Source organism: Elusimicrobiota bacterium, assembly GCA_041660185.1.
Taxonomy (GTDB): domain Bacteria; phylum Elusimicrobiota; class Elusimicrobia; order 2-01-FULL-59-12; family 2-01-FULL-59-12; genus JBAZWU01.
In genome coordinates this window covers 115343-165634 of record JBAZWU010000004.1, presented here as the reverse complement: position 1 = coordinate 165634, position 50292 = coordinate 115343, and the positions used below count along the sequence as shown (strand labels likewise).

39 protein-coding genes (1 of these 39 running past the window's edge) are annotated in these 50292 nt (G+C 56.9%); 8 read left to right on the top strand and 31 right to left on the bottom strand.

Annotation, left to right across the window (positions count from 1 at the left end):
• From WC859_05135 to WC859_05110, 6 genes are all read left to right on the top strand, one after another.
• The coding region (locus tag WC859_05135; protein MFA5975534.1) for a T9SS type A sorting domain-containing protein at positions 1 to 406 on the top strand (406 nt) is incomplete at its 5' end.
• A gap of 65 nt (positions 407 to 471) precedes the next feature.
• On the top strand, positions 472 to 1680 hold the full coding sequence (locus WC859_05130; protein ID MFA5975533.1) for a glycosyltransferase: 1209 nt from the start codon (positions 472 to 474) through the stop codon (positions 1678 to 1680).
• Positions 1677 to 2672: a polysaccharide deacetylase family protein gene (locus WC859_05125; GenBank protein ID MFA5975532.1), complete on the top strand. Its 996-nt coding sequence runs from the start codon at positions 1677 to 1679 to the stop codon at positions 2670 to 2672. Before WC859_05130 ends, WC859_05125 begins: the two co-directional genes overlap by 4 nt.
• Before the next feature lie 21 nt (positions 2673 to 2693).
• A complete protein-coding gene (locus WC859_05120) occupies positions 2694 to 3047 on the top strand; it encodes a glycosyltransferase family 2 protein (GenBank protein MFA5975531.1) in 354 nt (117 codons plus the stop codon).
• A gap of 36 nt (positions 3048 to 3083) precedes the next feature.
• Entirely contained in the window at positions 3084 to 3758 is a 675-nt protein-coding gene (locus WC859_05115) for a hypothetical protein (protein ID MFA5975530.1), read from the top strand.
• Positions 3755 to 4858 (top strand): GNAT family N-acetyltransferase, encoded by a 1104-nt coding sequence (locus WC859_05110; protein ID MFA5975529.1) that lies wholly within the window; start codon positions 3755 to 3757, stop codon positions 4856 to 4858. Before WC859_05115 ends, WC859_05110 begins: the two co-directional genes overlap by 4 nt.
• Here the strand turns inward: WC859_05110 and WC859_05105 are convergent.
• The 4 genes from WC859_05105 to WC859_05090 all read right to left on the bottom strand — a co-directional run bounded on the left by WC859_05105 (position 4829) and on the right by WC859_05090 (position 11173).
• Positions 4829 to 5944 carry a GNAT family N-acetyltransferase gene (locus WC859_05105; GenBank protein ID MFA5975528.1) on the bottom strand — a complete coding sequence of 372 codons (1116 nt, stop codon included), beginning with the start codon at positions 5942 to 5944 and terminating at the stop codon, positions 4829 to 4831. The two genes, WC859_05110 and WC859_05105, sit on opposite strands and share 30 nt — an antisense overlap.
• Positions 5945 to 6094: 150 nt before the next feature.
• Complete coding sequence (locus WC859_05100) at positions 6095 to 7594, bottom strand: glycosyltransferase family 39 protein (protein MFA5975527.1); 1500 nt, start codon at positions 7592 to 7594, stop codon at positions 6095 to 6097.
• A gap of 64 nt (positions 7595 to 7658) precedes the next feature.
• Entirely contained in the window at positions 7659 to 8999 is a 1341-nt protein-coding gene (locus WC859_05095) for a PhoH family protein (GenBank protein ID MFA5975526.1), read from the bottom strand.
• Positions 9000 to 9112: 113 nt separating this feature from the next.
• Positions 9113 to 11173: an AAA domain-containing protein gene (locus WC859_05090; protein MFA5975525.1), complete on the bottom strand. Its 2061-nt coding sequence runs from the start codon at positions 11171 to 11173 to the stop codon at positions 9113 to 9115.
• Between the two features lie 89 nt (positions 11174 to 11262).
• On the opposite strand from WC859_05090, the gene WC859_05085 reads away from it, so the two are divergent.
• Positions 11263 to 12414, top strand: a complete 1152-nt coding sequence (locus tag WC859_05085; GenBank protein ID MFA5975524.1) for an AAA family ATPase — start codon at positions 11263 to 11265, stop codon at positions 12412 to 12414.
• Positions 12415 to 12508: 94 nt separating this feature from the next.
• Here the strand turns inward: WC859_05085 and WC859_05080 are convergent, their stop codons facing one another.
• Positions 12509 to 15949, bottom strand: a complete 3441-nt coding sequence (locus WC859_05080) for a response regulator (GenBank protein MFA5975523.1) — start codon at positions 15947 to 15949, stop codon at positions 12509 to 12511.
• A gap of 191 nt (positions 15950 to 16140) precedes the next feature.
• On the opposite strand from WC859_05080, the gene WC859_05075 reads away from it, so the two are divergent.
• Positions 16141 to 16350 carry a cold-shock protein gene (locus tag WC859_05075; protein MFA5975522.1) on the top strand — a complete coding sequence of 70 codons (210 nt, stop codon included), beginning with the start codon at positions 16141 to 16143 and terminating at the stop codon, positions 16348 to 16350.
• Positions 16351 to 16468: 118 nt separating this feature from the next.
• Here WC859_05075 and WC859_05070 read toward each other — a convergent pair whose 3' ends face one another.
• The 26 genes from WC859_05070 to aspS form a co-directional block, all read right to left on the bottom strand.
• Positions 16469 to 18088, bottom strand: coding sequence for an MFS transporter (locus WC859_05070; GenBank protein MFA5975521.1), 1620 nt, complete (start codon positions 18086 to 18088; stop codon positions 16469 to 16471).
• Positions 18089 to 18215: 127 nt separating this feature from the next.
• Positions 18216 to 18935: an alpha/beta hydrolase gene (locus WC859_05065; GenBank protein ID MFA5975520.1), complete on the bottom strand. Its 720-nt coding sequence runs from the start codon at positions 18933 to 18935 to the stop codon at positions 18216 to 18218.
• A 72-nt stretch (positions 18936 to 19007) separates the two neighbouring features.
• Positions 19008 to 19412 carry a hypothetical protein gene (locus WC859_05060; protein ID MFA5975519.1) on the bottom strand — a complete coding sequence of 135 codons (405 nt, stop codon included), beginning with the start codon at positions 19410 to 19412 and terminating at the stop codon, positions 19008 to 19010.
• A gap of 156 nt (positions 19413 to 19568) precedes the next feature.
• Complete coding sequence (locus tag WC859_05055; GenBank protein ID MFA5975518.1) at positions 19569 to 20576, bottom strand: transposase; 1008 nt, start codon at positions 20574 to 20576, stop codon at positions 19569 to 19571.
• Positions 20577 to 20655: 79 nt separating this feature from the next.
• The gene (gene typA / locus WC859_05050) at positions 20656 to 22488 is read right to left on the bottom strand and encodes a translational GTPase TypA (protein MFA5975517.1); all 1833 of its coding nucleotides are present in this window, start codon (positions 22486 to 22488) and stop codon (positions 20656 to 20658) included.
• Positions 22489 to 22535: 47 nt separating this feature from the next.
• Entirely contained in the window at positions 22536 to 23510 is a 975-nt protein-coding gene (locus WC859_05045; protein MFA5975516.1) for a PorV/PorQ family protein, read from the bottom strand.
• A gap of 104 nt (positions 23511 to 23614) precedes the next feature.
• Positions 23615 to 29509, bottom strand: coding sequence for a carboxypeptidase regulatory-like domain-containing protein (locus tag WC859_05040; GenBank protein ID MFA5975515.1), 5895 nt, complete (start codon positions 29507 to 29509; stop codon positions 23615 to 23617).
• Positions 29499 to 30650 carry a hypothetical protein gene (locus WC859_05035; GenBank protein MFA5975514.1) on the bottom strand — a complete coding sequence of 384 codons (1152 nt, stop codon included), beginning with the start codon at positions 30648 to 30650 and terminating at the stop codon, positions 29499 to 29501. Before WC859_05035 ends, WC859_05040 begins: the two co-directional genes overlap by 11 nt.
• A gap of 125 nt (positions 30651 to 30775) precedes the next feature.
• Entirely contained in the window at positions 30776 to 32473 is a 1698-nt protein-coding gene (locus WC859_05030; GenBank protein ID MFA5975513.1) for a FecR domain-containing protein, read from the bottom strand.
• A gap of 273 nt (positions 32474 to 32746) precedes the next feature.
• A complete protein-coding gene (locus WC859_05025; protein ID MFA5975512.1) occupies positions 32747 to 33793 on the bottom strand; it encodes a hypothetical protein in 1047 nt (348 codons plus the stop codon).
• 42 nt (positions 33794 to 33835) lie between these two features.
• Positions 33836 to 34645 (bottom strand): type III pantothenate kinase, encoded by an 810-nt coding sequence (locus WC859_05020; GenBank protein MFA5975511.1) that lies wholly within the window; start codon positions 34643 to 34645, stop codon positions 33836 to 33838.
• 7 nt (positions 34646 to 34652) lie between these two features.
• Positions 34653 to 35579: a malate dehydrogenase gene (gene mdh / locus WC859_05015; GenBank protein MFA5975510.1), complete on the bottom strand. Its 927-nt coding sequence runs from the start codon at positions 35577 to 35579 to the stop codon at positions 34653 to 34655.
• A 217-nt stretch (positions 35580 to 35796) separates the two neighbouring features.
• Positions 35797 to 36978 carry a GAF domain-containing protein gene (locus WC859_05010; protein ID MFA5975509.1) on the bottom strand — a complete coding sequence of 394 codons (1182 nt, stop codon included), beginning with the start codon at positions 36976 to 36978 and terminating at the stop codon, positions 35797 to 35799.
• Position 36979: 1 nt separating this feature from the next.
• Positions 36980 to 38743, bottom strand: a complete 1764-nt coding sequence (locus WC859_05005) for an ATPase, T2SS/T4P/T4SS family (protein ID MFA5975508.1) — start codon at positions 38741 to 38743, stop codon at positions 36980 to 36982.
• Positions 38744 to 38746: 3 nt separating this feature from the next.
• On the bottom strand, positions 38747 to 39094 hold the full coding sequence (locus WC859_05000; GenBank protein ID MFA5975507.1) for a DUF192 domain-containing protein: 348 nt from the start codon (positions 39092 to 39094) through the stop codon (positions 38747 to 38749).
• A gap of 203 nt (positions 39095 to 39297) precedes the next feature.
• Entirely contained in the window at positions 39298 to 40113 is an 816-nt protein-coding gene (locus tag WC859_04995; protein MFA5975506.1) for a hypothetical protein, read from the bottom strand.
• Positions 40106 to 42196 (bottom strand): glycine--tRNA ligase subunit beta, encoded by a 2091-nt coding sequence (gene glyS / locus WC859_04990; protein MFA5975505.1) that lies wholly within the window; start codon positions 42194 to 42196, stop codon positions 40106 to 40108. The genes WC859_04995 and glyS overlap by 8 nt, the downstream gene beginning before the upstream one ends.
• A complete protein-coding gene (locus WC859_04985; protein ID MFA5975504.1) occupies positions 42193 to 43053 on the bottom strand; it encodes a glycine--tRNA ligase subunit alpha in 861 nt (286 codons plus the stop codon). Before WC859_04985 ends, glyS begins: the two co-directional genes overlap by 4 nt.
• Positions 43054 to 43179: 126 nt before the next feature.
• Positions 43180 to 43839: a DNA repair protein RecO gene (recO, locus tag WC859_04980; GenBank protein MFA5975503.1), complete on the bottom strand. Its 660-nt coding sequence runs from the start codon at positions 43837 to 43839 to the stop codon at positions 43180 to 43182.
• Complete coding sequence (locus WC859_04975) at positions 43836 to 44852, bottom strand: hemolysin family protein (protein ID MFA5975502.1); 1017 nt, start codon at positions 44850 to 44852, stop codon at positions 43836 to 43838. Before WC859_04975 ends, recO begins: the two co-directional genes overlap by 4 nt.
• Positions 44852 to 45877, bottom strand: a complete 1026-nt coding sequence (locus tag WC859_04970; GenBank protein ID MFA5975501.1) for a hemolysin family protein — start codon at positions 45875 to 45877, stop codon at positions 44852 to 44854. The genes WC859_04975 and WC859_04970 overlap by 1 nt, the downstream gene beginning before the upstream one ends.
• The gene (gene ybeY / locus WC859_04965) at positions 45874 to 46356 is read right to left on the bottom strand and encodes an rRNA maturation RNase YbeY (protein MFA5975500.1); all 483 of its coding nucleotides are present in this window, start codon (positions 46354 to 46356) and stop codon (positions 45874 to 45876) included. The genes WC859_04970 and ybeY overlap by 4 nt, the downstream gene beginning before the upstream one ends.
• Positions 46353 to 47912, bottom strand: coding sequence for an HDIG domain-containing metalloprotein (locus WC859_04960; protein MFA5975499.1), 1560 nt, complete (start codon positions 47910 to 47912; stop codon positions 46353 to 46355). Before WC859_04960 ends, ybeY begins: the two co-directional genes overlap by 4 nt.
• Positions 47913 to 48833, bottom strand: coding sequence for a PhoH family protein (locus tag WC859_04955; GenBank protein MFA5975498.1), 921 nt, complete (start codon positions 48831 to 48833; stop codon positions 47913 to 47915).
• Positions 48834 to 49253, bottom strand: coding sequence for a LysM peptidoglycan-binding domain-containing protein (locus tag WC859_04950; GenBank protein ID MFA5975497.1), 420 nt, complete (start codon positions 49251 to 49253; stop codon positions 48834 to 48836). It abuts the gene before it with no gap.
• A 103-nt stretch (positions 49254 to 49356) separates the two neighbouring features.
• Positions 49357 to 50292, bottom strand: the 3' portion of a protein-coding gene (aspS, locus tag WC859_04945) for an aspartate--tRNA ligase (GenBank protein ID MFA5975496.1). 873 nt of this gene lie beyond the right edge of the window; 936 of the gene's 1809 nt are visible here — the last part of the coding sequence; its start codon lies beyond the right edge, outside the window; its stop codon occupies positions 49357 to 49359.

The window sequence follows — 50292 nt, the reverse complement described above, 5'->3', positions numbered from 1 at the left end:
CGTAGACAATCCGAGCGATCCGACCTACGTTCTCACCGACATCAGCTGGTCCACCAATCCCGATGCCTGGGAAGCGGCGCGGCTGCAGCTCGCCAACATGCTCGGAAGTGTGCCGGCCGCCGGCCCGACCGCTCCGTCAGCCGCTGTTCGGGCTTACCCAAATCCCTGGCGCCCCGATCGCGGTTATCCAAAACAGATCGTGTTTGACAACCTTCCCGCCGGCGCCACCGTCAAAATCTTCACGGTTTCCGGCCATTGGGTCAAAAATCCTCCGGTCTCCGGGACCATCGCCACATGGGACTTGACCAATGATTCCGGTGACGACGTTGCTTCCGGGCTTTATATTTATCTCGTTAAGGCCCCAAACAGCCAAAATTTCCGAGGGAAATTAGCTATCATTAAATAGATCGATTTCAACCTTGAACCAGACGTCTCGCACCCCGTCAAACCAAACCCGAAAAGCGATATTAAATGAGACCCATTATTCATTTGTTCAATACGAGTGTGGTGAGCGGCCCTGAACGGCTTGTTTTGCCGGCACTGGCCCGCTTTTCCACCCCATTTCTTATCGTCAACCTGCTCGAAGAACGGATCGCTCACTTACGGAAGTCAGATCCGCTCGGAGAATTCTGCCGTTCCTTGAATCTGCCCTATCACACCGTGGCCGTACGCGGCCGGTGGGACCGCCGGGCGGCCAAAGAATTGAGTCTTCTCATTCAAGAACGAGATCCCGCTCTCTTCCATACGCACGGCCCAAAGGCTTCCCTGTATCTCCTTCAAGCCTTTCGTCATGGAGCCCGGCGCCGGTTCCCCATCGTCTCAACGCATCACGGTGTTCGCGGGCTGCCGGATTTGAAAACACGCGTTTATGAATGGATTTATCGCCGCTATTGGCTCAAAACATTTGATCGTATTTGTTCGGTTTCCAGCGCGGATTATGAATGTCTTTTGCGCTCAGGAATTGATCTGGCGAAAGCCCGTCTTCACTTGAACGGCATCGACGGCCGGCGAATCGCCGGAGAAGAACGTCCGAAAGAATCCCGGAGAAGCCGCGCCCTCTGGCTCCCGTCCGAGGCGGAGCGGGATCGCCTGTTCCTCTTTGGCGTCGTTGGACGCCTTTCTGCGGAGAAAGACCATGCCCGGATTCTGCAGACGTTGTCCGGTCTTAATCGTTTACCTGCCGCCCGGGAGTGGCGATGCCTGATTTTTGGATCAGGCGCGCTGGAAAGCCGCCTCCGCGACATGGCCCGCGAGCTGGGTCTGGAAAAACGGGTTGTCTGGATGGGGTACCGGAATACCCTGGCGGATGAGTTGTCCGGGCTGGATCTTCTGCTTTCCTTTTCCAAGGCCGAGGGCCTGCCCATCAATCTGGTGGAAGCCGGCTGGGCAGGAACACCGGTGATGGCCACGCTGGTTGGAGGCGTCTCGGACCTGTTGCCGGACGAGAGCTACGGCATCCGGGTCCCGCTCGACGAACCAACAGCAACGGCGACTCTGCAAATGCAGGGGTTATTGTCCGAAAAAGGTTCGGCGAAGCTCAGCGCTCAGGCGGCGCGTTTCCAAGAACGCGTCACGCAGGAGTTTACCCAGACAAAGTGGATGCGGCGTCTCGAAGAAATTTATTCTGAACTCAACGTCAGCCTCGAATCCGCCGCGCTGACGGCCTCGATCCCGTCATGAAGCTACCGTCTTTCGCGAAAACCGCCGTCCGCGCGCTGCTCCACAACGCCGGCGGGCTGACGGGGGTTCGTTACTGGAAGCGGCAATCCTTCCGGATACTGATGTACCACGATTTTCCGGCCGGCAAGGCCGGGATGTCCGAAGCGCTGGATAAGCAGTGCGCCCATATCCGTCGCTATTATCATGCCGTAACCTTAACAGACATCGCCAAATTTCTGTACAAGGGGACGCTGCTCCCGCCGAACGCCCTGGCGGTCACGGTCGACGACGGCAACCGCGATTTTCTGAACGGCTACCCTGTCTTTTATGCGCATCAGATCCCTGTTACTGTTTTTCTCGTGAGCGGGTTTCTCGACCGGCAGTTTCTCTTCTGGTGGGACCGGATTGTATATGCGGTTGGACGGACTCAACAACAGGTGCTCCAGCTTTCTCTTCTGCCGGGTCAACCGCCCGAGGAGTGGCCGCTTGGAACCGGGGAAGAACGCGACCGCGCCATTACACAGATCGGGGCGGTTCTGAAGAATCTGAGCGACCAGGACCGTGAACCGGTGATCCAAGACTTACTGAAACGGCTGGATGTCGAGTCTCCCGGCGAACCGCCGCCGGAGATGCTGCCTTTGGAATGGCCGGACATGCGGCATCTGGCGAAAAACGGGGTTGATTTCGGGGGGCATACCGTCACCCATCCGGTTTTGTCGCGGATTGGGGATGCACAGAAACTCCTCTGGGAAATTGAGGAGAGCAAGCGCCGGATCGAAGAAGAATTGGGGCACCCGATTCAGCATTTCTGTTATCCCTACGGCCGTTGGAGCGATCTGAACGACGCGGTTATCAAAAACATCGCCCGGTGCGGATACCAGACGGCTGTGACGGCGGAAGCCGGGCTGAACGTTCCCGGCGCGGATCCGTTTACCCTGAGACGACTATCGGTTGACCCGACCATGCCCGAGCATTATTTTAAGGAGCTCTTAGCCGGCCTGCATGTTACGTAAAGACAAAGGACGCTAGAATTTATGTCAACCCAGCTGGTCAGCGTTATTATTCCTACGTTCAATCGCGCTTACTGCCTCCGGCGCGCGATCGACAGTATCTTGAATCAGACCCACCGGAACGTCGAAGTCATCGTCGTGGACGATGGATCGACGGACGAAACCCGGGAACTGATGCGGTCCGCTTACGCGCAGGAACCACGGGTCCGGTATGTTTATCAGGAGAATGCCGGCGTATCGGCCGCCCGCAACCATGGGCTTTCGCTCGCCCGGGGCGAATTCATATCGCTTCTTGATTCTGATGATGAATGGTATCCCTGGAAACTCTCGGTCCAACTGGCCTGCCTGAACTTCCTTCCTGGCGTCGGGATGATCTAGACCGACATGGACGCGGTGGGCCCGGACGGAACGATCGTGAAGCCGAAATACTTGAAGACCATGTATGGCGCTTATGAAGTACTGGGACAGAGAAAGCTTTTCGACCGTTCCTGGGATATCCGCAAGGTCATGCCCGAAGCTCCAGCCGAGGTTCAAGGAACCCGCTTATTTGCCGGTGATATTTTTTCGGAAATGATTCTAGGGAATCTCGTCCATACATCGACAGCGCTCTTGACACGGGAGCGGCTACAGCGCGTGAAGGGTTTTAACGTGAATTTGAAAGTCTCCGGGGAAGACTACGATTTCCACTTAAGAACGTGCCGAGAAGGACCAGTGGCTTTTCTCGACGTCTCAAGCATCCGGTATCAGGTCGGGATGAACGACGCGCTGTCCCACCCGGGATACATGATTCACATCGCGTTGAACAATCTGAACACCATTCTCCCCGTTTTGAAGCAGGACCGGGACCGCATACGACTTCCCGGGCGAATGATCAATGCCAGGCTTACCTTCTCTTATTTCTGGATTGGCCAGGCCTACGTGGACCTGGGAGAATTTCAAAAGGCCCGGCCATTCCTGCTCAAGGGCCTTCTGCGCGAACCTTACAGACTGCGTCCATGGGGAATTCTGATCCTTTCTTTCCTCCCCAATCAATTCCAGATCCGCCTCAGGAATAGGCTGCACCTGCTCAAACGACTGCTTAAGCGATGACGATTCGTATTATTCAAAATCAGGAAGATCTCAACAAATTGCGCCCGGCCTGGGTTCAGCTGGAGCGCCCCCCCCATTTGCCGATGCAGCAGTTTATCTGGTGGCAGGCCTGTGCTTCAGCCTTCACGCAAAACGGGGAACTTCGGATCGTCGTAGTCGAAGAGGGGAATGATGTCGTGGCGATCGCGCCTCTGGTCCAGCCCGCTGGAAAAGCCGGCGCAGAGATGCTCGGGGCGTCCCAATTCTCCGAACCGACAGATGTGCTCTACGCAAACGAGGACGTTCTACCTGTCTTGGCTGAGGCTATCGTTGGTTTGAGAATTCCCCTCTCCCTGAGACGCGTCCCGGCGGATTCTCTTCTGCCAAATGCGCTGGCGAAAGCGTATCGCCGGCGGGGGATGCTGATTGCCCGTCCCGGGAACCCCTGGCCCTGGATCACCCTCGATCCCAGTTGGGCGGAACCGGAGAGCAAATTCAATTCAAAGCGCCGCGCGTACCTGCATCGAGCGCGGCGCATTGCGGAAGAACTGGGAACGGTGACTTCGGAAGTCGTGACGCCAACTCCCGCCACTCTCCAACCGCTTCTGGAGAAAGCCTTCGCCGTCGAAGCAGCGGGCTGGAAAGGGAAGGCGGGAACGGCACTCGCGCTGGACCCTTTGAGAGGAACGTTTTACCGCCGGTATACCGCGGCCGCCTGCGAGGCAGGGACCTTGCGCCTGTGCTTCCTGCACATCAACGGCCGGGCCGCGGCGATGCAGATTGCGATTGAAACCGGCCACCGGTTGTGGCTTATGAAGATCGGCTATAACGATAAATTTTCAGCTTGCTCGCCCGGCAACCTGCTCATGCAGGAAACCATCCGCCACGCCGCCACGCGCGGTCTCTCCTCCATCGCCTTCCTGGGAGAGATGGAGCCCTGGAAAGAGCAATGGACACAGGAGCAGAATCGTTGCGTCGTCCTTCGAGGGTATCCGCTGGGATTTCGAGGCGGGATCCGGCTGGCCACGGACGTTGCGGAATTTACCTGGCACAAGCTCATGAACCAAACCTCAGCGATCTGCCGGAAAGCGTTACGCCGGAGGGTGGGGTCCCCGCATTGAGGGATGCAGTACGACGTGTTTCGCGCTTCTTAAAGCGGATTTCAGATCAGCCATCTTCCGGCATAAAGAACCGCGCAGGCTCCCGTTAAAAATAATCAGCAGCATTTCCTCGCGTACTCCGTTGGACCAGAGACTCTTGTAGCTTTCGGCCCCTTTTAAAAAATCGAATTCATCCAGCCTGTCTTTAAAAGCCTGTTCAATGACGAGGAGTGTCAGGACAGCGCCAACGCTCCACTTTTTCCACTCTGGATCAAAACCGTTCTGATAGCAATAGGCTTTGTTCTTGTAAATGAACCCATAGCGGGCGGTGACGGGGGTGTCTCCGCTGTAGAGAAAATGGAAATTCAGCAGTCCCTCTTTCAGAAAGAGACGGCTGACGTCCTGGTGGAACCGTTTGATGTCGGCCGAGAGAAAACTGGAATGCATGTGCTTGTCTCCGGCCCTTTTTTCATGCAGATCAAATAAATCGTCAATTCCTTTGGAAAGAACGTCTTCGTCGCGGATAATGCGGTGAACGACATTCATTTGATCGCGCAGTTTATTCAGTTTCTTGACAAGCTTGAAGCTGACGAGTTCCGGCCGGGCCTTATAATATTCATCGAAAGAACCGGTGATTTTCACATAGGGGCAGACATGGGTGGCCTCTTTGACGACCGCATAATCGCTGAAGAGAGAAAGATCGCTCAGGAGAAGAGACCCCTCGAGCAGATTGTCCAACGCGATGACATCCCACTCGCGGCCGCACTGCCGGATGAATTTTACGATCCCTGACAGGACTCCCGCTTCCTGCCCCCTCTCCGCGATAATGTCCATGTAATCGGGAGACAGTTCCTCTGAGCAGAAGCGGAGACGACGGGGCATCGGGAAAATCGCGGGTTCTATATAAAAAGGGGCAACCCCAACGAGACGGCCTTCGTGCCGGACCGTCAGGATAAACAGCGTCCGCTGTTTTTTGAAAATCTCCCACCAGGTGTACATCCACTCCCAGCGGAGAAATACATTATCGGCAGAACTCCGGCCTAAGAGGGTGTTCCACTCCTCTTTCAGCTGAAGGAACTCCACCTCATCGATGCGTTTAATATCCATTTTTCCTCTGTCATTCCCCGCGGTCGTTGGCGGGGAATCTACTCCTGACGTAACGGCTGCTTAGACCCCCGACAGAGACATTCGGGGGTGACGACCGGGGATGACGGGCTGTAAACTAATTATACCCGCTTCCGGCGTCGATCAGGCCCGCTATTCCAGCTGATAGACGGTGATCCCCAGACGCGCCAGGCCCGGGAAATTTTGCGCGGAGACCACCTTAAATTCACTGAGCAGGGCGTCCGTCACCGGGTCATACGGGACATTAAAAGCGACCAGGATGATCTTCTTCCCCTTCAGCGCCGCGCGCTTCTCCACGCTGTCCAGCAGGTGCTGGTCGATGACCGGAAGGGTCCCCTGGTCATAAAACTGAAAAAGCCTGGCAAAGTAAAAAGGCCGGACCACGATCGATTCCGGCTGCCGGAGCCAGTGGATATAGGAAACAACCGCTTTCGGGTTGGCCTTCTGCCACCGGGTAAAATAGATCGCGCTTCCCCAGAGTTGCGTCCCCAGGCAGGTGGCGAGCAGCAGAATCCCCAGAGCGCGCGGCCGCCATCGCAAGGCCCCCAGAACCAACAGGAGGCAAAAAGCCGGGTACAGATGGAACGTGTAGCGGTACCAGAGAAAAATGGCTGGTTTCCAGAGACTGATCAGGCAGGGAATCGCCAGTCCGACACACAGCCAGTACCGTAACGCGGAGGGACCGCGGCGAAGCCCGTGCACGAGCGCCAAGCCGTGCGCCAGCGCCAGCAGAGCAAAAATGCCGGTAACCGTGGGCAGGTAAAACGTGCTGGAGGCCATATTAAAGTAGATTCCGCTGAACGCCCCGAACGTTTGCAAAAGACTGGCGAATGAAAAGCGAGGCACCCAGAAAGACAGCGCTGGAACAACCTCCATCTGGGCCAACAGAATCGGTAGCCAGAGGCAGAACAATCCCCCCGCGATCAGCACGGATCGGAGGAGCCGCATCCGTGCCGGGCGCTCCAGCAGCCGCGTCCAGGCATAGAGGGCTTGCGCGGATACTACAAAGGCGCCCCAGTAATGCGTGAAAAACTGGGCGGTCCAGAGGATCGTAAGGATCACCCATAAAGAAACATAGGGAACATAGGGGACGTAGTTGCCTTTTTGCCTTATTGTTTTTTTTCGCCAATAAGGCAAAAAGGCAACTACGTCCCCTATAACCACTTGTTCCAAGACTAACAGCGCAGCCAACGCGATCACGATGGCCAACGCATACGGACGGATTTCCTGGCTGTAGGACAAGTGATAGGGTGAAAAAGCCGCATAGGCGCTCGCCCACAAACCGGCCCAGGGCCCGCCGTAACGGCGCCCCAGAAGGAAGATCAAAAGCAGGGACAGCGTGCCCCAGCAAGCCGAGTTGGCGCGGAAATTGACCAGCGAGCGTGCCCCGGCTTTTTGCCAGAGCTTCATCTGAAAGAAATACAGCGGCGGGTGGATTTCGTAGGTCTGGAAACGATGAATCAACTCACTCCGAGGGGTTGAGATCGTCTGGAGCGTGGACATCTCATCGTCCCAGAGGCTTTGACGGTCCAGGGCATGGAAGCGGAGGAAGGTGCCGATTCCCAGGACGATCAACGTGAGAATGTAGGGGCGCACCGCTGTGCGCCCGATCAAGACGTTAGATGAAAACATCGGAGCAGAATGATGTTAGGGTATTCACACTGAATTGGATGGGCGGGCGCACAGCGGTGCGCCCCTACAACAAATCGGAGGCCAGCGCCGCCAGCGTGCTGCGCTCAATCTTCGAGAAGGTCATGTGGCCGTAAACGAGCTGGCCTTTGAATTTTTCAACCAGGTTCGCCAGCCCCGTGGACGCCGAATCCAGGTAGGGATTGTCGATCTGATAGGGATCTCCGGTCACCACGATCTTGGATCCCTGGCCGACGCGGGAGATGACCGTCTTCATTTCGTGGGGCGTCAGGTTCTGGGCATCGTCGATGATGATGAACTGGTTCGGCAGGCTGCGGCCCCGCATAAACGTTACCGCTTCCACCACAATCTTGCCGGATTCAAACAACGATCCTTCTTCCTCGTCAGCCGTCCCCGGGTTGTCGGGATTGTCCATGAGGAAATTCAGGTTGTCGTAGATGGCCCCCATCCAGCTTTCCAGCTTATCTTCTTTCGTGCCGGGGAGAAAACCGATATCCTGCCCGACCGCGATCACCGGCCGCGCCACGAGCAGCCGGCGGTAGGTTTTTTCCGTCAGGATCTGCTCCAGAGCCGCGGCCAGGGCTAGAAGCGTTTTGCCGGCTCCGGGGACCCCCACGAGGGATACCAGCTCCACCTTGGGATCCAGGAGAAGCTCCAGCGCGAACTTCTGCTCGGTGTTCTGGGGCTTGAGCCCCCACGGCTTGGCATTGGCATGAAGCAGTGGAAGCATTTTCTGGGTCTTGGCGTCGTATCGGACCAAAGCGCTTTGCGAATCCCCCTCCTGGCTGTGCAAAATCGCCATTTCATTGGGCATCCACTTCACCACGGTGCCGTCCGGTGATCCCGGCACCGGCTTCAAGGGAGGCGGGTCCAGGCGTTTGGTTTTGAAAAATTGATCGATCTGAGACGAGGGGACCAGCAGGTCCCGCCACCCGGAGTAGAGCTGGTCCGGAGAGACTTTTTCTTTTTCGTAATCTTCGGCGGTCAGGCCGATGGCTTCGGCCTTGATGCGCAGGTTGATGTCCTTGGTGATGAAAACAACGCTTTCGCCCTTTTGCGACAGGGCCAGCGCGGTTCCCAAAATGGAGTTGTCCTTTGAGTGATCAGCAAAAAGCGGAGGAAGAGCGGCGTGCGCGGCCACTTCGACCCGCAGACGCCCTCCATGTTCGAGCGGAACTCCTTCGGACAGCTTGCCGTGCTGGCGGAGATCGTTCAAGTAACGGGACACTGAGCGGGCGTTCCGGCTGCGGGTATCGTGTCCCCGCTTTAAACCGTCCAGCTCTTCAACAACCGTGAGCGGGATAACAACGGTACTGCCTTCAAATGTAAATAGAGCTTCCGGATCGTGGATGAGGACGTTCGTGTCGAGGATGAATGTTTTCGGCATGGTTCGATTCCGCTTTGTGCTTCGACTTTCGCTCAGCACCCTGAGCCTGTCGAAGGGCTCCACTCACCATAGCCCTGAGCGAAGTCGAAGGGCATTTGAGCGTTGCTATCCTATCAAAACCGCGCTTCGTTTATCCATTCCCAGGCGGAATGATGGGCCTCGTGGGCATCGGCGTATTCGATGAACTGGTTATAAAACGGGTGCCGGGCCAGGGTCGTGGAGTCCCCTAGGACGATCAGCAGGCGCCGGGCGCGCGTCATGCCCACGTTCATGCGCCGCGTGTCGCCGAGAAAACCGACTTCCCCGCGGTGGTTGCTCCGGACCAGCGACAGGATCACTACTTCCTTTTCGCGCCCCTGGAAGCCGTCGATGCTGCCGATCTCGATCGAACGGTCAGGGCCGACGAGGTTCCGCAACAAACGCGCCTGCGCCACATACGGCGTGAGCAGCGCCATGGCCCGGGCTACGATCCCGCTTTCGCGCAGCTGCTGATACAAATAGAGCGCGAGTTTCGCTTCGCCCTCGTTTTCACGGCTCTCGAGCAGTTCATTCCAGGACTCTTCGTAGCCGGCGCCCGCGGTGTCCACGAACATCAGGGGGTTCTGCGTCAGCGCGTTGGTCGTCACATCCGGCATCTCGGAGGCGGTGTGCCGCCGCACCGAGTCGTCGGCCTCCAGCTTCCCGTCATAGAACTGCCGGGAGGAAAAACCCATGATGGTTTCATGCATCCGGTACTGGATGCGCAAGAGCGTCTGCCCCTCCGGCGGAAGGATTTTCTGGAGGCGCTCCATAAGGGTCACGCCCAGGCCCTGTTTTTTGGTCTCTTCGGAATAGATCGTCGGAGGCAGCTGCAGCGGATCGCCGGCGATGATGACTTTCTTCGCCTGGAGAATGGGAATCCACGAGAGGGGTTCGGTGGCCTGGGACGCTTCATCCATGATCAGGAGATCGAACGGTTTTTTGAGGATCGGCTTGGCGATGCCGCCGTGCGTGGCCAGGACGACATCCGCCTGCGCCAGGATCTGTTTGCCGATGCCGAACTCGATGTCTCGCGCCTCCTGCCAGAGCGCCTGGATCTCGCGCTGGATCTGCTTTCGCTCCGCCCATTCCATGCCGCGGCCGCGGTGGAGCTGGCGGATCAGGCGCTCGCGCTGCTGGTCCAATTCCTGAATGTGGCGCTGATCATCATGTTCGGTCACCAGAGCCGAGAGCGTGGCATGCCGCAGAGAATCCAGAATGCGCGCCGGATGTCCCATCCGGACCACCCGTAAGCCGGTGTCCAGCAGCTTCTCCAGCAGGTTATCCACCGCGATATTGCTCGGGGCCGAAGCCAGCACACGCGCGCCGCGGGCCACCGCCTGCTGGACGATCTCCACGAGGACGGTCGTCTTTCCCGTGCCGGGGGGGCCATGCACCACCGCGACATCCTGCGCGGCCAGCGCTTTTTCAACGGCTTCCCGCTGGTAAGGATTCAGGCGGAGGTTAAAGAAAGAGATGTCATTGCGAGGAGCACCTCCATCGTCTCTTGTGGTCGTTTCTCTTGCGTCATTCCCCGCGGTCACTGGCGGGGAATCCAGACAGGCTGTCAGACGGCATGATGGATCCCCGACAGAGACACTCGGGGATGACGGGAAAATACTTTCGTATCCCTGATAGGAAGGTTTCTCTTTTCCCATTAAAACATCACGGAGATGTTCCACAGACGGTTTGTCGGCGCTCATCACCGTGTTCAGCGCCTTCTTCATCCGCTTGTACGTCGCTTCACTTCCCAGGATATCGAGCTGACATTTTCCCTTGGGCGCTTCATCCAGCATCGGGCCGTTCAGCGCCACGGTGACTTCGAATTGATCCACATCGTAGAGCGTGCCTTTGATCCGGTTTTCGGGATTCTCTGCAAAGGTGAGATTGACCAGGTCGCCTTGGTTCAGCGCCTGGAACGGGGAGTATTCTTCTCCGGCGGAAGGGCGGGAGAGGACCCATAAGGGATGCCCTCCGACGCCGAAGTCTTCGCGGACCACCACCAGGCGGGTGATGGCCTTGCCCAGCGCCTCACGCGCCTGAACCGGCAGCAAATCCAGCTTGCGCTCGTTTTCAGCCTGTTCGGCTTTCCGTTCCTGATCAATTAAGTCAAGGAACTTCTCAAAATGGGCATCAAACATCGGCTCCCGCGGCATAGATAATTATTGTACGTTTTCCATCGGCATTCGAATTAAAATTTTGCTATTGACATTCATGAATATCGAAAGCAGAATATTGCATATTCATGAATTTTAAAAGAATACAAAATCTGCCTGAAATATCGAACGATTCGTGCTTCTTGTGGGGCCCTCGCCAAACAGGAAAAAGCACTCTGTTGCGCGGACTTCTGCCGGATGCCAATTATGTTGACCTCCTATTGTCTGATCAATTCGAGCATTTCAGCCGACGTCCCGCCAGTCTTCGCGAGAATATACTCGCTGATCCACGGCGTCGGGAGCGGATCGTTATCATTGATGAAGTACAGAAGCTCCCAACTCTTCTCGATGAAGTGCAATGGCTTATTGTCAACGAGCGGATCCGGTTCATCCTCTGCGGTTCAAGCGCACGAAAGCTGAAACACGGCGCCGCCAATCTGTTGGGCGGGCGAGCGATCCGCTACGAACTGTTCCCGCTGGTTTATCCGGAGATCCCTGATTTTAATCTTGAACGGGCCCTGAATCAGGGGCTCCTGCCGCGGCATTATCTGGCGGACGATGCGGGCTTGCGCTGGCACGCTTATGTCGGCGACTATCTAAAAGAAGAAGTCATGGCCGAGGCGTTGACGCGCAATCTGCCGGCCTTCTCGCGATTTCTGGACGCCGCGGCCTTCAGCTGTGGAGAGGCGCTCCAGTACAGCAATGTGGCGCGCGACTGCGGCGTGTCAGCTCCGACGGTCAGAAGCTACTTCGACATTTTGAACGACACGCTGATCGGCTGGGAATTACCCGCCTATCTCAAACGACCCAAACGCCGTACCGTTCAGGCTTCCAAGTTCTACTTTTTCGACGTCGGACTGGCCAATACGCTGTTGCGTCGTGGGACCATCGAGCCAAGGAGCGAAGCCTTCGGCAAAGCTTTTGAACATTGGATGGCGATGGAACTCCGGGCGCATGCGCACTATTCCGGTTTGCGTTATCCGCTGTCGTATTGGCGGACCACGTCCGGGTATGAAGTCGATTTTATTCTTGGAGACGCCCAAATCGCCGTAGAAGTTAAATCAACGGAATTGGCGGATGAGCGTCACTGGCGAGGCTTGAAAGCTTTCGCCGAAGAATACTCTGTTCAGCGCCAGATTGTCGTTTCCAGGGATCCCGCCCCTCGCCGCATCGGTTCCGTGGAGGTCCTGCCCTGGCAGGTGTTCATGGAACAGCTCTGGAGTAACAAGCTTCTGAATTAAGGTCATAGGGGACGTAGTTGCCTTATTGCCTTATTTACCTTATTGGCGACAAAAGGCAATAAGGCAACTACGTCCCCTATGCTTTCTACGTCCCCTATGCTTTTTGCGGGCCGGAGGCGTTGGACTCGAAATAACTTTTCAGGAATACTTTGACCTTTTCAAATTCATTTTGAATGTCGGCATATACTTCGGCGGCTCGATCCAACTGGCCCTTTTCCCCCATTTGTTCCAGCTCCCGGAAAGGACTGGTCAAACCGGTGGCGCCATAGTTCAGGCTCGATCCCAAACAACCATGGGCTTCCATCCTCACTTGCTTTGCATCCCCCTCACGAATGGCTGTCTCCAGCCGTCCCAATCGTTTGGTGGTTTCCTGAAGATAAAGTCCTAACACCTTCTTGACGATCTCGGTGTCGCCTCGGGTAAAGTTGTAGAGGCGCTTGAGATCCAGCGGATCGTTGCGGGTCGAAGGAGAAGACGAAGACACAGGTGTTTCGGCGGCCAGGTGCTTCATCGGCAGCCATCGCGCAAACGCTCGCCGGAGGTCGGCTTCATTGATGGGTTTAGACAGGCCGTCATCCATCCCCGCGGCCAGGCAGGCTTGTTTGTCGCTTTCCAGATCGCTGGCGGTCAGGGCGATGATCGGGAGGTGATCCGCGGTGTCTTCTTTTTGCCGGATCTGCCGGGTGGTTTCGAAGCCGTCCATCTCCGGCATCTGACAGTCCATCAGCACCAGGTCATATGACGTGCGGGCCAGGGCCGAGAGTGCTTCGTGCCCATTGGCCACCGTTTCCGCTTGAAAACCAATTTTTTCCAACAGGTGCAGGGTGATCTTCTGATTCGCCAGGTTGTCTTCGGCCAGCAAAATCTTGACAGGAATCCAGCGTTCCAATGCCTCCTCCAGCTGAGTGAAATCAATGGGCTTGGGCAGGTAATCATCCATCCCCGCATGCAGACACTTTTCCCGGTCCCCCGTCAGAACGTTCGCGGTCAAAGCGATTACGGGGATATGTTTCCCGCCAGACAGTCTCCAGACTTCCGGCGACCACCCGCCGGCAGTGTTGGCGGGCATCTGGCTGGCTTCGCGGGCGCGAATTTCAGCGGTGGCTTGATACCCGTCCATCACGGGCATCTGGCAGTCCATGAGGACAAGGTCATAACGGATCCGGTCGAGGGCTTCCAAAGCCTCCTTCCCATCGGCGACGGTATCGGCTTTGTATCCCAGCTTGCCCAGAAGTTGAAGGGCGACCTTCTGGTTGGACGTGTTGTCCTCCACCAGGAGGATGCGGGCGCGCTTGGGGGTCCGGCTCTTACTCGATAAAGAACGAGGGGCGAGGGAGGCCTTTTCCGGCCCAGACTCACCCGTCAAGACAGCGGCCAGCGTGTTCAGCAGGTCGGCCTTTTTAACGGGCTTTGTCAGCCAGCGCTCGATTCCGGCCGCTTCCGGCAGGCGATGGCCCACGGATGACATCATCACTAAATGAACACCTACCAGCGCGGGGTTCGATTTGATCGCCCGGGCCAGGGCCAGGCCGTCCATTTCAGGCATATGCATGTCCAGGATCGCGATGGCAAAAGGAGTCCTGGCGGCCCCCGCCTCCTGCAGGAGCCGCAGGGCTTCTTTTCCGTTGACCGCTTCTCCTGTTTTCACGCCGCAGGGAGCCAACTGCTCCTGCAAAATCCTGCGGTTGGTCGAGTTATCGTCCACCAGCAGGATCCGGACATCTTTCAAAACGTCCGGCGAGGACGCCGGGGAGGCCGCGGGCTGGGCCTGCTTTTGAAAAACAGCCGTAAACCAGAACGTCGACCCTTGCCCGGGGAAGCTGTTCACGCCGATCTGTCCGCCCATCATCTCGGTCAGTCGCTTGCTGATGGCCAGGCCTAAGCCGGTGCCTCCGTATTTGCGGGTCGTGGAGCCGTCCGCCTGCGTGAAAGACTGGAAGAGGCGTTTTTGGGTTTCCGGCGAGATGCCGATGCCGGTGTCGCTGACCAGAAAACGCAGCGTGACGGCTTGATCGGTCTCCTGCTCTTTCCGGACCCGCAAAACCACCTCGCCTTTCTCCGTAAACTTAATGGCATTGCCCACCAGATTGATCAGAATCTGGCGCAGCCGGCCGGGATCTCCCCGAAGCGCGGTCGGCACATTGGGATGAATAAAGGTGGCCAGTTCAACATCTTTTTCCTGGGCTCGGGCCGCCAGCAGTTCCCCGACATTTTCAACCGGCTGATGCAGATCAAAATCCAGCGTTTCAAAAGTCAGTTTGCCGGCTTCAATCTTGGAGAAATCGAGAATGTCATTGATGATGTCCAGCAGCGCATGGCTGGAGTTGCGCACGATCGAGGCATATTCATGCTCCTCCGGACGCAGCGGAGCGTCCAGCAACAGCCCGGCCATGCCGATAATGGCGTTCATGGGCGTGCGGATCTCATGGCTCATGGTGGCCAGGAAGGTGCTTTTGGCGCGGTTGGCTTCTTCGGCGGATTTTTTTGCCCGTTCAAGCTCCGTGATATCCTTCGCCAGAATGACGAAAGCCGCGGGCTGGTGGGCCTCATCCTGAACGATGGAAACCGAGACGCTCAGATAGCGCTTCTGGCCATCCGGTGAAGGAATCACAATTTCGCGGTCTCGTAACGGTCCCCGGTGAATCAGAGACTCCAATTCCTGAAAAGATAACAGTTGCTGACTGATCTTTTGAAAGGGAGCCCCGACAAGCGGTTCCTGCGGCAGTCCAAAAAGGGCACTGGCAGAGGGGTTGGCCACACGGATAATCCCTTCACGGTCCACAATCAGAAGAGACTCCGCCATGGTGCGAATAATCTGGTGAACAGCAAAGGACGGTGTGATATCGACCAACCGGTAGAGACGGATGGTCCGTGTGCAAAGGATGACGAGCAACAGGGTGGGGAACCAGCCAAAGGTGTAAAGCGGGATGCCGAAGCCCGCAATAAAGTCGAGAACGCCGATGTAACCGATACTAAAAGCGACGAAGAGTGCGGTCAGGCGTTTCTTTTGTTTTTCTTGAACGGCCTGCTGGCGGCCTTCCCAGAGCATGCGGAACATCCTGAAGAACAGGACCGCCATATAGATGATAAAAACCACGATGAACTTAGAGAACTTTGAATAGTATCCCCAGGAGTAATGGTAGGTGTTGTTTATCAGGAAATCCGTATTGGTGAAGAGCCATACCCAGACGGGACACAGAAGGCTGTGGATCCAGATCGACAGCCGGTAACGGTGTTGTTGTTGAGCGATCGTCAGCGCTGTGAAATACACGCCAATGGGGGTGAAGACTGTCCCGGAAAGCGCCACGCGGCACACGAGAAGCGCTGTATGGGGATTGTTGACTGAATAAAGCACGGCATCCCCCAACTGCCAAGTGCCAACGCCAAAGGTTAAGATAAAGAAAGAAAGGGCCACCAGAGAAAAGCGTTCCCTGACGAGTGTGATGATCCCGAGAACGATGAACAACGCTCCACTGATCAGGTGGGGGATGGTGTACCAAGAAAAGGTATAGTTTGCCGGATCAAAAATACTCATTGCCCTTAATTGTAAAAGGCGGGAAATTTTCTGCAAGGTATATTTTTGCCTTCCCTATCACGAAAAAGCCTAAAAAAGGGCTTGTATTTCAAATGGAATGTAGTATGCTTTATGACGGTCCGTCTCAAGATGTTCACGAGATGGCCCCCCAATGTATCGGGGAATTTGAAACAGTTGAGGTATTAACTAACGTGAGTACAAGAGGCAAAGTGAAGTGGTTCAATGACGCTAAGGGATTCGGCTTTATCACTCCGGAAGATGGAACTGCGGATGTGTTCGTGCATTTCTCCGCAATTGCAGCCGAGGGCTTTAAAAGCCTAGCGGAGAATGACGCGGTCGAATTCGACATCGTACCCTCCGAAAAGGGTCCGAAAGCCGCCAACGTTAAGAAGGTTTCCTAACCTTCCATTGACATTCTAAACGCATCATTCTCGCCATAGCTTTTAGCGAAGGCGGGTCTACCAGCGGTTTGTGGTGGAGAACCCCGAAAGAGATTTCGGGGTTTTTTGACGCCCAAAATTACTTCGGCGGGTCGCCAAATACAACGGCAACGTGTTTGGAGCTGCTTTTCTCATTCAACATCACGGGAATCACGGGCACATCTAAACCTGAAATAATCCCTTTCCACTGGCCAGAACAATCCCCATTTTCAACAAAGACACAAACGACTTCTCCCTCCTGAAGCGCTTTCCTCGCCTCCGCTTGAGAAGGAACCGCTTTCATCGCCCGCAACAGGCAGCGCCAAGGATGTGCCTGGTAATCGGAATCGCTGGCGAGAAAACGCACCAGGCGGGGGACGGAAATGCCGATCAAAAAACAATCATCCGGCGGGTGGTGTTTGGCGACCAGAAGCGCCGGCCCCCGGGCCGGAACACGATCCCCATTGACGATATCCATCCGGTAAAAATAACTCGTTAAAACGTAGAGCAAAAACCGTACCCCGGCCGCCGGCTGGACGCTATAAACAATCGCGGTCCCCATAAGCGAAGTAATGCCCAACGCGAGGAAGATTTGCGCCGGATTTAAGCCCAGCGGCGTGCCAAGGACCCAGAGAAAGATCGCCCCGATCAGGATCGCCACGAAGGAAAGGAAGTTTTGCGTAGCCAACACCCGCCCGCGCTCGCCCGCCGGACTCCTCCACTGGATCAGCGCGTTCAAAGGGATTTCGTAGAGGCCGCCGCAGAACCCGAGCATGAAGAAATCGACCAGCGCATGCGGCAGCGAATGCCAGGCCCGGTACAGATCCAATCCAAAAAAGCTCATCCCCAGCGCCCCAAGAGGAACAAGACCCAGTTCCACTTTCCCGCGAGACCACCGCCCCGCCAGGAAGCTGCCCAGCGCGATCCCGATGGTCACCGAGATCAGCAGGAAACCCGCCACTTCCTCATTGGCACGCATCATGTCCTTGGCATAGAGAGCATAGATGGTGACCAGGATGGATCCCATAAACCAGAAGTAATTGATGGCCATAATGCTGCGCGCCAGTGTCCGGTCCTGACGGATGATTTTCCAATTGGCGATCAGATCGGCGAGAGGGTTCCACGCCCAGGATTCGTCCGGCTTGGCCGCCGGAAGCTTTTCCATAAAGAAGCTTCCAATCAGGCCTCCCAGAGCCCCCAGAATTAAAAACCCGCAGGCCACAAACCGGTATCCGACCAGGAAGGTACCCGCCACCGTGCCGATCAGAATGGCCAGAAAAGTGCCGGAGTTCAGGAGGCCGTTTCCATCCGAGAGTTCCCCCTCGCCCATCAGCTCAGGCATCACCCCGTACTTGGCCGGGCTGAAGAAGGTGGCCTGCATGGAAAGAAGAAAAATGGACGCCATCATGATAGGAATGCTTTTGGCCAGCACGCTCGCGACCGCCACAAAAACAACAACCAATTGCCAGACCTGAACCCCCCGGATCACCGCGGGCTTCCCATAGCGGTCGGAAACGCGCCCTGCCAGCATGGAAAAAATAAGAAAGGGCGCCACAAAAACCACGGTCACAAGGATCACCAGCTGCTCCCGCATGCCGGCGTCAAACACCCAGGCCACGATCGACAACTGGACCAGCACCTTCAGCAGGTTGTCGTTAAACGCCCCGAAGAACTGCACCACTAGCAGGGCCCAGAAGGATTTTTTCTCGCGTTTTTTCATCAGCGTCCTATCACTGTACTCTATTCCGCCTGTCACGGCAGAAATTATATATGGCTTCGGGATATTTTTCGCCGGCTTCCAGGTAGCCTTCGTTGTGGCCGCCGGTCAATTCGACGAATGTTTTGGGTTAGGGGGCCGCGGCATAAAGCGCCTGGCCCATATGGAAGGGGACGATCTCATCGTGAGGACTGTGCAGGATGAGCAGAGGCATGTTCAGACGTGGGATTTTAGAAAGACTGTCATACCGGTTGCGGATGATCCAGCTGGCCGGGAACCAGGGCAGGACGATGTTGGCCATGGCCACGGTTGATGTAAAAGGACTCTCCAGAATGAGCCCACTCGCTGAAGGATGCCGCATCGCCATTTCCGTGGCTACCGCACAACCCAAAGACTCCCCATAAAGCACGATTTGATCCGGCGGTATCTTCCGGACATCCGTCAAATAACGGTAAGCCGCCTCGGCATCCAGGTAGGTTCCCTTTTCCGAAGGTTTTCCTTCGCTCAGTCCATACCCCCGATAATCAAAGAGAAGGACATTGACACCAAGGAGGTGAAGTCTCGAAAGTTTATCCAGTCGATGGCTGACATTACCGGCATTACCGTGACAAAGCAGGATGGCCAGAGGAGCGTTGATTCGGGAGGATGGCGCCTTGGATGCCGGGATGAACCAACCGTGTATTCTGACGCCGTCAGAGGCCGTCAGATGAAGATCTTCGTAGGCCAGCCGATAGACGGCCGGCGTGGCGACGAGCCGGCGATCCGGAAAATACAGGCTCCGGCGTTCCATCGACAGAAGCCCCCACCCCAGTACTCCCACCAACACGCACAAGATCAATATTTTAATCATGTTCAGTCTTTTCGGAGCCCATACAGTTTCCTGGACTCAAAGAATACAAAAGGCAGATGGGGGTGATCCTTATTAGTTGTTACGAAGACCGGAGGTGATGGTGGGAGGGCGGATGGTCAGTTGCTGGGTGTTGCCTGGGCAGCTCAGTTCCGAGTGGGCACATTGATAGGCGACCACGAGACCAGGGGTGTTATTGACGCAGCAAACGGTTGGGACACCGAAAAACCCGCTTTCGCAGTGCTGGTTGCCGCACCAGAACTCGCTGCAGCTTTGCCCTTTGGGGACGCATTTCCCGTCCATGTAGGGAGGCATGCTGGCGCCGTCATTAGTGAAGCTGGCCACGGTATGCTCGCAACACTTCTCTTCCTGGCTGCAGCCCAAACCCTGATCGCCGCAGGAGGAGGCGGAAAAGGAAGGGGCGCTGAAAGCGCCCAGGACAACGGCCAGGAAAAGCAGGATGGTCAGCTTTTGCCCCATTGTGTTCTCCCTTACCCCCGCAAAGAGAAGTTTTCAAGGAAAAACCGCCTCGGCGCCATTTTGAACAAAAATGATTGAATCGTGCTGAATTTAAGATGCGTTTCTTCTGGGGAGAAGGGCTCAACTTGAACGAAGGGCGTAGGGGACGTAGTTGCCTTATTGCCTTTTGAATCCAGCTGCCAAGCTGAGTTGTTCCGCCAGCACCTGACCGCGGCGCATGGCCCGGCTGGCACAACCTGCTGACATTTTTGTCAAAGCAGCTATTTCTTTCAATGGTTTTCCAAGCCATTCCACGGCTGCAAATATAAGTATGGACTTTGCCTTGGAAATTTTCCGTTCCCGACGCTTTAGTTGAATCGTCCGCGCATCGATTTTGAACTCTTTTGCGATCTTTTGCATTAGCATCTCCAACGAAACGGCCTTGAATCCGTTATTCGCTTGATCCCTGATATCGGCTTGCCGAAGTACTTCTTCGACAAAGTCACCGTCACCTAAAACGCGAACGTCTGACATCTGTCGGTTGTTATCCCGAGCCGCTGCTAAGGCACCCCCCACACCACCCAGGCTCCGAAGGAGTCCACCGCCTTCCAGTTCATCCCGGTGAGGTTCCTCCCACCCTTCCAAGACGAACCGTTCATAGCCAGCTATGGCAGTGGCTCTGTTTGAACCAAATCGCCCCAAAACCCCATTCACATCCTGCCAAGAATTCCTTTGGGTTTCCAGAACAGCGGCGTGTCCGGTCCAAGGGTAAGAAGCTAAGTCTTGAGGAGTCCTAACAAGTCCGGCCCGAACGGGGTTCAAATGAATGTAGCGGACAAGTCTCAAGAAATATGTTTCCTCCTTGCAGAGAATGGATTTATAGCGGTTTTGGAAGAGATGCCCGGTGCGCTGATAGCGAATATTGAAATTGACCGCATACCCGGTCAGAAGGCGTTGCATGACCTTGGAGATCTTGGTTAGCCCCATCATGAGAAGCAAATGTATATGGTTAGGCATGAGTGCCCAGGCGAAGCAAGGTGTCCGGGTTTGACCAAAGAGACGAGCCATACGCGCAACGAAATCACCATAATCGTTAGCCGCAGGAAATATGCAGCGGCGTTCAATGCCGCGAACGATGACGTGGCAGAGAAGGCCAGGGGATTCGATTCGGGGCTGGCGAGGCATCACTTCTTAGATAGCTTTAGGGTGGATTTATTCGCTGGGAAAGCAACAAGGCAACTACGTCCCCTAGCCCCTAGCGCCCTTACGCTCCTGCTTCGGTGCTGCCGGCTTTGCGGCGGTTGGAGGATCCGCGGAGCTTTTTGCGCAGGCGGAGGTTCCTGGGAGTGACTTCTACCAGCTCGTCCGGGCCGATAAACTCGATGGCTTGTTCCAGGCTCAGGGTCCGGTGCGGGGTCAGCATGATCATATCGTCCGAGCCGGAGGCCCGCATGTTGCTCATCGGCTTTTTCTTGCAGGGGTTGACGACCACATCCACGTCGCGGGAATACTCGCCGATGATCATGCCTTCGTAAACCGGCACCGTTGGGCCGATAAACAGCTTGCCCCGCTCTTGAAGATTCTCAAGCGCATACGCGGTGGTGTCTCCCGCTTCCTTGGCGATCATGACGCCATTCTGGCGGATGGAGATCTCCGCTTGTTTAGGAATATAGCCGAAAAAACTGTGATGCATAATACCGGTGCCGCGCGTGCGGGTCAAAAGTTCATTCTTAAATCCAATCAGCGCCCGGGCGGTGATGACATACTCCAACCGGAGCCGGTCTGTCCCCTCCACCACCATGTTCTTCATCTCAGCACCGCGCTGCCCAAGGGATTCCAGTACCGCGCCTTGATAATCGGTATGGACATCCACGATCAGGTATTCAGCCGGCTCCAGGACCTTTCCGTCTTCTTCTTTGTAAATGACCACGGGCCGCGACACCGCCAGCTCAAATCCTTCACGGCGCATGGTCTCCACGAGGATGGAGAGGTGCAATTCCCCCCGCCCGGACACCTTAAATACTCCGGTGGTTCCAACTTCCTCAATGAGCAGGCCCACGTTCGTTTCCTGCTCCCGCTGAAGACGTTCCCGAAGCTGGCGGGTGGTCAAAAACACCCCATCCTGCCCTGCAAAGGGGCTGTCGTTTACCAGGACATCCATGGAAAGGGTTGGTTCGTCGATCTGCAGCGGCGGCAACGCCACCGGGTTCTCCGTCGACGCAAAGGTATGCCCCACCGTCACGTCCGCGCATCCGGCCACCGCCACGATGTCCCCGGCCTGGGCGGTTTCCACATCCCGTCGCGACAGGCCAAAGAAACTCTGCAGCTGGGTCACACGGAAAGAAACATTCCCTTCCGGACGCACGAGCACTACAGACTGGCCCTTGGTCAGGGATCCGCTGGTGATGCGTCCGATGCCGATGCGGCCGACAAAATCGCTGTAGTCCAGCATGGTGATCAGCATCTGAAGCGGTTGATTCGCGAATGCCAGCGGCGGAGGGACATGTTTGACGATGGTTTCAAACAGGGGTTTCATGTCTTTGGAAGGCGTCTTCAAATCCAGCGTTGCCCAGCCCTGACGGCCGGACGCGTAGATAATCGGAAAATCCAACTGCGGATCGGTCGCGCCAAGGTTGACGAACAGGTCGAACGTGTGGTTCAGCGCTTCCGCCGGAGCGGCCTCGGGCACATCGATCTTATTGATGACCACAATCGGGCAAAGCCCCAGATCAAGCGACTTCTTCAAAACAAACCGGGTCTGCGGCATGGGGCCGTCTTTGGCGTCCACGAGCAGAAGCACGCCGTCCACCATCTTCAGGATGCGCTCCACCTCGCTGCCGAAATCCGCGTGGCCGGGGGTATCTACGATGTTGATGGTGATTCCGTTATAGGGGACCGAAGTGCATTTGGCCAAAATGGTAATGCCGCGCTCGCGTTCCAGCTCATTTGAGTCCAGAACCATTTCCTGGGCCGCATCCTGCTTGACCTTGAATTCACCGGTCTGCTGGAGCAAGGCGTCGACCAACGTCGTCTTCCCGTGGTCGACGTGCGCAATAATGGCGATATTTCGAACATCTGCCCGGCGCGGTTTAGTCATAAGAGTTTACGGACACCATTGGTGAGAATGACGTCGCAGTGAAGAGATTATAGCATGAGCGGGTCGTCCGCCCGGGCTTTCTGCATCTGCAGGTTGGGTTGCGCTTCCACGTCTCCTGCGCCGAACTTGATATGAATGGCGTAGCGGTAGGTGTTGCCCAGCTCTCCAAAGGGAACCCAGGCGAAATCAAAGCTGACGCGTCCAAAGGTCAATCCGCCGCCGGCCGCCACACCGCTCAAGCCCTCCACGTCGCTGTCCGTCCGGTAACCGGAACGAACCTGATAACTCAGACCGTCCATTAACCGGCCGGTGTACTCCCCGCCGACAGCCACTCCCATGGCATGGTCGCGCGGCATGATCAAATCCGAGGCCAGACGCAGGTTCCGGCTCACGAGGGGAACGGGAGCGCTGGCGCCGAGACGGAAGGTCAAGGGAAGCGGATCCGACTCCGATACGAACTTCACGCGGCTGCCGAGGTTCTGCATCGAAGCGCCCAGGCGCAGGTCATGCCAGGCCGTGTCATACAGAAGACCGCCGTCTGTCGCGTAGGCATTGGCCTGAACATCGTTGAGCGTCTGCCGGATATATTTCAGATTGGCGCCCACCGAAAGCCTGGAAGACACCGGATACGCGTAGCTGAGCCAATACGCGCTGTCATTGGCGCTGAACTGCCCCAGAGACGCATCCGTATCCTCTGTTCGGGCCTCGAGGTCGTCCGTATGCAGATTGGTCACGGCAAATCCCCAGGTCCCTTGGGACTCCGTCGGGTAAGCGAAAGCCGCAAATTCGTATTTGATCGCCTGGAAATACTGCATGTGCATGCCGGTCAACTCGGGACGCTTTAAGAACCCGAGTCCGGCCGGGTTCCAATAGATGGAATGAATGTCATCGGCCACACCTGTGTAGGCTTCGCCCATCGCTACCGGTCTGGCGCCCGGACCGATCTTCAGGAAAACAGCGCCGGAGGTGCCGGTGTTGTCGTTGGCGAGGGCCGCAGATCCGACGAATAACATGAGGAACATGAGAACTGTAGGGGCGGACCGCTGTCCGCCCGGACAATCCAATGGCGGGCGCACAGGCGGTGCGCCCCTACAAATCCGATGGATGGCCGATACCATTCCCCTGATCATTTAATGACCGCCATCTTCCAGAATTTCTTCTCCCCGCCGACTTTCAATATCCCGATGTAGACGCCGCTGGCCACTTTATTGCCGGCATCGTTCCGGCCGTCCCAAGCCACATAGTGGTAAACATCCGCGGTGGGCGCGCCCAAACTGATCGAGCGGACCTTCTGCCCTGCCACGTCATAAATATCTATCGACGCGGAACCCGCCTTGGAAGCCGGGAACTTGTACCGGATGATGGTTCCGTCCGTGCTCAGCGAGGTAGTTGTTCCGCCGTGGGTCAGCGTTTTGATTTTGGTCTGCAAATCAAAAGGATTCGGGAAGTTAAACACTTCGATTTCTCCGCCGGAAGCGCTGTCCCCGTCCACCACAACGATCGGCGCGCTGTTTTCCAGGACGACAAACGTCGAGAAGTGGCTTACCCCGACGGTAATCGTACGGTTCACCAGATCGACCGAACGCTGATTGGATTCCAGCAGATACCGGGTCCCGTCAAAGTAATAGATATTGATTAGATTCGGGTCCGCCGACGAATCGTAGCTGAGCGTTAAATAGGCGGTTTGATTCAATGTGTGGGACAACCCCGCCGGCAGCAGGACGGAATAGAAAGAGCTCAGCGGATTGATTGCCGCGCTCGCACGGGCCGCGCCCATCGCCGCATAGGCCTCTGAAACAAAGGCGCCTGAACCCCGAGCCATTAAGCTTCCGAGAGCGGCGCTACGCATCCCGGCGCGCCCGCTGCTGCTGAGGGATGTTTCATCATCTGTGGCGGTAAAGGAAAAGGCGTAGGAGGTTCCGGAATCCACGGCCGCTCCGGTACTGGTCCGAAGGGCGTTCGACGGGATAGCGATAGTGGAGGGGTCGTCGTCCGTGACCAGTGAAAGGCTGCCGCCTAAAGCCGAATTAATGTTGCTTTCCACCATGGATTTGTGGCCCAGGAGCAACGTGATGGTTTTGCTCAACAGGTACTCCACGCCGGTGCTGGGATCGATGTCCACACTGTTGGCGCGGAAGCGGATCCGGGCGTTTTGCTCTCTGGGCGCCGGCGTATAGAGAACGGTAAATTCCCGGCGGTCTCCGCTGAGAGAATGTCCGGAAAGCGTTCCGGCTCCGGACAGCAGATTCATCCACTGCGTCGCGTCCTGGTCGTCTCCGCGACTTCGAAGCGGACGGCTGAGGTAATAGGTGATGCTGAAAGCATTCCCTGACTTTTTCACATGGGCATACGCGAACGGAGCCGAAGGCTGGAGGGTTATCGCTTTGGAGAGCACATCCGTGTTCGCGGAAAAGACAATACCGCGTCCATCGACCGGCGAGCTCATGTTGTCCTGGTTATCAAAGAAGAGAATGTTGTAGGTCTTGGGGCTCAATTCGAAACCGCCAAATTTGATGAACCGGATATCCCCGGTGTTGGCGTCGCTGTCGATCTGGCTAAAAATGAGGCTCGACATATCCGGAGTGACCGCCACGGCCATGCGTATATCATTGGTATTGACGCTGGTGCCATCCGGTTTGGCCAGCGTGACCGTCAGCTGCGGTCCTTTCTGCAGCGTGAGCGTTCCCAGATCCCTGGCCACCCCACGGGACAGGATCACGCCGGTCAACTTGAGCGGCCGGTAGCCGAGGGACATCACGGTGATGTCGTAGGTGCCGGCAACGATGTTGGGAATCGAAAAGTTCCCGTCTAAACCGGTCGCGTTGCTCCAGCCCATCGGGTTATCGTCCTCGGCCGCCCCCTGCAAATGCAGGTAGACCGCGGCCACCGGGAACCCCATTTCCTTATCCCCGTCGGGGTAGGAGAAGGCCCCATCATCGACGGTGCGAACCCGGCCCGCGAACGACGCCGTGGCGGGAGGAAGAACAAAAGCCAATGCCGGAGACGGAATCAGGGTGACATCCACCGCTTTTTTCACAACGGCTCCATATGAAAATGGTGTTTTTTGTTCGCTGGGATAGGGGCGCGGCGCCGCGATAATGTTGTAAATGCGCTTGCTCGGATCCAACCCGGTCAGCGTGAAGCGTCCGGCCGCATCGGTATACGTCTCGGTGTTGTTATCTCCGTGCTGATCCGTGGACGGCTCCGCCCGCACCGTAATATTGCCCAGCGCGGTACCGCTCTGATCGGTCACCGTACCCGATAAGGAAAGGCCCTGCTTCAAGGAAATCGTGCCCAGATCCACGGTCTGGCCTTCGGCCACCACCACCGATCCTTTCGTGTAAGCCGCCAGATTCATACTGCCCGCTCCTTGAACAGACAGGCTGTAGGAATCCTGCTTAAAGTAAACGTTGTACGTTCCGGGGACCAGTCCGTTGACGCGGAATTGATTGTTCGAGTCAAAAGCGATCTTCCCGTTATTCCCATAGAGTGCATTTCCCTCGCCTCCGGGAACCCAGGGATCGGTACGGGTATAAATGCTGAAGTTGCTGGGAAGAAGATTGGTATTGCTGGACGTGATCACTGTAATATTCGGCGTGCCGTCGGTATTGCTGCCTTCAATTCCAATCCGGCCGATCAGGCTGGCGGCCCTTCCCAGGGTAACATCCACCCCCGCCTTGTTTGCCGAGGCAATGGTGAACGGGACCGGCCTGGACACATACTTGACGACGTTCTGCATGAGATTCATGTCATAGGTGTCATAGTCCTGAACGAGCAGGGTGTAGTTCCCGGACGGCAGGCTGGTTATTTCATAAGCCGCCGAAGAAGCCGGGGTTCCTGCCACGCCCACATTGATCTGCGTCGATTGGATCAAGTCGCCCCGGGTGCTTAAGACCTGCACCTTGAAGGGACGGGCATCCGTCACACCGGAAGGAAGGCTGATGGTCCCGGCAACGGAATAGCCGCTGCTGAGCGGAAAATCAATGCCGCTCACATCGCTGTTAGAAACCGTCAGCACCCGCTTGAGCGTGGCTACATTGGCCGTCAGTCCCCCGTCGATATAGGGATACACATTCACTTCCCACAATCCGGCGGAAAGGCCCGGGATCGAGTAATTCCCGCTGGAGTCGATCACCCCATAGTTATATCCGCCGACGGAGAAATAATTACTGAAACCGGTCCGGTTATTCTCGTTATACGAGTAAAAGGTTTTCGGGAAAGCTTCCACGCGCGCCGTCGATGTCGAAACCACGGAGGTCCCGCTATAGCCCCCGATATAGAGCGTCTGGTTCGTGGCATTGGAGAGAAGATCGGCAATCGTATTAATGGAGACCAGGCTCCCGCTGGATCCGCGGACGGAAAAGGCGCTTTGGATGGAAATGGTTCCGGAAATGCGGCGCGTCGCGGCGCTCAAATTCAGGTTTTGCGTGACGGTTTGGCCATTGGCCACCGGGAAGTTCGTGCGAATCTGTGCGCCCGTGGTTCTATAAGTGGCGGTGAGCGAATAGAAACCCGGCGACAAGTGACTGACCGTATACGACGGTCCCGAGGTCAAATCCACCTCTTGCGATTGAGGCCCGTTCAGGGACAGATGGACATTCGAGTAATCGGTCTGCCCGGCTGGAAGCGTCACAGACCCCGCCAGCGCCGCACTGTTGCGCGTGAGCGTCAAATTTAAATTACCGACCCCTCCGGACACGGTGACCGACTGCGGTCCCCAGGACGGCGGCTGAAATCCCTGCAAATAGGGCGGATAAACGACGTACGCTCCATCGGCAAGCCCCCGGATGAAGTAGGTCGCTGAGGTCGTCGTCGTTGTGGTGGTGAGCGAAACTTGCGTAAATTCATTTTGACCCAGGGCTTGAGAATACGCGCTGAGCCACACATTCAACGAACTCCACTCCGAGGTGTCTCCATTAATGGCCAGGGTCCCGGTGATATGGCCTCCCTGAGAAAATTCAGGGAAATCCAGGCCCCCGGTGGCGGGATTTCCGATACCCGTAGAAGGAACGGTCACATTGTTCAATACGGCCGAGGCATATCCGGATGTGCGGGCGCGGAAAGCATAGACGCCGGTATCCACCCCGAAAATTGAGAATATGCCGCTGGACTGCCCGGCCTCCAGATAGGCGCCGCCCCAGACCGTGGAATAACTATTTCCCTGTTTCGTGCCGTCCACGGAAACCCAGGCGGATTCCGTCAGCGCCGCCGGGAACTGGACCCTGCCATACAGGGAAGCCTTGGTCGTCAACGGGAGGATGACGTCAGCGGTCTGTCCGGTGGAAACCGTCTGCGTGACCTCGTCCGCTCCAAACCCGTCGATATTAAGACGGATGACGTACGTTCCCGGTTCGACCGCCACCAGGGTCCAACTGGAGGGGCTGAAGGAATCGCCGTTGTCCGACGTCATGGTGCCGGCCAAAAGCCGCACATTGCCGGAGTAGTTCCGGGTGTAATCGGCCGGGTGGATATTCAGATACCCGTAACTGGAAACCGAGCGGGAACTGGACGCCACGGCATTGATCCGGAAAATCGCCGGCGTTGAAAGAGCAAAATTCTGCCCTGTCGCCGGAGCCGCTATATTATTCAGCTGTCCGGCCACCAGGGCCTGAGCCGCTGTCATGTAATTGGCATACAGGTTGTATTGATAGCCGGCCCGCAGCCCGGGAAGCACATAATTCCCGTTGCCGTCTGTCGTGGTGAAGCTGTATCCGGGGGTGTTGGCGCCCTGGGCATACACGTTCGCCCCCGAGACCGGCGTTCCGCCGACGGTAACGGTTCCCGAAATTTGGGAGGTCTGCACCGTGATCGACAATGATGTGTCGATGATCAACCCGGGGATTTCAATTCGAACGGTATAGGTTCCGTTCGGGACGATGCGATTGGAATACATATAGTCCCGGCCATCCCAATAGAGGGTGCTGTTTGGATCTCCGTTGCCCGATCGCTCGAAAACATTGGTCTGAAATCCGTTACTGGAGATCTGGACACGCCACATCAACTGGGAATCGGACGGGGAGAACCGGATATACACCCCGTTGTTGGTGCCGCTGCCGTCAGGGCTCAATGTGAGGGTCTTCTGCCCGGGAACCGCCGCCCCGGAATCCACCGAGGGACTGCCCAGGGAAGGCGCCGCCGCCAGCGAGGTGACGGACCGCCAGAGCTGCTGAGGCCATCCTCCCTGCGGATTCAAATAATCGCCGCGAATCCAGAGATTACTGCCAACCGTTGACGTCCTGTAATAAAAGGTTGCCGAATTACTGAGCGCCGGGATGGTGGCCGAGGTGATAGCGGCGGCAAAACCGGACGTGGCGGCGAACTGTGCTCCCGTATCGGTGGCATCCATATACGTATTCATATCCCGGGCCAACCCGGACAGGTTGACGGTCAACTCCGAGTCCAACGCCGCCGGCTTTCCGCAATTGTCCCAGGCCTGAAGGACGAGAGCCGAAGAAGGCTGATTGGCCGCGACCATGACCTGATCCCACTGGGAGTAACTGATCCATTGAGCGGAACCGCCAACAAAATTGTGAATCGGCTGGCTGGCTATTTCGGAAAGCGTATCCGTGGACGCCATGGCGCTCTTTACGGTCCAGGCGGTCTGTGTTTGACCCGGCATCGGACAAGTGGGATGGATGCGGTTAAAGAGAAAGGCCAGCTGGGTGGCCGGGGGGACCGAACCGCTCACAACTCTCGCCACCGCCACCGGCGACGACGTCAAAACAGTCAGTGTTAAGGAGGCCGAAGCCGTTGTGGCGATCGTGGTGTAGCCATCCATCAGCGAATCCGTGGTCTGCGGATACGGGTACCAACCCAATGGCAGGACGACTTCCACCTTGCCACCGACAGCTATACCTCCCGCCGGGACCGTATAGGTGACGGTGGCGGTGAGCACACTCCCGCCCGTTGCATTGGCCGGAACCACCGTGGCGGTTCCGACACCGGAACTCGCATAAGCGGACGAGAGCGCCGTCAGCGCGAAAAAGAAGGTAACTAATCCTTTTTTCAACTTAATAGGCATAGCTGAATCCCATCAAATAGGTCTGGGTGTTGTAGTGGTACTGATAGACCTGGTTGTTGTGATTGTTGGAGTCGCTCCACCCCAGTTGAGTCAAGGCGTTTAGCCGGAACCCCGCCGCAATCGGATAGGCAAACTGCAAACCGATACTGGCCCCATCGACACGCGTGCGACCCGTTTCATAATTTCCCAACGCATCCTGGGTCAACCGGTCCGCATATTTTTGACGGGACACCGTCCAGTTCAAGCCGATCGTCCAAGGATCCTCGCCGACCGCCAAGGTCCATTGGTTTGAGATCGACTGCTGGATATAGGCATAGTAATTGGGGTTAAATACCACCTTTTGCGCATCGTAGTGGTTCTGATTCGAATAAACACGGCTCCGGCTGTAGCCAACGCTCGTAAAGAGTTTCAAATTGGAATCCAGTAAAACGGGCCAGGTTCCCTGGAGAGAAGCGGTCTGGATCTGATCGCCGCGAAGCTCGGAAATCAGATCGCCCGAGAGGTCCACGAGGTGCTGGGAACCGAAACGGCGCCAGGTCTGGCTGAACGCCGCCTCCGCAAATCCATTGCCGGGAAGGCCGGCCTGGCCTCCAAGAGTCAGCGCATGGTTCTTATTGTCCAGCACGTCGGGGGCATTGAGCTCCCGGCCTAATCCCATCGACGATCCCTGGGATTCCAGGCTGGCGTAGTTTGGAAATCGAATCGTGTAATAGTCATAGGCCAACCGGACATACCGTTCTTTATCCCAGGACCACTCGCTCTCTGCTCCACCCGAAAGGCGGCGGTTATCATAAAGACCCTTCCCCCACTTTTCGTCGACGGTCTCTCGCAGGAATTCCGCGCCATAGGCGCCCACCGCCTTGAGCTTGAGGCCATTGGCAAATGACCGGATGGCTTTGAGCGAGCCGGTATGGTCCTGTGATTCCTGGAACAGGGTTCCCCCGCCCACCAGGTCGGTGACTTGCTTGGTCCCTTTATAGGAACCGCTGTAAAGCGGGACCAGGCTCCACCGATCGTTAAACTGCATATAAGGAGCCGCTGAAAGCGATGCCACCGCACCAAACGCATTGTCTGAACCGTTGTAGAAATACTGGCCGCCCAGAAGTTGGGCGTTGACGACGGGTTTCACCTCAACCGCCATAACGGGGAAGGCACATGAAATGATCATGAGAAATGTCGGGGCGCACCGATGTGCGCCCGCCCTCAGGACCCTCATGAAATCCAATATTCGGGCGGACAGCGGTCCGCCCCTACAAATCCTGTTGATCATTGAATCAATCCGCTCTTGATGAATATTTTCGGCTCCACCACGAGATCAATCTTTCTCCCCTCAAATTCGCTGGCCGTAACCTGCTGTTCATAGTTCCACTTCAGCAGCTCTCCCCGGTAGGCGGATCCCGTCGATACGCCGGAGAACGCGCTGGTCGGAGCGACGGCGCCGTTATCGTCGATGAGTACCGTCCGGTAAGACTCAAATGTTCCGTCGCCGTAGTAGTTGGTCACGATGGAGTCGATCTGGCCGGCAACGGTCGTGACCACGGGGAAATAAAACCCGCCGGCATAGGTCCAGCTGGCGTCTTGAGCGGAGGCGAGCACATTCGTGATCCCGGAAGACTTGGCATAAGACATCTTCACGACATTATTCAGCGCATGCTCATAGGTATTAAAACGGGTTTTCCAAATCGTATCCGCCGGCACCAGGTCTCTGTAGGTTTCGTTCTCCGGGAGATAGACACCAAATTGGTTTGACGCGTCCTTCTGAGCTTCCGAAACAACAGAGAAGCTGTCCGTCAGCGGGTTATAAATCTTGTAAGAAATTTCATTGTTCACATCCGTTTGAAGCTCAGCCGCCTCTATCGTGCGAGTATTGTCGGGGTCCGAGGGGTCGCTGAGAATATAGTTGCCTTCTCCATCCTGGGTGACTTTGACGAGGTGCCCTCCCGTCGCGGTGTCATGGACCGAGTCCTGAGTGTTGGATTGGGCCATTTCATAAGCGGTCAGGTAATACTCCGGAGCGGAGGCCCCGATTTTTCCGGAAAGGTCTTTCAGCGCCACAGAAAGATCCGTCGGCAAATCCTTATTAAAGGTTCCCTTGTAATAGAAGTAATCCAGCTGAGACTGAGCCCGTTCGTTCAAGACAACCAGCTTAAATTGATTGGGGGCTGAGCGGACAATGTACTCTTCCAGACGAACTCGTTTCCCTTCCACATCGGTCATGCTTTTGCCTTCCTGATACTCGGCCAGGCGCCGTTCCTCGGCGGCCGCGGCAATCACCTGGTTCCGCGTCATGTCGAGCGCCACTTCATGCCGGGCGTCACGAGCCAGAGCGGAATCCCTGCCGGAGAGACCCTGCTGAGGAATGGGCCGCGGCAATTCGATCGTGCCGTCGTGAACGGCTGTCATTTGTCCCGCCCGAAGAGCCGTTTCGCCCCCGGCACCGGAGGCCATGACACCGACCACCCCGCGGTAGACGAATACCCATGTTCCCCGCTCTCCAGCCGCTGTCTCAAATTCGGTCCCGCGGACGGCACAGACCGCGGCAGGGGTTTGAATAGAAAATTGTTCCTTCTCGCGGAGGCGTTTGACTTTGGACAAAACCCGGCCTGTTTCCAGGCGTCCTTTGGTCTGGTCGTCCTGGAGGCTGGTAAGCTCGAAAAGCGTTGCGGACTTAACGACAAAACGATGGCCTCTGCCGGTGAGAATCTGGAGTTCGGACTGATCCCCGGTGCGGACGGTGGTGCCTTCTTCCAGTTTATCTCCGGGTTGAACGGCCTCCCACTGGACGACTCCCGGAAGCCGCTTGTCCGCCTGGCCTCGAAGCACATCCACACGCCCCGTCGGGGCCGCCCAGGCCGCCAGCGACAAACAACCGGCCAGATAAAACGAGAGCAGACCCCTTACCCCATAAAGAGCAAGCGGTCTGCGTGGGAGCTTCCTATTATTGAGCTTTTGCCTTTGTCTCATAATCCTCGCAACGGATTTTATTTACCCCCGAATCGCGAAAATGTCAACGGAAAGGATTGAGTGTAAAAAGGTGTAAAAGCCCCGGTCGCCAAGTGTCTGGCAACCGGGGCCTAACAAAAACATCGTCATTCCCCGCGGTCTCTGGCGGGGAATCGAAGGATGGATCCCCGACAGCCCCGTCCTCTAGTGAGGTCACATTGTCGGGGCCGTCCCGACCACCAAGAACGTCGACAAGTGACGGGACAGGGTCACTCGGGGATGACGTCAGTGATCTTAGCGGAACTGCACGCGGAGCCCGAGGGAAGCGCCAAGATTTTTCGTCCCGGCAAACTCGCCCTGCAAGCCCAGCTTCGTGAAAGGCAGGATGCTGAACTCAATCCCGGCCAGACCGCGAACATCCCATTTATTGGCGCTGGCGCTTCCGACTCCCCGCGTACTGACCGCCTGAGTGACGGTATCCGCCGGAATAAGTGGATTCGTCAGAGTCAGCGTACCGGCGGTATCAATGGCCGTTGACACAGAACCTGAGTTGAGATTGGCGCTGGCCCCGAGGTAAGGATTCATGAACAGGATCTGCTTGTTCACGATCGCCTGAACGCCAAAGCTGTTCATGTCCCACTCCGAACGGATGCCCCCCGTCGCGTCAAGGGTGGACGTATAATCAGCGGTGTAACCTTCCGCGATCGTCACGGTTGCATTGTCGCTGGTTTTGAAGTCCTTCGTGGCGTCAATGGACCCACTGACTCGCGTGAAATTGAGCCCCACGGTCACACCGGGTTTTCCCACTCCCTCTTCCACGATTTTTTTCCGGACATCGATTCCAAAGATGCGATTCTTCAATGTGACTTTGGTGTTTTCAGCTTCTTCCGTAGCCGTCGCACTCTTGTTTTCGCCGATGGTCGTTTTAGGAATCCCTCCCAGGCGAATCCCCGCGTCTAAACCAAACGGAAGCCCGACTTTGGCATGCGCGATAATCGCCGGGAAAGGAAAGCGATCGAAATTATCAACTTGTTGAGTGTCCACAAGGTTCGTCGGCAGGTTCCGCAAACCCTCCATATCCACCTTGGTGCCGGAGACCGCGCCTTCTATCCCCAGCTCAATTCCCCAAATTTTGAGCTGCTTGGGAACAACCATGCCGGTCGTGGCATTAAACGGAATCACATAGCGGAATTGATCCGAGAACCACTGGCTGACCAGAACGGAATCCGCCGTCACCTGACCGAGGGCTGTATTGACATCGGTAATCGGCACGGCCGCTTGCGCAACAGGAACAAAAAGACCGAAACAACACAAAACAACGAATACACGGATCAGTTTCATGTGGGTGTTCTCCTTGGTAGATAAATACGGACCGATCAGCTATTACCGATTCCGTTCCCAGATCAATCGAAGACCTTCCAGCGTCAAATTCGGGAGAATTCGGGAGACCTTTTTCAGATGAGGGCCTATCACGGGAGAAAGTCCCCCCGTCGCCACCACAACAGGTTGCCCGTTCATTTCCTTAATTAGGCGTTGCAGCAGGCCTTCAACCAGACCTATGTAACCGAAAAAAAGTCCGCTTTGCAAGCTTTCTTTTGTGGTCCGCCCCAACGCGTTTGAAGGGGCCTCGGAGAAGGCTACTCGAGGGAGTTTAGCCGTGTGACTGGCCAGCCATTCTCCGGCGAGTTCCATCCCCGGGCAGATGGCCCCGCCGAGATATTCCCCGCGCGCGCTAACGCAATCCAACGTGGTGGCGGTCCCGAAATCCACGACAATAGCGGCCTTTTTAAACAACGCGTGCACCGCTACCGCATTGACCAGCCGGTCAGCGCCGACTTCCTCAGGTTTTTTGTAAAGATTTTTGATCCCCAGATCAGCCCCGCCGCCCACAACGACCGGGACCTGGTGCAGATAGGTTCGTGACGCCTGTTCCAGCGGAACGTCCAGTGCCGGGACAACGCTGGCCAGGGCCACCCCCTTCACCTGATCGTCCTGCCGGACGGTGTTTTTCAGCAAACCCAGGAAGAGCAGCCCCAGTTCATCCGCCGTGGCATGCCGATTGGTATGAAGACGCCATGTTCGCAGCCGGTCGGAATCCCGGAACAGGCCGATGGTAATATGGGTATTGCCGACATCGATGGCCAGCAACAGGCCCGCGGACTGATGGTGGAGCCGCCGTTCTTTGGAGGTCATCGCCATGTCAAACACCGGTCGCTTTCTGGAGAGTCCGCACCGTTTCGGCTGATTTGGAAAGGGCGGCCTGTTCCTCAGGAGTCAAATGGAGTTGCATGATTTCCTCAAGGCCTTTACCGCCCAGTTTCGCGGGGACCCCCACATAGACATCCTGAAGGCCATACTCGCCCTGGAGCCAGACCGAGGAAGGCAGAATATGCTGCCGGTCGAAGAGAATGGCTTCCGCCATCTGAACCGCGGACGCGCTGGGAGCATAGAACGCGCTGCTGGTCTTGAGCAAAGAGATGATTTCCGCTCCACCTTCCCGCGTACGCTTCAAAAGGGCATCGATCTTTTCCTTCGGGAGTAGTTCGGAAATCGGGATGCCGGAAACCGTGGTATAGCGGGGCAGCGGCACCATCGCATCGCCATGCCCGCCCAGGACGCAGGCATAAACGTTTTTTACCGACACGTGAAGCTCCTGAGCGATAAAAGCGGACAGGCGCGCCGAATCCAGCACCCCAGCCATGCCGATGACCCGCTGGCGGGGAAAACCGGTCACCTGCTTCATCACGTAGCACATCACGTCCAGGGGATTGGAAACCACGATGACGAACGCTTCAGGGGAAACCTTTTTTATCTGTTCCGCCACGGTCTTGATAATGTCTGTGTTCGTCTTGAGCAAAGTGTCCCGGCTCATGCCCGCTTTGCGGGCGATGCCGGCGGTGACGATAAAAAGATCGGAGCCCGCGGCCGGGCCATAGTCATTGGTCCCGATGATCTTCGTATCGGAACCGATGACCGGGCCCATCTCGAGAAGATCCAACGCCTTTCCGCGCGGCATTCCCTCAACCACATCCAGCAGAACAACATCAAAAAACGCTTTCTCCGCCAACCAGGCCGCGACGGTTGATCCGACATTCCCGGCCCCCACAACAGCCACTTTTTTACGCATGATGACTTCCTTTCGACTGCCTCTCGTCATCCCCCGCGGGTTCTGGCGGGGGATGACGACATTAAGGAATTATACCAAAGGCTTTGACGGAGGGGGATCTGGGGAGCTTATCACCCTCACCCTGACCCTCTCCCTCAACAGGGAGAGGGGATGATGGCTGTAAAGAATCTGATGCTCCCTCCCCCTGCGGAGGGGGAGGGCTGGGGTGAGGGTAAAATTATATCGGCTTGGCTTCTTCGGCGCTCAGGACGTCCCGGTAAGCTTGCGCCACCTCCGGATGGAATTCTTTCCCGGATTTCTCTTCCAGCGCCGCCAAGACCTGCTCGACGGAATAACCGTTCATGCGCATCTCTTCGCAGTGTTCAATGACCGACAGGATGTGACCGCCTAAAGGGATATCGTCGTTCCGGAGCCCCCGCGGGGAACCGGATCCGTCATAACATTCATGATGAAAAGGGATCAAGGCGGCGGCGCCTTTCAGGATATCGATCCCTCGAATCATTTCAGCGCCGATCAGGGGATGCGTCTGCTCCATATGCGGGCTTTCCATGACCAGGATGCGCGCCATATTCCAGCTGCCGGCAACCTTTAAGAACCCGATGTCATGCAGCAGGGCCGAATAATAAAGATCTTTCAGGACCTGCCCCTCCAGCCCCAGACGCCGCCCGAGGGAGCTGGCCCGCTGGGCCACCCGCCAGCAATGGCCCGCCATCCGGGCGTCCCGCGCCTCAATGGCGCTGATCAGAATTTCGATCATGTTGCTGTAGAAATTACGAAACCCTCCTAGAAGCCTGGCGTTGGCGATCGCCAGGGCCGCCAGTCCGGCCAGACTCTCCAAAAGGCTGCGGTCCGCTTCGGAGAAACCGGCGGGATCTTTCTTGTTCAGGATTTCCAGAACCCCGACAAGCTCTCCGGCCGCGAGCATGGGAACGCAGAGCACCGACCGGGTGATAAAACCGGATGCCTGGTCGAACTGCCCGGAGAACCGCGTATCGGATTTCACGTCGTTAATCATGACGGGTTCCCGTTTTTCGGCGACCCATCCGGCGATTCCCTCCCCGACTTTCACGCGGAAACGGGTCACCACGCCGCCCTTTTCTCCGGTCGCCACTTTGAAGTAAAGATGGCCCTTGTCTTCATCCAGCAGCATGAGGGCAGACGCTTCGCACAAAAACATGTGTTCAGCGGATTGACCGATCCGTTTCAGGAGCGCATCGACATCCAGCGTCGAGGTCAGGCCCCGGGCGAGATTCAGGAGCCCTTGAACAAAGTTGGTTTGACCGTCCGTGGTCTGCCAGCTGGCGGTGCCGGTGGGCGCCCCGCAGAGGTGGCAGAAATTGGCCTCCTCCGCCAGCGGCTTTTTGCAATGGGAACAAACGATGGAAAGGTGATCCGTCATATCAGCTCCCGGCCCCCATGGACACGGCGAGCACTTCCTCAACCGTCGTGAGCCCCATCACCACTTTTCGGAGTCCATCCTCAAACAACCCGCGCATCCCGGCCTTGATGGCCAGTTCGCGGATCGGACCGGAAGCGGCCTCTTTCAAGCACAGGGTGCGGATATCGTTGTTCATCACCAGGAGTTCGTGGATCCCCAACCGGCCTTTGTATCCCATTAAATTGCACGTTCCGCAACCCTTGCCTTTGAACAACTGCGCCTTGGAAATATCGATGTGATATTCGTCGAATAGCTTTTTATGTTCGGCGGTCATGGGAATCGGCTCTTTGCAGTCTTTGCAGATGCGCCGGACCAGGCGCTGAGCCAGCACGGCTTCAATCGTCGAGGCGACCAGAAAGTTGGGGACCCCCATCTCATGCAGACGGGCCACCGCGCTGGGCGCATCGTTCGTATGGATGGTCGAAAACACCAGATGGCCGGTCATGGCGGCTTCCATGGCGATCTGGGCCGTTTCTTTATCGCGGATTTCACCAACCATGATGATATCGGGGTCCTGCCGCAGGAAGGACCGCAGGGCCGTCGCAAAATCAAATCCGATTTCCTGATTAATGTTGACCTGCACGATGCCGTTCAGGTTGTACTCTACCGGATTTTCCGCCGTCAGGATTTTGACATCTGACGTATTAATGGAATTCAGCGCCGCGTAGAGCGTGGTGGATTTTCCCGAACCCGTTGGACCGCAGACGAGCACCAGCCCGTAGGGCCGCTGCAAAATATCCTGAAACGTTTTAAGCGTATCCGGAAGGAACCCCATTTTCCCCATTTCCACCTGGATCGACGCGCGATCGAGCACCCGCATGACGCACGATTCGCCGAACACGGTCGGGACCACATTGACGCGAAATTCAATGGGCTTGCCTTTGGCCGTCACCTGGATGCGTCCATCCTGCGGCTTGCGGTGTTCGGTGATGTCCATCTGATTGGTCATGATCTTGATCTTGGCCAGAAGCGCGTTCCGGTAGGTATAGGGCAGGGCAAAGGGCGCCTCCCGCAGATTGCCGTCGACCCGGTAGCGCAGAAGCAGCCGTTTTTCGAAAGGCTCGATATGAATATCGGAGGCTTTTTGCTGAAGCGCTCCGAGAATAATGGCATTCACCAGTTTTTCGACTTCCGGGGCGTCGGCGGAAACATCCGCCACATCCGACAATTCTTCGGGTTGGCCGACCAGCAACTCATCATCCCCTCCGCCCGTATTCGAAGCCGCGACGCCTTTGATAATGTCTTCAACGCTGACCTCGTTGGCAACGGTCGTGGATCCATACGCCTTGTCCAACAGCGCATCGACGTCCGCGGGAAGCGCCAGATAGGGCTGGACCTCAAAACCGGTTCGCAGCTGGATGTCCTCAATCGCAAAGAAATCGCGGGGATCCATCATGGCCAGAAAAAGAACGTTGTCTTCTTTGGCAAACGGAACGGCATGATGCCGGCGAGCGGTGGCCTCGGGGATGGCTTTGACCACATCCATGTCCACTTCCATGTCGCTCAGGTTGACGGCTTTGATGCGCCATTCTTCCGAGAGCGCTTTTAAAATGACGTTTTTCTCAAGGATCTTGCTGTCGACGATAATCTGTTGGATCGGCTTTTCGGATTTGCGGGATTCCTCTGTCGCCGGCTGGAGCTGGGCCTCCGTGGCCAGCTTGCGGTTGACGAGAAGATCAATAATCCCTCGAGGATTGGCGGTTCCTTTGTTCCCGGAGGAGGCCATAATTTAGGTCCGCTCCTTCATCTCAAGCCGGTCTCCCGTTTGAGTTCCCGTCAGGTCCAGCGTCCCGGCGGACAATTCCAGGACGCTCTGCGAACGGCTGACCCAGCGGGAGAACCGCCAGGGCTTCAGAGTCCCCTGATGAAGAACCCGTCCGTCCGAATCCAGGAAGAGAACGTCAATGGGATAACGCATAAACCATGTATGCACCGACCGGCAGGGTTTGAGCCAAATCCCTGTTCCCGGCTCCAGCCGCGGCGTCCGTAAAAGCCCGACGACACGGTCCAACAGAGAGGAAGCTATCCGGACACGGCCGGCGAGTTCCGTCCCCCTTGTTTGATTGCGGACAGACACCAACACACTGGGAAGTATAGAGGGGTTCCTATCAAATGCAATGGATTTTTCGAAAGGAAATCAGGAATCGTTACATCGACCCTCACCCCTGCCTGCCGGTCGGCAGGCCGGCTCTCCCCCTCAACAGGGGGAGGGAGCGTCAGAAAATATCATCCCCCCTCTCCCTGCTGAGGGAGAGGGTTGGGGTGAGGGTTTGTCTGATGTTATCGGGCGTGTTCGCTGACTTGAACATCTTTCCGCAGAGGAAGGCTGAGGCTCACCGATTCGATTAACCCGGAGATCAGGGCACCCAGATAGTAGAGCCACCATTGGAAACGGATGTGAAAGAAAAGGCCCAAAACACCGGCGATAAACATGCCCATGGGAAAGGCAAAAACCGCGGCGGAAAGCAGGTAGAGTTTTTTCGGCATGTTGTCATACACCACCTTTTTCGCGGGCGGGTAATGCCGGGCGTGCCGGAAAACAATGACCCCGGCCAGGAACAGCAGAAGAACCGGATCAATGAACTGGATCACATAAATAATCGAAATCAGGGCCTGGCTGCGCGGGTCCCCGTTCAGAAACCAGGTCCCGTCGTAGGCCGGATAATTGCCGATCCAGAAGATGATCTCGGAGCCGCGAATCGCCTGCGGCTCGAGGACCACATAGGAGAACCCCAGCACCAGTCCCACTCCAAAGATCCAGACGATCAGTTTGCGCGGGATATTCTCGCTCCCGAAGCAGAGGCTCATCATCGCCACAAAGATGGCGGGAGCGAAAATCCCCATCATGCAGAATTCCCGGATACAGGTAACCACGGAAGGCATCGGAAGAGGACCCAGCAGAACCTGCAGGGGACGGCTGATCAAATAAACTCCGAAAAAGAAGAACCCCCAGGCCGCGCCACGGTACGTGGTATCTCCCGTCACCAGAAACCGCATCGGAGCGACATGCGACGCGTAGCGGGCTAACGCAAAAAAGGTAAGGCCGGCGCCCATCGGCAAAACGATGTTGGAAAAGATAAGCCAAACGTCATGCATTTTGAAGTTTGGAGAAATCAGCGATTCGCGAGAACAAGCGGACCAGCCGCCCCAGGAGCGCGAGCCGGTTGGCGCGGAGCGCGGGGTCTTCCGCCATCACCATCACGCCGTTGAAAAAACCATCGAGGGGGTCGCGCAGGCAGACGAGGGACGCCAGCGCCTCCCGATAGGCGCGGGACTCGACATGATGGGCCACCAGGGATTCCGTTGATTCAATCGCCTGATACAAGGCCTGTTCGCAAGGTTCCCGGAGCAGATCCGCCTGCAGCGGCGCCGCTCCGTCGTGGATGGGCAGGCTCTTATCCGCCTGACGGACAATGTTGATGCTCCGCTTGAACGCGACAGACAACGGCTCAAATTCTTTTTGAGACCGAAGCTCATGCAGGGCCTTGAGCCGGTCCAAGGTCTCCCGGACCTGGCCGACCCCGGCGGTCAGGACCGCATCGATCTCGTCAAACTTATATCCTCGTTCCTCCAACAACGCGGACCAGCGCTGCTTCATGAATTGAACCAGCTTTGGAGCCGCTTCGACGGCCTGGGCGCGGACGTTCTCCGGTTGAAGATCACACGCCTTTTCGATCAGTTTCTCGAGAGAAAGCGGCCAGGATCGTTCTTCCAGGAGACGCAGCACTCCCCCGGCGGCCCGGCGCAAGCCATACGGATCGGCTGAACCGCTGGGGATCAGCCCGACCGCGAAATCCCCGGCCAGCGTATCCAGCTTATCGGCTAACGCCACGGCGGTCGCCACATCGGTGGTGGGCAAAACCCCGCTGAGCGTGATCGGCCAATAATGCTGCTCCAGGGCCTGCGCCACCGCCGGATCTTCCCCATCGGCCTGCGCATAAAGCCGCGCCATGATGCCCTGCAGCTCCGGAAATTCGCGGACCATATCGGTCACCAGATCCGCCTTGCACAAATCCGCCGCGCGTTCGGCTTGCGCCAACCAGGGAGCTCCTCCCAGGAAACTCCCGATCACCTGCAAGAGCTGTTTCACGCGCTCTTTCTTTTCAAACAGATTGCCCAGCTTGCTCTGGAAGAGGACGCCTCGGAGCGCTTCCATTTTCGAAACCAGAGGCATTTTCCGGTCGTGATCGAAAAAGAACCGGGCATCCGCCAGGCGGGCGGCCAGGACGCGCTCATACCCTTCGCGCACCACCTCCATATTGACGGACATCCCGTTACGGATGCCGACAAAGTGCGGCAGCAGAGTATCTGAGGCGGCCTCGGCCACCGGAAAGAATTTTTGATGATGCTCCAGACAGGTGATGAGCACTTCCGCCGGGAGAGCCAAGTACGCTGGATCAAAATTGCCGAGGATCGCGCTGGGGTGCTCCAGGAGATTGGACACCTGCTCCAGAAGGCTTTCCCGAATGAGAGCGCGGCCGTGGAGCCTTCGCGCCGCCTGCTCGGCCAGTTTGCGGATCGCTTCCACCCGCGCCAAAGGTTCCACCAGAACACACTGGTTCTTCAAGAGGCTGACGTACGCTCCCGGCTGGGCCACGACGATTTTTTTACTCGAATAAAGGACCAACCCGACCGTCCACTTGCCGGAACGGACGCCGGCGATGGAAAAAGAAACGGGGACGTGCGCATACACCGCCGTCAGCCAGCGGATGGGACGAGGGAAACGGAAACCACTCGGTTCCCAGACCATGGACTTAGGAAACTGCAGCCGCCGGATCCATTCCGGAAAAAGCTGCGCCAGGAGCTGGCGGGTGGGCACTCCGGGGATATGGAGGGTCGCGCTCAGTTTGCCGTTTGAAATCGTTAGAGAATCCGGATGAACCCCCTGCTTGCGCGCAAATCCAAGAGTCGCCGGTGTCCACTCGCCGGAGGCATCTTTCGCCATTTCTGCAGGGGGACCCGAAATGACTTTTGTTTGATCCTCCGAATGATCCGCCAGGCCTTTGAGAACCACCGCCAAGCGGCGGGGCGTCCCATAGACGTGGATCGATTGGCAGGAAAGCTGGTGGTCCTTTAAGGATGTATCGGCAATCTTCTGCAACTGCTCGATCCCGAGCGGGACAAAGGAAGCGGGAAGCTCTTCGCAACCGATCTCTAGAAGCGCGTCTTTCGTGTTCATGCGGGTTTGGCCGCCTCCACAAACGGTTTCACATAGGCCTGGGCCACCCGGCAGGCCAGGGCCCGCACCCGCGCGATATACGTCACACGCTCGGAGACGGAAATCGCCCCCCGGGCATCGAGCAGGTTGAACGCGTGCGAACACTTCATGACCTGTTCATACGCCGGCCGGACCAGTTCGGCGTCCAATAATCGCCGCGCCTCCGCCTCATAATTCGCGAAGGATTCTTTCAACAAGTCCACGTTCGCCACTTCAAAGTTGTATTTTGAAAACTGCTGTTCATCGGCCTTGTGCATCTGGCCATACGTGACTTTGGGGGCCCAGAGAATATCGTAGACATTGTTTTTCTTCTGGGAATACATGGCCAACCGCTCGAGCCCGTACGTAATCTCCACCGAGATCGGGTCCAGTTTCACCCCGCCGATCTCCTGGAAGTAGGTGAACTGGGTGATTTCCATGCCGTCCAGCCACACTTCCCATCCCAATCCCCAGGCGCCCAAGGTCGGGGATTCCCAGTCGTCTTCAACGAAACGGATATCGTGCTGTTTGGGATCGATTCCGATGGCGCGCAAGGAGGCCAGATAAAGCGATTGGATGTTGGCCGGAGCGGGTTTCAGAACGACCTGGTACTGGTAGTAATGCTGGAGCCGGTTGGGGTTTTCTCCGTACCGTCCGTCGGCTGGGCGGCGGCTGGGTTCGACATAAGCCACTTTCCACGGGTGAGGCGTGAGGCACTCCAAAAAAGTAGCCGGGTTGAAGGTGCCGGCTCCTTTTTCGATGTCGTAGGGTTGCCAGAGGAGACAGCCTTGTTTCGCCCAGTATTTATGAAGCGTCAGAATGATTTCTTGAAAGGTCATTGAAATTAAAGAAGTTCTCCGTTTGCCACTCCGTCGTCATCCCCCGCGGCCACTGGCGGGGGACCCATCATCGTTATACGGCACGGTGGATTCCCGGCCAGAGACCGCCGGGAATGACGATCCCGTCTAAATCTGGACTCCTGTCATTTGCCGGAAGCGGTTGACCGACAACGGCCGGTTCAAGTGATCCGAAACAATCATCCCGGCCAGCTGCTCCAGCGCCGTCACCGCGGGAGCATTCCACTGCGACTCTCCCAAAGAGGCCAGCGGGATCTCCGCCAGAGCCTGAGCCCAATCCGGATGCCGCTGCTGCAGCTCCTGCCAGGCGGTCCGGTGGTCAAGACCAAACCCGGCATAACTCAAAAAACGGACGGCAAAAGCCAACCGGACAACGGAAAAACGGGAAGCGGTTTCCAGCGCGGTCAGCGTCTCCGCCAACAGATTGTACTTTTCCGGACTCGGTTGTTCCTCGGGCGTCAGGCGGGACACGATTTCGCAGACCCACGCGGCCGCGGTGCTGCGGCCCATGTCCGTCCGCAACGCCGGGAAACTTCGCATCAGTCGTCCGCCGACCAGTTTTCCCCATCCGTGATCCGGGTTTGAATAAATCGCGACGTCGCTCTCGACAAACGGTTCGGTTAAGGCCGCGAATTTGGCGATGGAGCGCGCGGCGCTCGTCGCCCGCACGGTGAGACGCCCTTTTTCCCGCGTGAAAAAACCGATGACTTTATCGGCGTCCCGGCTGCGCCGCGACCAGAGCACAATTGCCCGGAGATTCTGGATCATAAGAGCGTGCTGGGCGGCTGGTCGAACTCGTCCGCGATATCCCCCACGATCGCCTCCACCGCATCTTCAATGGTCACAAGCCCCTGGGTCCGGCCCAGCGCATCCGTGATAATGGCCATGTGATGACCCTGTCGGAAGGCCTGCAGCAGGACCGATAAGGGTGCGTCGGATGCGATACGGTAAGCCGGCCTCAGAAGGTCTTCCAGGACGAGAAGCCCGGAATTTCGCCATTCGGTCAAGAGGTCCTTAGCATAGACGATCCCCAAAATGTTGTCAATGCTGCCAAAATAGACGGGCACACGGGAAAAACCGGAGCAAACAATATGCTCAAACACGCGCTCCTGGTTCTGCTCCATTCGTACAGCCACAACATGCTCCCGTGGGATCATGACCTGGCGGACTTTCACCTGGTCAAAAGCGATAATATTGGAAAGAATCCGGCGCGTGGCCGGAACAAGTCCTTCCGAACCGGGATCGGACAGCATCAGGCGAAGCTCTTCTGCCGTAATCTGGGGTTCGGACGGATGGCTGGAGAAGGCCTTGCGCAACAAATCCGCCAAAGCCGCCACCCCGCGCAGACCGGGCCGCAGGGCGCGCGTGACCAGCGCCAGCGGCCGGGCCACCCAGCCCAACACGCGCTCCTGATAATGCCGCGCATAGAGCTTCGGCAGTATTTCGCCGGCAATCAGGATGGTGGTCCCGGCAAAGAAAGAACTGGCCAGCAAAAAAATACCCGTTGAAAAATGCGCGGCATCCGTCAGCTGTTTGGTCATCAAGCTGACCAGAATGCTCGCGCCAAGGCATGACAACGTGTTCCCGAAAAGGATGGTCGCCATCACCAGGCTTGGATCCCCCGACCAAAGCACATAGGTCGGCTCCACCTGCGGTTTATTCCGCTGGAGCCGTTGCCAGGCGGATAGAGACAGGCTGGTCAGCGCCGTCTCTGTCGCGGAAAAAAAGGCCGCCCCAAAGAGACACATTAAAAATAGAATCGATTGCCCAATAAGGCTCATCAGGTTCCTCGGGGGTTCTCCAGATCGTATTCGTCCAGAATTTCCCCCACCACTTCTTCCAGCACGTCTTCCAGCGTCACAATCCCCAGACACTCGCCCCCTTCATTGACAACAACTGCCAGATGAGAGGTCCCCTTGCGGAACTCTTCCAAAAGGTCTCCGGCCGGCGTCGTCGATGGAATAAACAGGGGTTGGCGCATGAGCAGATCCAATTTCACGGGCAATAACCCCCGCCAGGCCATCAGGAGATCTTTCATATGCAAAAAACCTCCGATCTTCCTGGCATTGGCGCGGTAAGCCGGCACGCGCGTCCGACCCGCTTCCGCAATCTGGTCGAGAATGCGCTCGGGATCCATCCCCAGATTCACCATATCGATTTTCTCGAAGGGAGTCATGATTTGGGCGACCTGTGTCCGATTAAGCGCCAACACGCGTTCCATCATTTGAGACGACCGTTGCCCCATGGTCCCATGCATGGCGCTCGCCCGAATCATGTCCCGGAGCTCTTCCAAAGAATAGACGGACATGCGCCCCACCGGCGCTCCCTGGAGGGCCGGAAACAATCGGCCGAAGAACGCCATCCCCAGCCGGATGCCGGGGGTGAACAGCTTCGCCAGAGCGCTCGTCCAGCGCAAGGATGCCACGGTCACGCGTTGCGGGTAATGACGGGCCAGACTTTTAGGGAAAAGATCCGTGAAAATGAAAAGAACCAGGGTCAATATCAGCCAAAGTCCCGTAGCCACCAAACCCTGCCTCCATTGAGGGAACGCCACAAATACGGCATGGGTCGCGAGGATGGTGGTGAGCACATCGCAGAGCGTACTTCCGATGAGGAGTGTCGTTAACAGATACTGCGGGGAGGCCAACCAGGACGTAAAGGTTTCCGCCAGCTCAGGTTTCTGTGAAATTAATTTTTTCAGGCGAGGACGGGACAACGACACGAGCCCGGTCTCGGCGGCCGAAAAGAACATCGACAAGACAAAGAAAAAAGCGCTGAAAACGATTGCCCAAAGAATTTCGTTCACTGGTTCTTTTTCTCCCACCGCCGCAACAAGTCATTCTGCCGCTGAAACATCCGGCGCCGGGGCACCGGGGCGTAATCGGTGTATCCCATTAAATGCAGGATACCATGAATCCACAGGGTACGGATTTCCCGTTTTAAGGAATGCCCCATGGCCTTAGCCTGGCGGGCGGCCTGCGACACGTTAATGGCGATGTCGCCCTGAAAGCCCCTCTCCCGACACTCTGGTCGGGAGAGGGGTTCCACTTCGCTGCGGAAGGCTATCACGTCCGTCGGACGGTCCACCCCGCGAAAACGCCGGTTCAACTGATGGATGCGAACGGGCCGGGTCATCTCCAGGGCCAGCGTCACCCGTCCCGCGGCTTGTTCGGCCGAGAGCACAAAACCCGCCAGGCCTTCCAGGTCTTTCATGGAACAGGCTCCGGCGGGGACACGCGCCGATCGGATCAGCGTGACGTCCACGGTCAATGACGATTTTTTCATTCCGTACTGAGAGGCGGTTCGGCCCGGAAAGGCGAGGAAGGTTCGTTTTCGGGCATCTCCGGATACTCGATGCGCACATGGTACATCGCGCTCAGGGAGTGGGCAAAACTGACAATGATTTTACGCAAATCTTCCAGCGTCACCGGCGCTTCATCGAATTGGCCATCTTGAAATTTGCTCTGCACGATTTTCTCGACCAGGTCCTTCAACCGTTCGTAGGTCGGTTCTTCCACCGTCCGACTGGCCGCCTCCGCGGAATCCGCCAGCATGCCGATGACCGTCTCTTTGGAATGCGGCCGGGGCCCCGGATAACGGAAGGATTCCGGGGACAACGACTCTTCCTCGTTTTCCTGCTCCAATTGGCGCATGTAGAAATATTTGATGAGGCTCGTCCCGTGGTGCTCCGGAATAAAGCGAACCACTTCCTCCGGCACCTTATTGGACCGCGCCAAGGCCATGCCGTCTTTGACATGGGCCATGATGACGAGGCTTGAAATGGACGGATTCAGTTTGTCGTGATGGCCCGGTTTTTCACTGATGCTGCGGCGGATCAGCTGATTTTCAATGAAATATTCGGGATGCAGGAGCTTGCCGATATCGTGGTAATACATCCCCACCCGGCACAAAAGCGAATTGGCGCCGATGGCCTCGGCCGCCTGTTCCGCCAGCGCCGCAACCAGCAAGGTATGGTGATAGGTTCCGGGCGCTTCCAGCATCAGCCGGCGCAGGAGCGGACGGTTGAAATCGCCGACTTCCAGGAGCGTAATGGGCGTAATGCGCGAGAAGAAAGATTCCAGGACAGGCAACAAACCGAGCGGGATGGCGGCGCAGAAGAATCCATTCACAAGCCCCCATTGCAGGTCCTTCAGCACCAGGCTATGGCCAACCCCCCGAAACAGGTCGAGGCCATACATCGTCAGGAAGGTCACCCACGCCACATGGAACCCGGCGCGCGTGATATCGCCCCGCGTCCGGACCCGATAGGCCGCCAGCATGGCGGCGCAGGAGGAGAAAAAGGAAACAAAAATCGTATCAAAGGAGGATTGATTCAACACCCCTGCCACGAGGGAAAGCACCATGCTGATCACCAGCGCCAGCCGGATATGCAGCAGCAGGGTCACCAGGATCGCGACGGCCCCCAGCGGAACCGCAAACGGCGAGATCTGCTGAGGAAAAGCCAGCACGATTTCGATGAGAATAACACCCAGAACAACGCAGAGGCCCGTTAAAAAAACGGCTTCATCATCATTCAAAAATTGGGGTAAGTCGAACCGGAAATAAACGACAAAGAAAAGGACCAGGAGCGCCAGAAGGCCGATCAGCGCGGCGATGCGCGATAAGGTAAACCCCTGCGTACTGACGGTTTCGGGTAACAACACGAGGAAAAGGATGGCGGCCGCACCCACGGCGACGAGCGGCGTCGGCACATGCACTTCCCGCCAGAGGAAAGGCAATCGCTCTTTGCGGGGACTTTTTTCAAGAAGGGAGTCGACCCAGTTTAACAAGGACTGGAGCAAACGGCGGAATCCCGCCAACCACCAGGAGCCGATGATCATTTAGGACTCTCCCCGTTTTTCCCAATCGTCATACGCCTTCAAGATTTCTTTCACCAGGCGGTGCCGGACCACGTCCACCTCGGTAAAATGGATGAACTCGATCCCCGGTGTGCCTTTTAAAATAATCGGCAAGTTGACCAGGCCCGACTGCCGGCGATTGGCCAGGTCAATCTGGGTGATATCCCCGTTGACCACCGCCTTGGACCCCAGCCCCATGCGCGTCAGAAACATTTTCATTTGCTCAGCGGTCGCGTTTTGCGCTTCATCTAGAATGACAAACGCATTTTCCAGCGTGCGCCCGCGCATATAAGCCAGCGGAACGATCTCGATGGTTTCTTCGTCGCGATAAAGCCGGAAACGGTCCGGGCCCAACATGGCGTAAAAGGCATCATAGAGCGGACGAAGATACGGATTGACCTTTTCATAAAAATCGCCGGGCAGAAATCCGAGTTTTTCCCCTGCTTCCACGACCGGGCGGGTCAAAACGATCTTCGTGACCCGGCCGGCTTTCAGCGCCGCCAGAGCGCTCGCCACGGCCAGATACGTTTTGCCGGTGCCGGCCGGGCCGATGGCGATGACCAGATCGTTAGCCGTCATCAGTTCCACGTAACGCCGCTGGTTGGCCGTTTTCGAATGGATGGACCGACCGAAGCTGTTCGTGAAAGCGGCCTCGCCGGCCTGTTCCGCAGGCCCCTGAAAAGAAGACGATGCGTCTGGCTGACCGAGGTTTTGCCGCAGGCTCTCAATGGCTTCGAGCGTTTTCTCCACCTTCCCGGGCGCGCCGCGCACCGACACGATATGCCCCCGGCCAAAAATCTGGACTCCATAGGTCTGCTCGAGCGCTCGTAGATTCTGGTCCTGCTGGCCCAATAACGACAGCGCTTCCCGTGAATCGATGAGATGAATTTTCCGGGTGACCATTTATAACCCGTTGTCCGGAATCCAATCGGCCGGCGGAATCTTGAGTTTTTGCTTGGGATAAATTTTATTGGGATCTTTAATCACGTCTTTGTTCGCCAGATAAATCAAACGCCACTTCTGCGGATCGCCGTACAGTTTCTTCGCGATCATGGAAAGACTGTCGCCGTTTTCCTGCCAGATCCACACCCGGTATTCCTGCATCGCCGGAGGTGGCGTGACCTCAGCCGCTGGCTCGGGAGCTGAGGGTTCAGACGGAGGAGCGGACTCACCCGATGTGGCCGGAGCGGGGGCGGCCGGAAAATCTTCTATACGGGGTGGCTCGTAGGCAGGGAATTCAGAACCGGGTTGATTCTCGGACCAGACAACGGAGGCGCTCAGTAAAAAGAGGGCCAAGAAGAGGACGGTCAGCCGTGGCTTCATCCCGAGGGAATTTAGCATTTGTTCGACGAAAGGGTCAACGATGTAGGGGTCGACGGCTGTCGACCCGCTACGGGTGGATATCCCGGCAGACAGCCGTCCGCCACTACGATAATTTGATCCCTAATTCTCTTAATTGTATTGGTGAAACTGGTGAAGGAGCATTGGACATCAAATCGACTCCTTTTTGGGTCTTCGGGAAAGCGATTACATCCCGGATCGAAGGCTCTCCGGCCAGAAGCGCGACAAACCGGTCAAGTCCCAGCGCAAATCCGCCATGAGGAGGAGCGCCGTAAGCCAGGGCCTCCAGCAAAAATCCAAACTGAAGCTGCGCGGTTTCCGGAGGGATCTGCAGCAACCGGAAAATCAGGTCCTGGTCAGCAGTGGAGTGAATACGGATGCTTCCTCCACCGATCTCAACGCCGTTCAGAATCAGGTCATAGGCTCTTGCACGGACTTCCTGCAGTTGGTTCTGCCCCGGAGTCCAGGCTTTGGATTCCAAGACGCTCCGGATTTTTCCCCAATCCTCCTGGCGAGGCGCAGTGAACGGATGGTGCACCGCGTTCCAGCGTTTCGTCTCTTCATCCCATTCAAACGAAGGGAATTTCTCCACCCAGAGGAATTTCCACTGCCCTCCGGGAATCAATTTCTGGCTTTCCGCCATCCGCCGACGCAAAAGACCGAGAATCTTGTACGCCACCGCCGACGCATCCGCCACAAAAAAGGTGATGTCGCCTTCCTGGGCCTGGGCCTTTTCGCGGATGGCCTGCAGTTCCGCGGGCTTGAAAAATTTAGCGATGGGCGACTCGGGGCCGCTGGCCGTCCATTTGATCCAGGCAAGCCCCTTGGCACCGAGGGTGTTCGCCCACTGGGTGAGATCGTCGGTCTCTTTGCGGGAGAAGACCGCCCCACGCGGTACGGTAATCCCCCGGACCGTTCCCCCCTGCCCGACCGTCTTGGCAAATACCTGGAAGCCGCAGCCGCGAACCGTTTCGGAAAAATCCGCCAGCTCCATTCCGTAACGCATATCCGGCGCATCCGA

Coding starts and splice junctions, on each gene's coding strand:
- WC859_05090 (MFA5975525.1), bottom strand. CDS start 11,173: ATGCCGCGGGAGCCGATGTTTGATGCCCATTTTGAGAAGTTCCTTGAC.
- WC859_05120 (MFA5975531.1), top strand. CDS start 2,694: ATGTCAACCCAGCTGGTCAGCGTTATTATTCCTACGTTCAATCGCGCT.
- WC859_05040 (MFA5975515.1), bottom strand. CDS start 29,509: ATGCCTATTAAGTTGAAAAAAGGATTAGTTACCTTCTTTTTCGCGCTG.
- WC859_04950 (MFA5975497.1), bottom strand. CDS start 49,253: ATGAAGCCACGGCTGACCGTCCTCTTCTTGGCCCTCTTTTTACTGAGC.
- WC859_05080 (MFA5975523.1), bottom strand. CDS start 15,949: ATGAGTATTTTTGATCCGGCAAACTATACCTTTTCTTGGTACACCATC.
- WC859_05085 (MFA5975524.1), top strand. CDS start 11,263: ATGAATTTTAAAAGAATACAAAATCTGCCTGAAATATCGAACGATTCG.
- WC859_05065 (MFA5975520.1), bottom strand. CDS start 18,935: ATGATTAAAATATTGATCTTGTGCGTGTTGGTGGGAGTACTGGGGTGG.
- WC859_05125 (MFA5975532.1), top strand. CDS start 1,677: ATGAAGCTACCGTCTTTCGCGAAAACCGCCGTCCGCGCGCTGCTCCAC.
- WC859_05060 (MFA5975519.1), bottom strand. CDS start 19,412: ATGGGGCAAAAGCTGACCATCCTGCTTTTCCTGGCCGTTGTCCTGGGC.
- WC859_05055 (MFA5975518.1), bottom strand. CDS start 20,576: ATGCCTCGCCAGCCCCGAATCGAATCCCCTGGCCTTCTCTGCCACGTC.
- WC859_04985 (MFA5975504.1), bottom strand. CDS start 43,053: ATGACCTTTCAAGAAATCATTCTGACGCTTCATAAATACTGGGCGAAA.
- WC859_05010 (MFA5975509.1), bottom strand. CDS start 36,978: ATGACGGATCACCTTTCCATCGTTTGTTCCCATTGCAAAAAGCCGCTG.
- mdh (MFA5975510.1), bottom strand. CDS start 35,579: ATGCGTAAAAAAGTGGCTGTTGTGGGGGCCGGGAATGTCGGATCAACC.
- WC859_05035 (MFA5975514.1), bottom strand. CDS start 30,650: ATGGCGGTTGAGGTGAAACCCGTCGTCAACGCCCAACTTCTGGGCGGC.
- WC859_04960 (MFA5975499.1), bottom strand. CDS start 47,912: ATGATCATCGGCTCCTGGTGGTTGGCGGGATTCCGCCGTTTGCTCCAG.
- WC859_05100 (MFA5975527.1), bottom strand. CDS start 7,594: ATGTTTTCATCTAACGTCTTGATCGGGCGCACAGCGGTGCGCCCCTAC.
- WC859_05005 (MFA5975508.1), bottom strand. CDS start 38,743: ATGGCCTCCTCCGGGAACAAAGGAACCGCCAATCCTCGAGGGATTATT.
- WC859_05025 (MFA5975512.1), bottom strand. CDS start 33,793: ATGAAACTGATCCGTGTATTCGTTGTTTTGTGTTGTTTCGGTCTTTTT.
- WC859_05070 (MFA5975521.1), bottom strand. CDS start 18,088: ATGAAAAAACGCGAGAAAAAATCCTTCTGGGCCCTGCTAGTGGTGCAG.
- glyS (MFA5975505.1), bottom strand. CDS start 42,196: ATGAACACGAAAGACGCGCTTCTAGAGATCGGTTGCGAAGAGCTTCCC.
- typA (MFA5975517.1), bottom strand. CDS start 22,488: ATGACTAAACCGCGCCGGGCAGATGTTCGAAATATCGCCATTATTGCG.
- WC859_05020 (MFA5975511.1), bottom strand. CDS start 34,645: ATGACCTCCAAAGAACGGCGGCTCCACCATCAGTCCGCGGGCCTGTTG.
- WC859_05030 (MFA5975513.1), bottom strand. CDS start 32,473: ATGAGACAAAGGCAAAAGCTCAATAATAGGAAGCTCCCACGCAGACCG.
- WC859_04955 (MFA5975498.1), bottom strand. CDS start 48,833: ATGGTCACCCGGAAAATTCATCTCATCGATTCACGGGAAGCGCTGTCG.
- ybeY (MFA5975500.1), bottom strand. CDS start 46,356: ATGAAAAAATCGTCATTGACCGTGGACGTCACGCTGATCCGATCGGCG.
- WC859_05130 (MFA5975533.1), top strand. CDS start 472: ATGAGACCCATTATTCATTTGTTCAATACGAGTGTGGTGAGCGGCCCT.
- WC859_04975 (MFA5975502.1), bottom strand. CDS start 44,852: ATGAGCCTTATTGGGCAATCGATTCTATTTTTAATGTGTCTCTTTGGG.
- WC859_04995 (MFA5975506.1), bottom strand. CDS start 40,113: ATGCATGACGTTTGGCTTATCTTTTCCAACATCGTTTTGCCGATGGGC.
- WC859_05105 (MFA5975528.1), bottom strand. CDS start 5,944: ATGGATATTAAACGCATCGATGAGGTGGAGTTCCTTCAGCTGAAAGAG.
- WC859_05045 (MFA5975516.1), bottom strand. CDS start 23,510: ATGTTCCTCATGTTATTCGTCGGATCTGCGGCCCTCGCCAACGACAAC.
- WC859_05110 (MFA5975529.1), top strand. CDS start 3,755: ATGACGATTCGTATTATTCAAAATCAGGAAGATCTCAACAAATTGCGC.
- recO (MFA5975503.1), bottom strand. CDS start 43,839: ATGATCCAGAATCTCCGGGCAATTGTGCTCTGGTCGCGGCGCAGCCGG.
- WC859_05095 (MFA5975526.1), bottom strand. CDS start 8,999: ATGCCGAAAACATTCATCCTCGACACGAACGTCCTCATCCACGATCCG.